General features: G+C 46.1%; 51 protein-coding genes and 1 other annotated feature. Of the genes, 12 read left to right on the forward strand and 39 right to left on the reverse strand.

The window, feature by feature from the left end; genetic code table 11:
- Positions 1-365 precede the first annotated feature (365 nt).
- A complete protein-coding gene (locus A4U59_RS08500) occupies positions 366-1,685 on the reverse strand; it encodes a DRTGG domain-containing protein (protein ID WP_066172990.1) in 1,320 nt (439 codons plus the stop codon).
- A gap of 618 nt (positions 1,686-2,303) precedes the next feature.
- Here A4U59_RS08500 and ric point away from each other — a divergent pair.
- A complete protein-coding gene (ric, locus tag A4U59_RS08505; protein WP_066172888.1) occupies positions 2,304-3,014 on the forward strand; it encodes an iron-sulfur cluster repair di-iron protein in 711 nt (236 codons plus the stop codon).
- Positions 3,015-3,196: 182 nt separating this feature from the next.
- On the opposite strand, the gene A4U59_RS08510 is transcribed toward ric, so the two are convergent.
- The 6 genes from A4U59_RS08510 to A4U59_RS08535 form a co-directional block, all read right to left on the reverse strand.
- Positions 3,197-3,874, reverse strand: coding sequence for a metal-dependent hydrolase (locus A4U59_RS08510; RefSeq protein WP_066172893.1), 678 nt, complete (start codon positions 3,872-3,874; stop codon positions 3,197-3,199).
- Positions 3,875-4,294: 420 nt separating this feature from the next.
- The gene (locus tag A4U59_RS08515) at positions 4,295-5,839 is read right to left on the reverse strand and encodes a polyamine aminopropyltransferase (RefSeq protein WP_066172896.1); all 1,545 of its coding nucleotides are present in this window, start codon (positions 5,837-5,839) and stop codon (positions 4,295-4,297) included.
- Between the two features lie 110 nt (positions 5,840-5,949).
- Positions 5,950-6,345 carry a DUF350 domain-containing protein gene (locus A4U59_RS08520; RefSeq protein ID WP_066172898.1) on the reverse strand — a complete coding sequence of 132 codons (396 nt, stop codon included), beginning with the start codon at positions 6,343-6,345 and terminating at the stop codon, positions 5,950-5,952.
- 19 nt (positions 6,346-6,364) lie between these two features.
- Positions 6,365-6,967 carry a DUF4247 domain-containing protein gene (locus A4U59_RS08525; RefSeq protein WP_066172900.1) on the reverse strand — a complete coding sequence of 201 codons (603 nt, stop codon included), beginning with the start codon at positions 6,965-6,967 and terminating at the stop codon, positions 6,365-6,367.
- Positions 6,968-6,995: 28 nt separating this feature from the next.
- Complete coding sequence (locus tag A4U59_RS08530; protein ID WP_066172901.1) at positions 6,996-7,667, reverse strand: PspA/IM30 family protein; 672 nt, start codon at positions 7,665-7,667, stop codon at positions 6,996-6,998.
- 414 nt (positions 7,668-8,081) lie between these two features.
- A complete protein-coding gene (locus A4U59_RS08535; RefSeq protein WP_066172903.1) occupies positions 8,082-8,588 on the reverse strand; it encodes a DUF4178 domain-containing protein in 507 nt (168 codons plus the stop codon).
- Positions 8,589-8,763: 175 nt separating this feature from the next.
- On the opposite strand from A4U59_RS08535, the gene A4U59_RS08540 reads away from it, so the two are divergent.
- On the forward strand, positions 8,764-9,864 hold the full coding sequence (locus A4U59_RS08540) for a M24 family metallopeptidase (RefSeq protein ID WP_066172905.1): 1,101 nt from the start codon (positions 8,764-8,766) through the stop codon (positions 9,862-9,864).
- A gap of 362 nt (positions 9,865-10,226) precedes the next feature.
- On the opposite strand, the gene ald is transcribed toward A4U59_RS08540, so the two are convergent.
- The 3 genes from ald to A4U59_RS08555 form a co-directional block, all read right to left on the reverse strand.
- The gene (gene ald / locus A4U59_RS08545; protein WP_066172906.1) at positions 10,227-11,342 is read right to left on the reverse strand and encodes an alanine dehydrogenase; all 1,116 of its coding nucleotides are present in this window, start codon (positions 11,340-11,342) and stop codon (positions 10,227-10,229) included.
- Between the two features lie 235 nt (positions 11,343-11,577).
- Positions 11,578-11,907 (reverse strand): hypothetical protein, encoded by a 330-nt coding sequence (locus A4U59_RS08550; protein ID WP_169823939.1) that lies wholly within the window; start codon positions 11,905-11,907, stop codon positions 11,578-11,580.
- Between the two features lie 90 nt (positions 11,908-11,997).
- Positions 11,998-12,759, reverse strand: a complete 762-nt coding sequence (locus A4U59_RS08555; protein WP_066172909.1) for an SDR family oxidoreductase — start codon at positions 12,757-12,759, stop codon at positions 11,998-12,000.
- 234 nt (positions 12,760-12,993) lie between these two features.
- Here A4U59_RS08555 and A4U59_RS08560 point away from each other — a divergent pair, with 234 nt between their 5' ends.
- Positions 12,994-13,437, forward strand: a complete 444-nt coding sequence (locus A4U59_RS08560) for a universal stress protein (protein ID WP_066172912.1) — start codon at positions 12,994-12,996, stop codon at positions 13,435-13,437.
- 197 nt (positions 13,438-13,634) lie between these two features.
- On the opposite strand, the gene argH is transcribed toward A4U59_RS08560, so the two are convergent.
- Together argH and A4U59_RS08570 are read right to left on the reverse strand one after the other, a co-directional pair.
- Positions 13,635-15,026 carry an argininosuccinate lyase gene (gene argH / locus A4U59_RS08565; protein ID WP_066172914.1) on the reverse strand — a complete coding sequence of 464 codons (1,392 nt, stop codon included), beginning with the start codon at positions 15,024-15,026 and terminating at the stop codon, positions 13,635-13,637.
- Positions 15,023-16,225, reverse strand: a complete 1,203-nt coding sequence (locus A4U59_RS08570) for an argininosuccinate synthase (RefSeq protein WP_066172916.1) — start codon at positions 16,223-16,225, stop codon at positions 15,023-15,025. Before A4U59_RS08570 ends, argH begins: the two co-directional genes overlap by 4 nt.
- A 233-nt stretch (positions 16,226-16,458) precedes the next feature.
- On the opposite strand from A4U59_RS08570, the gene A4U59_RS08575 reads away from it, so the two are divergent.
- Complete coding sequence (locus A4U59_RS08575) at positions 16,459-16,773, forward strand: hypothetical protein (RefSeq protein WP_066172918.1); 315 nt, start codon at positions 16,459-16,461, stop codon at positions 16,771-16,773.
- A gap of 221 nt (positions 16,774-16,994) precedes the next feature.
- Here the strand turns inward: A4U59_RS08575 and A4U59_RS08580 are convergent, their stop codons facing one another.
- The 10 genes from A4U59_RS08580 to sppA form a co-directional block, all read right to left on the reverse strand.
- A complete protein-coding gene (locus A4U59_RS08580) occupies positions 16,995-17,510 on the reverse strand; it encodes a MogA/MoaB family molybdenum cofactor biosynthesis protein (protein WP_066172919.1) in 516 nt (171 codons plus the stop codon).
- Between the two features lie 26 nt (positions 17,511-17,536).
- Positions 17,537-18,382: an EcsC family protein gene (locus A4U59_RS08585; protein ID WP_066172921.1), complete on the reverse strand. Its 846-nt coding sequence runs from the start codon at positions 18,380-18,382 to the stop codon at positions 17,537-17,539.
- Positions 18,383-18,531: 149 nt separating this feature from the next.
- Positions 18,532-19,725 carry an acetate kinase gene (locus A4U59_RS08590; protein WP_066172923.1) on the reverse strand — a complete coding sequence of 398 codons (1,194 nt, stop codon included), beginning with the start codon at positions 19,723-19,725 and terminating at the stop codon, positions 18,532-18,534.
- 162 nt (positions 19,726-19,887) lie between these two features.
- Positions 19,888-20,889, reverse strand: coding sequence for a class I SAM-dependent methyltransferase (locus tag A4U59_RS08595; protein WP_245680525.1), 1,002 nt, complete (start codon positions 20,887-20,889; stop codon positions 19,888-19,890).
- A gap of 184 nt (positions 20,890-21,073) precedes the next feature.
- Positions 21,074-21,574 (reverse strand): thiol peroxidase, encoded by a 501-nt coding sequence (tpx, locus tag A4U59_RS08600; protein ID WP_066172925.1) that lies wholly within the window; start codon positions 21,572-21,574, stop codon positions 21,074-21,076.
- Positions 21,575-21,636: 62 nt separating this feature from the next.
- On the reverse strand, positions 21,637-21,795 hold the full coding sequence (locus A4U59_RS21725) for a hypothetical protein (RefSeq protein ID WP_169823940.1): 159 nt from the start codon (positions 21,793-21,795) through the stop codon (positions 21,637-21,639).
- Positions 21,796-22,167: 372 nt separating this feature from the next.
- Entirely contained in the window at positions 22,168-22,626 is a 459-nt protein-coding gene (ytfJ, locus tag A4U59_RS08605; RefSeq protein ID WP_066172927.1) for a GerW family sporulation protein, read from the reverse strand.
- A complete protein-coding gene (locus A4U59_RS08610; protein ID WP_157888156.1) occupies positions 22,599-23,270 on the reverse strand; it encodes a DUF2953 domain-containing protein in 672 nt (223 codons plus the stop codon). The genes ytfJ and A4U59_RS08610 overlap by 28 nt, the downstream gene beginning before the upstream one ends.
- Before the next feature lie 82 nt (positions 23,271-23,352).
- A complete protein-coding gene (locus A4U59_RS08615) occupies positions 23,353-23,811 on the reverse strand; it encodes an RDD family protein (RefSeq protein ID WP_066172993.1) in 459 nt (152 codons plus the stop codon).
- Positions 23,812-23,847: 36 nt separating this feature from the next.
- Entirely contained in the window at positions 23,848-24,858 is a 1,011-nt protein-coding gene (sppA, locus tag A4U59_RS08620) for a signal peptide peptidase SppA (RefSeq protein ID WP_066172932.1), read from the reverse strand.
- Between the two features lie 264 nt (positions 24,859-25,122).
- Here sppA and A4U59_RS08625 point away from each other — a divergent pair, with 264 nt between their 5' ends.
- Entirely contained in the window at positions 25,123-25,929 is an 807-nt protein-coding gene (locus tag A4U59_RS08625) for an NAD kinase (protein WP_066172934.1), read from the forward strand.
- A 56-nt stretch (positions 25,930-25,985) separates the two neighbouring features.
- On the opposite strand, the gene A4U59_RS08630 is transcribed toward A4U59_RS08625, so the two are convergent.
- From A4U59_RS08630 to ezrA, 6 genes are all read right to left on the reverse strand, one after another.
- On the reverse strand, positions 25,986-27,539 hold the full coding sequence (locus A4U59_RS08630) for an amidohydrolase (RefSeq protein WP_342670193.1): 1,554 nt from the start codon (positions 27,537-27,539) through the stop codon (positions 25,986-25,988).
- A gap of 89 nt (positions 27,540-27,628) precedes the next feature.
- Positions 27,629-29,203, reverse strand: coding sequence for an acyl-CoA synthetase MbcS (gene mbcS, locus A4U59_RS08635; RefSeq protein WP_066172938.1), 1,575 nt, complete (start codon positions 29,201-29,203; stop codon positions 27,629-27,631).
- 164 nt (positions 29,204-29,367) lie between these two features.
- Positions 29,368-29,577, reverse strand: coding sequence for an alpha/beta-type small acid-soluble spore protein (locus tag A4U59_RS08640; RefSeq protein ID WP_066172940.1), 210 nt, complete (start codon positions 29,575-29,577; stop codon positions 29,368-29,370).
- A gap of 457 nt (positions 29,578-30,034) precedes the next feature.
- Positions 30,035-31,249 carry a tRNA uracil 4-sulfurtransferase ThiI gene (thiI, locus tag A4U59_RS08645; RefSeq protein ID WP_066172942.1) on the reverse strand — a complete coding sequence of 405 codons (1,215 nt, stop codon included), beginning with the start codon at positions 31,247-31,249 and terminating at the stop codon, positions 30,035-30,037.
- A 4-nt stretch (positions 31,250-31,253) separates the two neighbouring features.
- Complete coding sequence (locus A4U59_RS08650) at positions 31,254-32,399, reverse strand: cysteine desulfurase family protein (protein ID WP_066172944.1); 1,146 nt, start codon at positions 32,397-32,399, stop codon at positions 31,254-31,256.
- Between the two features lie 210 nt (positions 32,400-32,609).
- On the reverse strand, positions 32,610-34,304 hold the full coding sequence (gene ezrA / locus A4U59_RS08655) for a septation ring formation regulator EzrA (protein ID WP_083270760.1): 1,695 nt from the start codon (positions 34,302-34,304) through the stop codon (positions 32,610-32,612).
- A gap of 218 nt (positions 34,305-34,522) precedes the next feature.
- Here ezrA and hisJ point away from each other — a divergent pair, with 218 nt between their 5' ends.
- Positions 34,523-35,362 (forward strand): histidinol-phosphatase HisJ, encoded by an 840-nt coding sequence (gene hisJ / locus A4U59_RS08660; RefSeq protein ID WP_066172995.1) that lies wholly within the window; start codon positions 34,523-34,525, stop codon positions 35,360-35,362.
- On the opposite strand, the gene refZ is transcribed toward hisJ, so the two are convergent.
- Entirely contained in the window at positions 35,297-35,980 is a 684-nt protein-coding gene (gene refZ / locus A4U59_RS08665; protein WP_066172947.1) for a forespore capture DNA-binding protein RefZ, read from the reverse strand. The genes hisJ and refZ overlap by 66 nt on opposite strands.
- Before the next feature lie 136 nt (positions 35,981-36,116).
- On the opposite strand from refZ, the gene A4U59_RS08670 reads away from it, so the two are divergent.
- The gene (locus A4U59_RS08670; RefSeq protein ID WP_066172948.1) at positions 36,117-36,596 is read left to right on the forward strand and encodes a GAF domain-containing protein; all 480 of its coding nucleotides are present in this window, start codon (positions 36,117-36,119) and stop codon (positions 36,594-36,596) included.
- 245 nt (positions 36,597-36,841) lie between these two features.
- Here the strand turns inward: A4U59_RS08670 and megL are convergent, their stop codons facing one another.
- Both megL and A4U59_RS08680 read right to left on the reverse strand, forming a co-directional pair.
- Positions 36,842-38,050 (reverse strand): methionine gamma-lyase, encoded by a 1,209-nt coding sequence (megL, locus tag A4U59_RS08675; protein ID WP_066172950.1) that lies wholly within the window; start codon positions 38,048-38,050, stop codon positions 36,842-36,844.
- Positions 38,051-38,201: 151 nt separating this feature from the next.
- Positions 38,202-40,427 carry a sensor domain-containing diguanylate cyclase gene (locus A4U59_RS08680; protein WP_245680526.1) on the reverse strand — a complete coding sequence of 742 codons (2,226 nt, stop codon included), beginning with the start codon at positions 40,425-40,427 and terminating at the stop codon, positions 38,202-38,204.
- A 429-nt stretch (positions 40,428-40,856) separates the two neighbouring features.
- Between A4U59_RS08680 and rpsD the strand changes: the two genes are divergently transcribed.
- Positions 40,857-41,459, forward strand: a complete 603-nt coding sequence (gene rpsD / locus A4U59_RS08685) for a 30S ribosomal protein S4 (RefSeq protein WP_066172952.1) — start codon at positions 40,857-40,859, stop codon at positions 41,457-41,459.
- Between the two features lie 142 nt (positions 41,460-41,601).
- Here the strand turns inward: rpsD and A4U59_RS08690 are convergent, their stop codons facing one another.
- Complete coding sequence (locus A4U59_RS08690) at positions 41,602-42,012, reverse strand: hypothetical protein (RefSeq protein WP_066172956.1); 411 nt, start codon at positions 42,010-42,012, stop codon at positions 41,602-41,604.
- A 372-nt stretch (positions 42,013-42,384) separates the two neighbouring features.
- Positions 42,385-43,644, reverse strand: coding sequence for a tyrosine--tRNA ligase (tyrS, locus tag A4U59_RS08695; RefSeq protein ID WP_066172959.1), 1,260 nt, complete (start codon positions 43,642-43,644; stop codon positions 42,385-42,387).
- Between the two features lie 74 nt (positions 43,645-43,718).
- Positions 43,719-43,981, reverse strand: a binding site (T-box leader).
- Positions 43,982-44,158: 177 nt separating this feature from the next.
- On the opposite strand from tyrS, the gene A4U59_RS08700 reads away from it, so the two are divergent.
- Entirely contained in the window at positions 44,159-47,101 is a 2,943-nt protein-coding gene (locus A4U59_RS08700) for a transglycosylase domain-containing protein (RefSeq protein WP_066172961.1), read from the forward strand.
- A 143-nt stretch (positions 47,102-47,244) separates the two neighbouring features.
- On the opposite strand, the gene acsA is transcribed toward A4U59_RS08700, so the two are convergent.
- On the reverse strand, positions 47,245-48,966 hold the full coding sequence (gene acsA / locus A4U59_RS08705) for an acetate--CoA ligase (RefSeq protein ID WP_066172963.1): 1,722 nt from the start codon (positions 48,964-48,966) through the stop codon (positions 47,245-47,247).
- A gap of 173 nt (positions 48,967-49,139) precedes the next feature.
- Between acsA and A4U59_RS08710 the strand changes: the two genes are divergently transcribed.
- The 3 genes from A4U59_RS08710 to A4U59_RS08720 are packed head-to-tail and all read left to right on the forward strand — an operon-like array spanning position 49,140 to position 51,657.
- Complete coding sequence (locus A4U59_RS08710; RefSeq protein WP_066172965.1) at positions 49,140-49,772, forward strand: GNAT family N-acetyltransferase; 633 nt, start codon at positions 49,140-49,142, stop codon at positions 49,770-49,772.
- Positions 49,773-49,828: 56 nt separating this feature from the next.
- A complete protein-coding gene (locus A4U59_RS08715; protein ID WP_066172967.1) occupies positions 49,829-50,476 on the forward strand; it encodes an acetoin utilization AcuB family protein in 648 nt (215 codons plus the stop codon).
- Positions 50,473-51,657, forward strand: a complete 1,185-nt coding sequence (locus A4U59_RS08720) for an acetoin utilization protein AcuC (RefSeq protein WP_245680527.1) — start codon at positions 50,473-50,475, stop codon at positions 51,655-51,657. Before A4U59_RS08715 ends, A4U59_RS08720 begins: the two co-directional genes overlap by 4 nt.
- A 535-nt stretch (positions 51,658-52,192) precedes the next feature.
- On the opposite strand, the gene motS is transcribed toward A4U59_RS08720, so the two are convergent.
- From motS to ytxJ, 5 genes are all read right to left on the reverse strand, one after another.
- Positions 52,193-52,888, reverse strand: a complete 696-nt coding sequence (gene motS, locus A4U59_RS08725; protein WP_066172969.1) for a flagellar motor protein MotS — start codon at positions 52,886-52,888, stop codon at positions 52,193-52,195.
- Positions 52,878-53,708: a flagellar motor protein MotP gene (gene motP, locus A4U59_RS08730; protein ID WP_066172972.1), complete on the reverse strand. Its 831-nt coding sequence runs from the start codon at positions 53,706-53,708 to the stop codon at positions 52,878-52,880. Before motP ends, motS begins: the two co-directional genes overlap by 11 nt.
- 53 nt (positions 53,709-53,761) lie before the next feature.
- Entirely contained in the window at positions 53,762-54,763 is a 1,002-nt protein-coding gene (gene ccpA, locus A4U59_RS08735; protein WP_066172974.1) for a catabolite control protein A, read from the reverse strand.
- 989 nt (positions 54,764-55,752) lie between these two features.
- Positions 55,753-56,829, reverse strand: coding sequence for a bifunctional 3-deoxy-7-phosphoheptulonate synthase/chorismate mutase (locus A4U59_RS08740; protein ID WP_066172976.1), 1,077 nt, complete (start codon positions 56,827-56,829; stop codon positions 55,753-55,755).
- Between the two features lie 473 nt (positions 56,830-57,302).
- Entirely contained in the window at positions 57,303-57,632 is a 330-nt protein-coding gene (ytxJ, locus tag A4U59_RS08745; protein WP_066172978.1) for a bacillithiol system redox-active protein YtxJ, read from the reverse strand.
- Positions 57,633-57,671: the final 39 nt, after the last annotated feature.

Genomic DNA, 57,671 nt, shown 5'->3' on the forward strand with positions numbered 1-57,671 from the left:
ATTCCCTCTGGCCGCACTCACAGTGTCTTCTTTGCACCACAGGCACAAGGGCGACATCTGTTCCTGCTTCCCTCCGGTCGCACTCACAGTGTCTTCTTTGCCGCGGGGCGGGCGCTGAGTTACCTCGTCGCTATCGCTCCTGCGGGATCTCACAAAAAGCTCACGTTTATCGGAGAAGTCCCGGGCGGTTATCGTTTATCGTTGCTTTGATAATCCTGCTTAATCTATTATATGGACAGGAGTTGGATGGTCTAACAAACAAGATTAAAACCGCGCATTTCGGCGCGGTTTTTGAAATATCCATACACCCTGAAAAGGTAATACTCACTCAGATTTCACAGCTCTTTCTTATGAAAAGCTGGCGGTCAATATTGCCGGTCAATCAGCTGAGCCATCATGAGTGCCTTGCCGACCATGACCCCGCCGTTGTAAACTTCCACATCCACTTTACCGAATTTGCGCCCGACTTCAAGAACTTTTGGATGAATTTCTATTGTGCTTTCAATCTGGATTGGTTTAATAAAATAAATGGTGATGTTCTCCACGACAAGATCTCCCTTTTTATAGGAACGAAGCACCCTGTTCCCCGCTTCTGTCACAATCGTCGTAAACACACCGTATGAAATGGTTCCAAGCGAATTGGTCATTTGCGGAGCGACCTCAAACCGGTATACAGGGGTTGCTTTGTCTTCGCCCACCTCCGCAAACCGGGATGTTACGAGATCATCAATTGTTTCACCGACCTGCGGCTGATTTTGAATCATTTGCAGGGCTTTCAACACATCCTGGCGGCTGATGATCCCCTGAAGGCGATGATGCTGATCCGTGACCGGCAATACTTCAATTCCCTCCCACACCATCATGTGGGCAGCAGTCGCTACAGAAGTTTTGCCCAGCACGGTCATCGGATTTTTGGTCATCACTTTTTCAATAACCATGTTTTTTTCCTTGCCGATGACATCCTTTGACGTTACCATTCCCTGCACTTTCATATTTTGGTCAACGACCGGATAGCGGCTGTGCGCGGTCTGGTCATTATGACGGTACCACATATCAACCTTATCGTTCGTTTTTAAAAAGAAGGTGTTGTCCAGCCCTGTCAAAATATCTTCGACAAGAATTATTTCTTTTTTGATCAGTTGGTCGTAAATCGCCCTGTTAATCATCGCCGCAACGGTAAACGTATCATATGAACTGGAAATGATCGGCAGTTTATACTCATCTGCAAGCTTGATGACCTCTTCGTCTGTACCGAAGCCACCGGTGACCAGTACAGCCGCTCCTGCTTCCAGTGCAAGCTTATGAGCCTTCGTTCTGTTCCCGACAATCAGGAGATTTCCAGCCCCAGTATATCTCATCATGGCTTCGAGCTTCATGGCGCCGATCACGAACTTATTAAGCGTCTTATGAAGGCCTTCCCTGCCGCCAAGCACCTGGCCATCTACGATGTTAACCACTTCAGCATATGTCAATTTTTCGATGTTCTCTTTTTTCTTTTTTTCAATCCGGATTGTTCCGACACGTTCAATTGTGCTGACAAGCCCCTGATTTTCAGCATCTTTAATTGCCCGATATGCAGTTCCTTCACTGACAGAGAGCTCCTTGGCGATTTGCCTGACCGAAATTTTATTCCCGATCTCCAGTGATTCAATAAATTGAAGAATTTGTTCATGCTTTGTTGCCATCTCATTCACCATACTTTCCTTCGGGCGTAGAAGTTTCTGTACTACTCTGTTTCCATTATATCCACTAATACAGGAATTCACAATATCGATTGCGAATTCATCTGATCAATTACTGTCTACCCATTTTTTTACATGTTTAAAAGACTATCCATAGAGGAATAGTTTTACTAACAAGCTAAATGAAAGGATGGTAGGATAATGCTTCGCACGATTCTAATGGTTATTGGACTAATCGTTGTTATAGGTTGGATTATCAGTCTGTTATAATATTTTTTCAGTAAAACACCCTGTCACGGGGTGTTTTTTCTTATGGCATCACTTTGGTTATCTTCCATCAACGGTGAATTCGAATGAGCCGCAGCTGGTCCACAGTTCTTATGCATCAGGACTGCTCAGCATGTTGATTGTAAGCAGCGGGCACAGACAGTCAAGCGTGTAAATATCCCCTACAAGTAAGAGAATGGACCTTGTGAATCCCTGTTATGCTTCCACCGGTCAATACGCCCTTCACAAGAAAAACAAGTGCATGTTTTCATCTCCAGCAAGTGACAGAGAACACTTCTTTTTATTCCTGCATGCTTTAAGCTTAAGTCAGAACAAAGCAGAGGAGTGGAAAATATGAGTGAACTTAAATTTAATGGAACCGAATCAGTCGGGGCCATCGTTGCAGAATATCCGAATGCCGGAACATTTTTCATGAAATATTCAATTGATTTTTGCTGTGGAGGCGATCGTCCGCTTACAGAGGCGGCGGCAGAAAAGGGGATGGACCCGGAAAAAGTATTTGAGGAACTGGCAGGCTTTTTATCAGGAAGCGGAACAGCAGGTGAAATCTGGAGCAATCGTCCGGCAAACGAATTGATTTCCCATATCATCAGCACACACCATGATTATTTGCGGGAACATTTGCCGCTCATCAGCAAAATGACAAATAAGGTCGCAAGAGTACACGGTCCCGGCCACCCGGAGCTCATTGAAATAGACAAACTCTTTCATCAGTTGAAAGATGAACTGGAGGAACATATCGATAAAGAGGAGAATGAATTGTTTCCACTTATCGTGAAATATGATGAAGAACGTTCAGAGGACACAAAAGCGTTGGCCGAAAAAGGAATCGAGACACTGGAAGCCGAGCATGACGAGGCAGGACGGATACTTGAAAAAATCCGCGAGTTATCATCCGGATTCACCTTGCCGGCAGACGCATGCAACACTTACAGGCTGACCTACCACTCCCTTGAGGAACTTGAAAAAGATATGTTCCAGCATGTCCATCTGGAAAATAATATCTTATTTAAACCCTTCAGCAGTGAAACATTAAGAGCTTAAACAATCCCTTTCACCTGTAAAGAAACACGCCGATTGGCGAGCCTATAGGCGATGACAGAGGCGTAGCTGCCCTTAATCTATATTGTTAAAATTGGCCGCTCGGTCGGAATACACACTTGCTGACAATTTCTGTACGCAAAAAAGGAAGCCGCTGCCGCGGCTTCCTTTTCACTTGAACCCTATTATAATTCGAGAGCGTCTCCGGCATGCATGACTTCTCCATCGCCTTCAAGACTTTTCACAAATCCATCTGCATCCTGCTCGATAAGCGGGAACGTATTATAATGAATCGGCACTGTCTTCTTCGCCTTCACCCACTTTGCAGCTGTAACAGCATCATCCGGCCCCATCGTGAAATTGTCTCCGATCGGCAGGAATGCAAGATCGATGCCGTGTTCTCCGATCAGCTTCATATCAGAGAACAGGCCTGTGTCTCCCGCATGATATACCGTTTTTCCTTCCGCTGTAAACAGGATGCCGGCCGGCATGCCGGTGTACACTAATGTCTGTGTTTCTTCATCCTCGTAAGCCGATCCGTGGAATGCCTGTGTCAATTTCACTTTTCCGAAGTCAAACTGGTGGGAGCCGCCGATGTGCATCGGATGTGTATTAACCCCTTTCCATCCTAGGAATGTTGCCAGTTCAAAAGGGGCGACGACAAGCGCATCATTCCGTTGGGCCAACTCAACCGTATCTCCCACATGGTCACCGTGCCCATGGGTCAGCAGAATCACATCCACTTGCACTTCATCCGCCACCAGATCGCAAACCCCATTTCCGGAAATGAATGGATCAATTAGAATCTTTGTGTCTTTCGTTTCAATCCCGACTACCGAATGTCCATGATATGTAACTTTCACGTCAGGCTCCTCCTTTAAAATAATAGATTCTTTAATAGGACTACGACAAAAAAACGCAAACTCCTGTCCAGATGGGACAATGCCTAAAAGGTGTCCACGAAATAATGCGCTTTGGCCGCTTCCTGCCATCGCTGTCCCCTTTTAAATAACGATATGCGGCTGGTTAAATCCGCCCGGTGCTCTCGCTCTCCGTACGTGTACAGAGTCTGTGTGCATCGGGTTTTCACAGCATGCGGCAGAACATTACCTGTTCTAGCGCTCCCTTACCTTCCCGATCCGCTTCCTTAAGGAGAGGACATTGAATAAGCGATCGGAGTCCTCACCGTACAAAATAAAATGTAAACGCGCCCGCACCTTCCTCTCTAATCAGATTTGTACTGAATCCACAATGAACTCGGATGCAGCATATAATAACAGGTGCTAGTATTGCAGCCAGGCTTTTTCGTACTCTTCTATCAGATAAGGGTTGATTAACGTATTTGGCGGGAGTTCGCCGCCGCTTTTTTCCGCCGCATCCTCATTCTCATCTTTCCCGAATTCAGCAAGGGTTGAAACAAGTTTTGTCGTCAGGAAACGGGTTTGTCTTGTAATCTCAATTTCTTTCAAGTCGACTGGCTCGCGGCCGGCGAGAATAAACCCCCAATTGCCGAAACTCGGAATCTCCACATGCAAATTCTCAGTCTTAAGGCCTGCAGAGGCGATTGTACTATTAATCCCCCAGTAAACCCGGGGTGCAAACACCGGGCTGGTCGCCTGGATGTTGACCATCCCGCCAGGAGACAGGCGATTTCGGACAAGCGAATAAAATTCTCGGGTGTACAACTTGTTCAGTCCTTCGTTGTTAGGATCCGGCAGGTCAATCAGAATGACATCATACAGACTCCGCTCACTTTCCAGGAACCGGAAGGCATCTTTGTGAACGACTTCTACATGGGTGTTATCGAATGCATTGGCATTCAGCTGCCTTAAGTCACGATTCGATTTCGCCAACTCCACAACAGCGGGATCAAGATCAACGAGGGTGATGTCTCTGGCACTTTTGTACTTGAGCACTTCCCTCAATGCCATTCCGTCGCCGCCGCCGAGGATCAAAACGTTTTCATGTCTTTTTGCTCCTTCCATAGCCGGATGGACGAGCGTCTCATGATAACGGTATTCATCAGAGGAGCTGAATTGCAGCGAACCATCGAGGTACATCCGGATATCCCCCTGTTCTTTTGTCAGGATAATCCGCTGGTATTCGGTTTCTTCAGCAAAAATAATCGGGTCGCTGTATAGCTTTTGTTCGAATGAAAAGGCGGTTTCTTCACCAAAAAACAGGCCGGCAGCCAAAACAAGGGAAAACAGGCCGCCAAACATAAATTGTATTTTCGGCATCCTGATTTCTTCCCTGAACAGCCATGCCACCCAGACAGCTACGGCAATATTGACCAGCGCTACCATGAATGCAGTTTTCACAAGACCAAGCTGGGGCCTGAGCAAAAAAACAAACAACAGCCCGCCGACGAGCCCGCCAGCATAGTCTGAAAAAAGAACCCTCGCCGTGCTCTTGTTCAGCGAAACCCCGATTTCGTCAGCTTTTCGAATCAATACAGGCAGTTCCACACCAGTCAATGCACCAATGGTGAATGTGACTCCATATAAAAACAGGGCTTCCGACCCGTCCGGCAAATAAGCGTTTATGCCGAAAAGAAGGAATGCCGACATTCCACCTATCAACCCAATTGTAAATTCTATCCAGATAAACGATATGATAAGCTGTTTTGTCACGTTTTCACTTAATGAAGCACCAATACCCATACCAGTTAAAAACAAAGAAATGGTCAAAGTGTATTGTTTCACTCCATCTCCAAGCATATAGGATCCGAGTGCTCCGAAAAGCACTTCGAAAATAATGCCGCAAATCGACACGATGCCAGACGCCCAGTAAATTGCCCTGCTCTTTTTCATATTTTCTTCAGACATGTGAAAAGCCCCTTTTTCGGTGATGCTGAATTAGTTAATGGAAGCCAAAAGTCCCCCGAAAACGGGGGACCGGCATCATCAATTACGTACAGACATCATTTCATTGCTGTTTATGTAATGGAGGCGCCGATCACAAACCCGAGTCCGATCGACACAGACATCATGACAATTCCGACCGCAATGTTACCGTTTTTCAGCTCCTTTTCCACAGAGAATCGGCGGGTCAGCATTTCAAAAAGGAAATATGCCGCTAGCTGGAGTACGATTCCGAATCCTCCCCAAATAACCGTTCCCATGACTGAAACACTGCTGTATATCGAAAAAGCAAGAATAATACTGATCCCGATTACTTTACCGGCAATCGAGAGGGCTACGGCGCTGTTGCCGTTGCTGATTTCATCCCAATCTTTATACTCCCGTGTGATCAATTCAAAAAATACAAGACCAATTATGATGACGGCGATTGCCGCTAAAAAGTATAGTAATGTTAATAAATATGGTCCCATGATCTCCCTCCTTTATGATTTATTTACCGGTTCCCGGGCCTCCGCCCCTTGTCGTAGATCCGCGAAAATCCGGAGGTGTGCTGCTCGGTCCTTTATATGCTTTTCCGGTAATGGTGTAACCCCGGTAACAATCATAAGGTGTTCCGGCACAGCGGGTCCGCTGCTTTTTCCCCCAGTCGTCCACATCAAACACTTCATCAAGAATCCACAGGGCCAGCATGCCATCAAAAAAACCAGGCTGGAAATTGTCGCGGACAAAACCGTGATCGGCCGCTTCGATCAATATCCCTCCATTATTTTCCTCATCATTGGAGAGGATGACAAAATGCTGATCATATACAAGCACCTGCCGGCCATCCTTTTTCTCACTAATTTCCTCAGGCTGCCATGCGCTGACGATGCTCTCACGGACTTCATCAAGCGTCCTGTTTCCGGCACTGTACACTTTTGAAATGTCACCGGCATCCGTACTGCTTTCAATGACATCAACCAGCTCATAATTTTCCTCTATGTAATCAAGAACCGTCCCCGACCCGAAAAGCCCGGCAGACGGTTCACTGCAACCTGAGAGGAAAAACAGCAGGGCTGCTGCCAGAATAAGTCCTCCCGGCCATGTTTTCATGTTTACACCTCACTGCACGTTATCAAAATCATGCGTCCTTCCCGATTTTCTTTTTCAGTTCGGCAAGCTCCGCATCAACATCGTTTCCTTTATCAAGTTCTTCGAATTCATCGTCAAGGCTGCGGTTGGCGGCCCTTAAATCTTCACTCGTTTCAGCTTCAGCTTCATATTGATGGACTTTCTCCTCCATCCGTTCGAATCCGCGGCGCGATTCATCATTAGAGACATTTGACACCCGATTCATTTTTGTCCGTGTTTTTGCGGATTCAGCCCTGGCCTTCAGGGTGTCTTTCTTAAGCTGCATTTCCTGGTATTCCCGTTTCATTTCATCAAGCCGGCTGCGGAGCTGTGAAGCATCCTCTTTTGCACGTTCGTATGAAGCTTTTAACTGATCACGCTGTGCGGCCTGCTGCTTTTTATCTTCGAGCGCACGGCGCGCAAGATCTTCATTGCCGGCTTCAAGCGCTTTGATCGCCTGTTGTTCACGCTTTGCCATCAGCGTTTCTGAATCATCATATTTCTTTTTCAGCATTTTTTCATTGGCAATCTGTTTTGCGACTGAAGTCTCCGCATCGCGGATATCTCTCTCCATTTCCCTCATGAATTGGTCAAGCATTTTTACAGGATCTTCAGCTTTATCCAGCATCGCATTCAATTCTGAACCAACAATCGTTTTTACGCGTTTGAACATGTTAAACATTGTTATCCTCCTTTATATTTGGCTCTAAACGTTAGTGTTGATTTCCGCTGCAGGTGCTCGCTTTCACCCAAGGGCACAAGTGCGACATCCGTTTCTGCTTCCCTCCGGTCGCACTCACGGTGTCTTCTTTGCCGCGGGGCGGGCGCTGAGCCTCCTCGTCGCTGACGCTCCTGCGGGGTCTCAGCTGTCCCGCTATTCCCGCAGGAGTCTCGCACCTTCCACTCCAATCAACTAGTGAAAAATCAACATTGAGCTTTAACACAGCCTTATATTTTGATAACCTACACTTTATTGTGTTTTTTGAATCCTTTTATTCGGCGAAGTCCTTTATAAGAAAATCTGCTCCCTTTCAGACTGCCTGAAAAGCCTCCTGCTTATGCAAACGGCGCTTACCGGTACTCTCCGCTTTTTCAATCAACTTGCAGCCAGTATTTTGATTTCATACTCTTCGATTTCCCAGCCGATGCTTGCTTCGATTTCACCACCCCAATCTTCAACCGATAGGAATGATTCTTCAGCTTTATCGCTGAAATCGTAATATTTCACGATCAGGCCGTCCACATTTGCGCCTCTGCCTTCACCTTTCACCCTTGCCGAACCGCTTTCTTCAAGATAATATTCCGTTCCGTCATAATAAAGCTTATTCGGGATCTCGCCTGACAGCTTAAGCGGAATCTTTTCATACATGCCAAGTTCAAGCTCATCATCCATTTCGGCACTCAGCCATAGTGTGCGCCCATCGCCTTTAAGCTGATAAGCAGTCCAAGTGAAGTTGCCATCTTTATAGACAAGTTTTCCAACTGCTTGATAATCTTCGAGCTCATAACTGACAATGTCATCGATCTTAATTGAAAATACATCACGCTGCTTGATTTCTTCCCGTTCTTCTTTTTTGCCGAACAAGCGTTGAAAAAACCCCACATCTTCACCTCTTTTCTTTTCAATAAGTATATACGCATCAATTCACATAGGGTTTCAAAATAATCTTATAAATTTTTCGCCTTTTTATATTGAATGGTGCTTACCGCAGGATCAGCGACAAATTCAGTTCATTATGTTTCAATAAGTAATGATACCATACAAAGGAAGTGGACCGATGAATAACAGACTGAAGCGTATGACGGAATGGCTCAAAGAGAAAAACATCAATGCAGCTTTTATAACCTCCACCCCCAATGTTTTTTACTTATCAGGGTTTTATTCCGACCCGCATGAACGGCTGCTTGGCTTGCTCCTCTTTCCTGATGCAGAACCTATTCTTGTCCTGCCGGCTATGGAAAAGCAGCAGGCAAAAAACGCCGGCTGGGATTATCCCATGATCGGCTACAGTGATATTGACGACCCATGGCAGCTTATTAAGGATAGACTGGATCGGCAAAATATCAGGCCGGGTGTGCTTGCAGTTGAGAAAAGCCATATGACTGTGGAACGGTATGAGCATGCAGCCGCAGCATTCGGAAACCCTGATCTTGTTTCGGCAGAAGGGAAACTTCAGCAGCTCCGGCTGATTAAAGATGAACAGGAAACAGCGGTACTCCGAGAAGCTGCAAAACTTGCTGACTACGGGGTTGAAGTCGGCACAGCTGCAATAAAAGAAGGGGTAACCGAAATGGAGATCCTGGCCCGCATCGAATATGAATTGAAGAAGCAGGGAATCCGCGAAATGTCTTTTTCAACCATAGTGCTGACCGGGGAAAATACAGCGGCCCCCCATGGCAATCCGGGAAAGAACCGCGTTAAAAAAGGGGATCTGGTCCTTTTTGATCTCGGTGTTGTCCTTGATGGTTACTGCTCGGATATTACCCGGACAGTTGCCGTCGGTGACGTATCCGCAAAACAGCGGGAAATTTATGAAACGGTATTGCGTGCCCAGGAAGAAGCGGTAAGGATCTGCAGACCGGGTACGACGATAGGCGATCTGGATAAGACAGCCCGCAGCATCATCACGGAAGCAGGTTACGGTGACTATTTCACCCACAGGATCGGACATGGACTCGGCATCGAAGTCCATGAGTTCCCGTCATTGAATGAAAAAAATACCGGCATACTTGAAAACGGGATGGCCCTTACGATTGAACCTGGAATCTACTTGCCTGGAACAGGAGGAGTCCGGATTGAGGACGACATCGTCATAACCGCAAATGGAGCTGACATATTGACGCAATACCCTAAAGAACTGCAAATCGTAAAAGGATAGGCGAAAAACCATAATGCCAATCAGCGGAATGGTCTTATTAAAATAAACGGCATTCCGTTAAAGGGCAGTATTGTGAAAGAGGGAAATCCTCTGGAGCTCACCCGTTTTTCAGCTGCAGGGCATTCGATTTCCGCGGGGCATCCGGGGTGCCTCCCCCCGCAGGCTATTACACCGGATCTTTTCCGCTAAAAGGCGCTTTAATGAACAGTATAAATAAACGCAGGAGGTTCAAAAAACCCCTGCGTTTATTTGTGCAATTTAACCAATGAAACGTGTGCTGATTAGCGGATTAATCATATTGTTCATCAGTTTTACTTTTATCATAAAACCGGACTTCCTAGCCAAACCGGACGCATTTCTCCTTATTCAATCATTGAATGGGCATCATTGTATTCAAGGCCGTGTGCTTCCGCAACAGCTTCATACGTTACATAACCGTTCAATGTATTGATTCCCTTGAGCAATGCCTCATTATCACGACACGCTTTCTGATAGCCTTTGCTGGCAATTTGCAGGGCGTAAGGAACCGTGACATTCGTAAGGGCGATCGTCGATGTCCGCGGCACTGCCCCCGGCATATTGGCAACTGCATAATGGAGGACGCCATGCTTTTCATATGTCGGGTTATCATGTGTGGTGATCCTGTCTGTCGTTTCAAAAATACCGCCCTGGTCGATGGCGACATCGACAATGACCGAACCTTCGTGCATGTTTTCCACCATTTCCTCTGTTACAAGGCGCGGTGCTTTAGCCCCTGGAATAAGGACGGCTCCGATGACAAGATCCGATTCTTTTACCGCTTCAGCGATATTCAGCGGGTTTGACATCAGTGTATTGATTTCCGATCCAAAAATGTCATCAAGCTGGCGCAATCGGTCAGGGTTCAAGTCGATGATGGTTACATCTGCACCTAGTCCCATAGCAATTTTCGCCGCATTTGTTCCGACGATTCCTCCGCCGATGACGGTGACACGGCCCCGTTTCACACCTGGCACACCGCCTAGGAGGATTCCCTTTCCCCCCCTCGACTTTTCGAGGAACTGTGCGCCGATTTGCGCTGCCATCCTGCCGGCAACTTCACTCATAGGGGTCAGGAGCGGGAGCGAACCATTCGGCATCTGGACTGTTTCATACGCAATACCTGTCACTTTGTTGTCAACAAGCGCTTTTGTCAGTTCAGGTTCTGGTGCAAGATGAAGATATGTAAATAAGATCAAGCCTTCACTGAAATATCCGTATTCGTCCGGAAGCGGCTCTTTCACCTTCATGACCATTTCCTGGTCCCAGGCTTCTTTCGCCGTTTCTACAATGTGGGCGCCAGCTTCAATATACTGTTCATCTGTAAATCCCGAACCGAGTCCGGCCCCTTTTTCGATGTAGATATCATGACCTGCCCCTGCGAGTGTCAAAACTCCTGCCGGGGTCATGGCAATACGATTTTCATTATTTTTGATCTCTTTCGGTACTCCAATTCGCATGGGTACACTCCTCCTCACATAGTAGAATTCCCATCCCCATAATTGCCGGCCCAGAAACTCCGCTGGCTGGCGCATAAAGATGAAAGCACTTACATTCTTCATTATAGCGAATATACGGCAAACCAAAAAGCATAGTTTTGAATTTCTTTAAAACACTTGTACGCAACTCCTGTTCATCTGCCTGTTTATTTTCCGCAAAAAGTCTCTCCGCAGCCGGAGAGACTTTTCTTGTCTGTCACTTTTCCCATACCCAAGTAAAAAGTTTTCCGTTTTTATTGATCCACCTTACATCAAGCCGTTCAATCTCTTTGTAGTCCCGTTTTTTCAGAGTGCTGACCATGTCCTCAACTGAAGCTGTTTCAGAAATTCCGAGCAGGCTGAACATTTTCTCTACCGCCTCTTTTGCAGTCTTCCCTTTCATAACCTTATCACCGACTTCCAGCTCGTACTCTTCCGGGTTCCGGAATTCCCATTCCGTCTCTTCCCCATTCATGATGATTGTTGCTGTAAAGGACAGGCTGTCTGTATAATCGGCAGCACTGGCACCCGCCGGAACGGAAAACAAGCAAAAAAATATGACGCATCCGTGTAGCGCTGATTTTAGCATGGTGATCACCTCACGGATAGGATGCGTCTTTATGGGGAATTTATTCAATTAGCGATAGCGATGGACGACATCGAGAGCACCCGTCACTTCAATGATTGATCCTGTTACCATATCTGAATCTTGTTCACATAAGAAGAGGATAGTCCTGGCAATGTCCTCACCTGTTCCAGACCGGCCGATTGGCGTGATGGTACCATCATTCATCTTCCTTGCATCACAAATGGATGCTTCTTTCATTTCACCAAGGATATTCCCCGGGCAAATCATATTTGCGGTGATTCCGTGTTCCGCTTCTTCGATTGCAATAGTCTTTGTAAGCGAGACAAGGCCGACTTTAGCCGCACTGAAAGCCGACCGGTAAATCCAGCCGGGAGCGGTGCCCGCCCCCTGGAAGCCATAAGTGATGATACGGCCGAATTTCTGTTTTCGCATCAATGGAATCGCTTCTTTCACCAGGTGGAAAACGGAACTTAAATTGCCGTTTATCATTTCATCCCATTCATCTGTTGAATAGTCGGCCAATTTTTTCCGTTCAAATATGTATGGGCCTGCATTATTAATCAAAAAGTCGATGCGGCCGAACTTCTCTTTCACTTCATTCATCATGCGCTCGATATCTTCTTTTTTGGTGACATCTCCCTGCACAAAGTGCAGACGTTTTCCAACATCGGAAAATTCACGTTTCAACTTTTCAACCGCCTCTACATCGCTTCGGTAATTGACGGTTACTGAACATCCTTTGCGGAGTAATGCTTCGGTCACTTTTTTCCCGAGCCCTTTTGACCCGGCAGTAATCATAGCATGCTGCATGGTTCCGCCTCCCTTAAGGATTAATGCATAAATATCATTTTAGCATATCCCGCTTTCATTTACTTCATTTCAGGTTTACTTAGAAAAAGAACGTTACCCTTAGCCTATTATAAAAATAATGGGACAGTGTCATTTTTTGTTCAAATTATTCAAAAAGATAAAACTATTTAAGCGGTGCTGAATGATATAATAGAAGAAGGGAATTGATATTCGCACATGAAGGAGGAATAGACGGTGAGTTTAACGTATAACAATATTCTCGTGGCAGTTGACGGTTCCAAAGAGGCTGAATGTGCTTTTAAGAAGGCGGTGCAGGCCGCAAAGCGCAATGATGCGAATCTGATTATCACCCATGTCGTTGATACTAGGACTTTTGCGACAGTTGAAGCGTACGACCGTCAAATTGCCGAACAGGCTGAAGAATATGCCGAAGAACTTTTGAATGAGTATAAAAAAGAAGCAGAAGAAGCCGGTCTTCATCATGTGAAACTTCATATCGAATACGGGTCCCCAAAAGTGAAAATAGCAAAGTATATCGCACCCAAGTTTGATGCAGACTTGATAGTAGCAGGTGCGACCGGGCTGAATGCGGTTGAACGTTTCTTTATTGGAAGTGTATCGGAACATATTACCCGTTATGCACAATGCGATGTACTGATTGTTAGGAATGAAGCATAAAATAACATCATATAAAAAAGTGCAAGCCGCCCGCTTAGCGGCGTACCGCATAAGCAGGGATCACCGCTTATGACGATAGCCGCCAGGGCTCGCAGCCGGACATTGATCTTGCTTAAAAACTTATATTTTCTTACCTATTAAAAAAGAACCGGGATGCCCGGTTCTTTTTTGTGTGCCTTCCCGCAGAAATACAGGACCTATTGTTGATCAGCCTGAAACCCAAGGCTCGCCGCCGCTTGCTGCAGCTGCTTCCGAACCGCTTCAAAGCCGGTCCCCCCTGCACTGTTACGGCGGGCGACTGCTGTCTCCGGCTTCAGCACTTCATAAATGTCCTCATCAAAAAGCCCTGACACCTCCATATATTTTTCCATGCTGACATCAGCCAGATATACCCCTTCTTTTATGCAATAAAGCACTATTTTTCCGACGGTTTCATGCGCCTCGCGGAATGGCATTCCTTTAGCGGCCAGATAATCTGCCAGCTCGGTCGCATTGGAAAAATCCTGGCGTGTGGCGTTTGCCATCTTCCCGGTTTTCACCGTCATCGTCTCAATCATGCCGGCCATGATCTTTAAAGAGCCTTTCAGCGTTTTCACTGTGTCGAACATGCCTTCTTTATCTTCCTGCATATCTTTGTTGTAAGCGAGCGGTGTGCCTTTCAAAACGGTTAACAGCCCCATCAAATGGCCATATACCCTGCCTGTCTTCCCGCGGATCAGTTCTGCCATATCAGGATTCTTCTTTTGCGGCATGATACTGCTTCCTGTTGCAAACGTATCATCGAGCTCAATGAATTGAAATTCCTGGGTCGACCACAAAATCAATTCTTCACAAAATCTGGATAAGTGCGTCATCACAAGCGATGCGTTGCTTAAGAACTCCACTATAAAGTCACGATCACTCACCGCATCAAGACTATTTTCATAAATCCCGGCAAAGCCCAGCTGTTCAGCAGTGTATTCGCGGTCAATCGGGAATGTTGTCCCGGCAAGTGCGCCTGCACCGAGCGGGGAGCGATTAATCCGTTTCTTCGCTTCCCCCATTCGCTCTTTATCCCGCTGAAACATCCAGAAGTAGGCGAGCAGATGGTGGGCGAATGAAATCGGCTGCGCCCGCTGCATATGTGTGTATCCCGGCAAAACCGTTTCAACATGTTTTTCTGCCTGATTGAACAACGCCTGCTGTAAATGGTTGATACCTGCAAGGATCTCCTCGCTTTCTTCCCGAAGGTACAGATGCATATCTGTTGCCACCTGATCATTGCGGCTTCTGCCGGTATGGAGTTTGCCGCCGACAGGCCCGATTTCATCGATCAGCAGTTTCTCGATATTGAGATGGATATCTTCATATTTAACTTCGTATTCCAGTTTCCCGGCCTTCGCTTTTTCAAGCAGGGTATGCAAACCCTGCTTGATCGTTTCAGCTTCTTCATTTCCCAACACACCCGTTTTATGGAGCATGCTGACATGGGCGAGACTGCCCGTGATATCCTGGACGGCAAGTTCCCGGTCAAACGGTATGGAAGCGCCGAATTCGTCGACCCACTCTTCTGCACTTTTTTCAAACCGGCCGCCCCACAATTTTGTCATGCTTTCACCTTCTTCTGGTGAAGGCTGCTGTATACCTTTGTCGGAAGCCCCCACAGCTCTATGAAACCTTTGGCTGCTTCATGGTCAAACGCATCTTCAGCGCTGTATGTCGCAAGCTTTTCATCATAGAGCGAATACGGGGATTTACGGCCTTCCACAATCGCATGCCCTTTGAACAGCTTGATACGGACCGTGCCTGACACTTTTTTCTGGGTTTCTTTGAGGAATGCGGACAGCGCCTCACGCAAAGGTGAATACCATAGCCCATTGTAAACGAGTTCCGAGAGCTTCTGGCCGACAATCGGCTTGAAGTGTGCCGTTTCTTTCGTAAGTGTGATATCTTCGAGTTCTTTGTGCGCCTTCAGAAGCGTCAAAGCACCCGGCGTTTCATAGATTTCACGTGATTTGATGCCGACAAGGCGGTTTTCAACATGGTCAATGCGGCCCACACCATGCTTCCCCGCTGTCTTGTTGAGCTCAAGGATCAGTTCATCTAGAGGCTTTTTGATTCCATCTATTGAAACAGGAACCCCCTGCTCAAATTCAATTTCGATTACATCTGCTTCATCCGGCGTCATTTCCAATGGTGCTGTCAAATCGTAAGCACCTTCCGGCGGAGCCTGCCACGGATCTTCCAGAACGCCGCATTCATTGCTTCTTCCCCACAAGTTCTGATCAATGGAATATGGGTTGTCAAGGTCGATCGGAATCGGAATGCCATTTTCTTTGGCATAATTAATTTCTTCATCTCTGGACCAATGCCAGTCTCTGACAGGCGTCATGATTTCCAGCTCCGGATTCAGAGCCAGGATGGAAACTTCGAAACGGACCTGGTCATTCCCTTTGCCGGTGCATCCGTGGGCGACAGCGTGCGCACCTTCTTGTTCAGCAACCTCTACCAGTTTTTTTGAAATGAGCGGACGGGACAATGCTGACACCAGCGGATATTTTTCTTCGTAAAGGGCATGGGCCTGCAGAGCTGTCAGGGCAAACTCATCGGCGAATTCCTTTTTCGCATCGATGACAATCGACTTTTCCGCGCCGACTTTCAGTGCTTTTTCCTCGATGAAGGCAAGGTCTTTCCCTTCACCTACGTCAAGACAAAGGGCGATGACCCGATATCCTTTATCCTGCAGCCATTTGATCGCCACTGATGTGTCGAGTCCGCCTGAGTAAGCCAATACCACTTTTTTGTTCAATCTCTCCAACTCCTTTAAGAATAAATATACATAAATTATGATTTTTATACAATTTAGTGCAAAAAAATAACGATTAAACTGCCTGTTTAGCCGCTTTTAATTAATATGTTATTCACTTTAACAAGTTTCGTTCCTCTTTTCAAGAACTTTCTATAAAATTTACAAGAAAAATTCACTTACCTGTTCGCCACTGAACAATAATTCTTGTAAAATGGGTATTGGAGGGGAATACAATGAACAATTACTTCGAATATGACGAGAGACTGGGCATCCGCCTTCCTTTAATTTCAGGTCACTGGGAACAGTACGAACCAGAAACCCAGGAATCCATTTTACTGGAATGGGAAAAAATCAGGGGAATCATACCCGATCGGATCAAAGAACTGGAAATTGTTATCAACAAAAAGCAAGCAATGCTGGAAAACGAGGACAATTTCCATGAAAGCTGCTGCCTGAACAAAGAAATTGCCGACCTTGCTTCCACTATTAATGACCTATGGATCTGGTACAGGACAAACGGAGAAGTATCTGTTAAGCATCATCATTAAATTTAGACGTGCAGGAGACGCCCTCTTAGCGGCGTACGCATAAGCGGAGGTACCCGCAGGGAGGCGCTCTTTCCTCCCGGAGGGGATCACCGCTTATGACGATAGCCGCTGGCGCCTGGAGCTGGATGACTCCCTTCTCGCTTTTTTTCCACAACACAAAAAATTTATAATTTCCTTAACAACAAAAAAACCAGGGAGGTGCTATCCCTGGTTTTTTATGCTTACACCCGATCTTTACGAAGCTCCCGTACAACATGGGAAATTTCAGGCAAAATAAGCTTTTCCATTGCCAGCTTCACAGCACCTGATGAGCCTGGTGTTGAGAACACGGCAGTATGCATGGCGACACCCGCAATGGCCCTTGATAAAATGGCCGCCGATCCGATATCTTCTGTGTAACTTAACATGCGGAACAGTTCACCGAATCCGACCATTTCCTTATCAAGCAGCTGGGATACGGTTTCAATTGTCACATCACGGTGGGCGATACCGGTTCCACCATTTGTAAGGATGACATCAATCCGGCTGTCTTCACACCCGTCAAGTATGGCTGAACGAATCGGAATCGGTTCATCTTTAACGATTTCATAAGCCGCTACATCATGGCCGTTTTCTTCAAGGTACTCGATCATCCTTTTCCCGCTCTTATCGGTTTCTTTTGTCCTTGTATCACTTACAGTGATGACTTTGCAGCGGACTCTATCTGGAGCTTCCGCTTTATGTTCATGTACAGACATAATCTTCCTCCTTTCAGATAGTTGGATTACTGCTCGGCTATGTCCCCTTTCGTGTCATGCAAATGCCGCAGCTGATAAAACCGGTGGGCATATTCTGTGACTTGCCTCGAAAGCTGGTAATTCATCGCTGCGCCGGCCGCCATTCCAAGAAGAGGTATACCCTGGATCAGCTTTTTTCTGAACATCGAAAGGAATAATATTTTTGCAATCTGTTTAAGCGGCTCATTCATCCATGTTTCATCAGTGAGATCCTCTTCACCTTCATACCAGAATGTCCCGCCGTCATTTTCAATTTCACCTTTGAGCTGCTGCCACCCTTCATATTGGAGATGCTTCGGCAATGTGGAAGCGTGAAACACTTTAAGGGAAATCATCATCTCGCGCGGGTAATTGACGTCGTACCCGTATGTCATCGCAATCAGCTGGACTGCCCGTAAATTAAGGGCAGTCAAAGCAGGAACATCAAGGCCAAGTGTCAAAATGCCGCCAGTTCCGGATACGCCCCCCTGTGCAAATGAATAAACCCTATGCTTTGCAATTTGCTGTTCTGCTATGTATGAAAGCTGTTCGATTGAGAGCTCCTTCATATCATGGATGTCCTTTATATTTTCATCAAAAATACGCGCACTTGACAGAATCCGGTTTCTGGCATCCATCTGCAGCTGGGAACCCTGGATCATCGCGTGTAAATGAAATAGGATGGCATCCAGGCTATTGAAAAACCGCTGGCGGACGGAAGGGGCAATTCGCCCGAAACCCGTTTCCATCCAGGCATTATACATATTCTCAAAGTCAGTCGGATAATAATCCCGGTTTTTATGCTCCCACTCTTTAATGGACGAAATGATGTTTTGTTCCTGGCTGGATAACATTACAGCAATCCCCCTTTTCCTGTTTGATCGGCATCGCCGTTTACTTTCATTATCGTAGCTATTTGGTAAATATGCAAATAAACCAAAAAAATCGTTTGAATACAATGAAAAAAGAGCACTCCGGACGTTGGAATGCTCTTTTTTCCGTATTATTTATTTAAGCCGTACTTGACCGCATCACGGGCGATTACGACTTCTTCATTTGTCGGGATGACAATTACCTTCACTGGTGAGTGCGGGTAATTGACGAACGCTTCTTCACCGCGTGTCTGATTGAGGGAAGGATCCCAGTACACGCCCATGAACTCAAGGCCGCGCAGGACGCGCTCGCGGACAACGGTGGAGTTCTCGCCGATTCCGGCTGTGAAGATAATGGCATCTACACCATGCATTCTTGCCGCATAGGAACCGATATACTTATGAATGTGCTCAGCAAAAAGGCTCAGCGCCAATTCCGCACGCTCGTTGCCTTCCTGCACGGCTTCCTCGATATCACGAAGGTCGCTTGAGAAGCCTGTCACACCGAGAAGACCGCTTTTCTTGTTTAAGACAGATAGCACTTCTTCAGCACTCTTGCCGGTCTTTTCCATAATAAACGGTATGAGCGCAGGATCGATATCACCTGAACGGGTTCCCATTGTCAGGCCGGAGAGCGGTGTGAATCCCATTGACGTATCAATGGACTTGCCTCCTTCGACTGCTGCAATACTCGCACCGTTTCCAAGATGGCAGGAAATGAGGCGGAGCTGCTCAAGCGGACGTCCGAGAAGTTCAGCCGCACGCTCTGTCACATACTTGTGGGAAGTCCCGTGGAAGCCGTACTTGCGGATTCCGTATTCTTCATAATACTCGTACGGCAGGCTGTACATATAGGCCTGTTCTGGCATTGTTTGATGGAATGCCGTATCAAAGACCGCTACTGCCGGTACTTCTGGTAAAATTTCCTTGAACGCTTTGACTCCAACAATATTTGCCGGATTGTGAAGCGGTGCAAGTTCACTTTTTGCTTCAATCCGTTCAAGGATTTGGTCTGTAATCAGTATAGAATCATTGAATTCCTCACCGCCATGGACAACTCGGTGGCCGATGCCGTCAATTTCGTCATAAGACGCAATAATATGATGACTGATCAGCTTATCAAGCAGCATTTTAACTGCCACTGCATGATCTGGAATATCTGTTGTTTCTTTTATTTTTTCACCTTCGACTGTGATGGTGAAAATACCATTCTCAAGCCCGATCCGTTCCACAAGCCCTTTTGTGATGACTTTTTCTTCAGGCATGACAAACAGTTGGAACTTCAGTGAAGAACTTCCGGCATTGATCGCTAAAACGTTAGACATGTATATGACTCTCCTTTTTCAGTCCTTCTGCTGTATTTTTCCTTTTCAAAGCACCGTTATATAAAACCGACTATATCATTTAAACACTCGGAAACACGTATTGCAAGAAGGAGGAAGCCATGTTACCGTTTTCGTCATAAACTCTTTATTTTCTGAAATGCATTAATTCCCATTTCCGCCAGAATATCCATAAAACCAGCGATTGATCCTGTCAACCATCCCTGCCATTGCTGTTTTGTTGGAAAAAGACGGCATCTCTGCCATAAGCCCCTGTTTCGGCATATTGGTATTTTTACCTTTTTTCTGCAAAATAAAAATACTTTTTGCCATTTGCTCATTTTTAAACATCGATTTCGGCAACTGCAGCAGACCGAGAATATGCGTATTTTCTTTCAGGAACCTGTTTAATTTTTCAGCTTCCCCGCTTTCAAATAAAAAATTCGGAATCAAAAAAATCAAGTATCCGCCCTCTTTCGTATAGCGGAGACTTTGTTCAATAAAAAGATGATGGGCATAAGAATGTCCCTCATCCGCCTGCAATGCGAAAGAGGCGGCTCTTGCATCATCCGGATAGTAGCCGACCGGCAAGTCGCTGACAACAACATCGACCGGGTCGAGCAGCAAAGGCTGCAGACTGTCCTGATTGAACAGTTCAATCGGCATCTCTTGCCAATTAGCGTTCATATAAGCCAATTTGATGAGTGTTTCATCCACCTCGCTGCCAAATGCGGAAACTTGCTTATTCTCAGCACCGGCTTTTACCGCCATTAGCAAGTTTCCGATGCCGAGGGCAGGATCAAAGATTCTCATTTGCTCCCTGTTTTCGGTCAATTTGTTCAAGAGGTATCCGATGAAAACAGCTACAGCATCCGGCGTCACCATATGGTTCTGCTGAGTGGCATCTTTCATTCCTTTCAAAACTGCAAGCCCAAACGCTTTTCGCTTTTCCTCTTTACTAAATTGATCAAGCGTGTTGCGGTCATATAATTTTTGAAGTTTCCGGGCTGCCAGATCATTAACATCCTGCAAAACGGTGCCCTCATATAGATTTTCTGCTGCTTCAGCAAGGGCATCCAGGTAAACGGCATCCAACTCGTCGGCGAGCAGTTCCGCAGACTCGTCCAGCACCTGAAACAGCTTTTCCATCTTCGTCAATTCATTCATTTCCGTACCTCCGTTTTCATCTCTAATAAGTTATTCTATCAGATAAAACGGCACGAATAAAATACACTGGCTCAAGACCAGCACAGTGCCTTTAATCCACATTTCAATCACGCTTACATTTTATATTTTCCTTAACAACAAAAAAAGAGAAGCCGCCATCCGGCAGCTTCTCCCGTCGTTATATTCAGAGGGCTTTTTTGGCAGCTTCAAGAGCAGCTTCATAATCGGGGTGGTCTGTAGCTTCATTTACGTATTCCGCATGGATGACTTTGTCATTTTCATCAATGACAAAAACAGCTCTTGTCAACAGCCTTAGTTCTTCAATCGCAACACCATAAGCTTTGCCGAATGACAGGTCACGGTGGTCGGAGAGCGTAACCACCTGCTCAAGGCCGCTTGAGCCGCACCACCGTTTCTGGGCAAAAGGAAGATCTGCGCTGAACGTATAAACGGTTACACCATCAATGTTTGCTGCCTCTTCATTGAACTTCCGGGTCTGCTGATCGCATACCGGCGTATCAAGCGACGGCACGACACTGAATATCCGGACTTTGCCTTTTGCGTCCTCAAGGGTGAATGATGATAAGTCGTTGGCCAGCACATTAAAATCCGGTGCTTTGTCCCCCTCCTTCACTTCATTCCCGAGCAATGTGACAGGGTTGCCTTTAAACGTTACATTTGCCAATGAAATCCCTCCCGTTTTTAATATATGTACAGTGTTAAATATATCCGTGACGGGCTAGTTTTTCAAATGATATGGTCAACAAGGTTCGGGCTTCCGTCAAAAAGAGCGCAAATGAGCCGAATTTGAAGGTCAAAGATAAAGAAAATCGACTGAATGTATGCATCCCGGACCATCTCACTTTCTATGTCACAAAACAGCTCAAAAGTCAGAGCCCACTTCAATGAATCCTTAGGATATTTTTAAAAACAGCAACTTTTCTTTTGAAAATCCGATTTACCTTCTATAACGGCTGATTTATTTTCAAATTCGGACGTCTTTCTTTTTTTCGTCCCTCTCCACTTTCTGCAGATGCGGGACTAAGTGCAACAGCCAGAACAAATGCGCCAGGCGCCCGCTTAGCGGCGTACGCATAAGCGGGGGTTCCCGCAGGGAGGTGGTTCTTTCCTCCCGGAGGGGATCACCGCTTATGACGATAGCCGCTGGCGCCTGGAGCTGGACGATTCTCTTCTGGCTTTTTAGCCGCAACGCTTACATTTTATAATTTCCTTAACAAAAATAAAGCCGGCTGCTCAAAGCAGCCGGCTGAACCGTCCTTATATCCCGGGATCTTGCATTTTTCCTTCGCGTGGTTCCATGTCTGAATGCCGGCCAGCTGAATTTTTGCTTCCGCCCATCATTTGCTGCAGCTTTTCTGCAGCCTGTGGTGCGAAGTCAAGGATTTTTTCAAACAAGTGGGTGCTTTCATCAAGATGCACCATTTTCACACCGTTTGAGTTAACGATCAAAAAAGCGATCGGTGTAATGGATACACCGGCACCGCTCCCTCCGCCGAATGGATGGCCCTGCTGTTCTCCGCCTGCCGGCCGCGGATTACCATCAACCTGAAATTCACTGCCTCCGGAAGCAAATCCGAAACCGACCTTTGATACTGTCAAAATAACGCTTCCGTCCGGCGTTTCAACAGGATCTCCGATAATGGTATTGACATCAATCATTTCTTTCAAGTTTTCCATTGCCGTTGTCATCAAGCCCTGGATTGGATGTTCTGCCATGGCTGCCGCCTCCCTTTCCAATATTTTAGAACCTTTAATGCCGCGCCAATAGCATTTCCAATCCGAAAAGAAAACATACACTCAAAGCTCGTATCGAGCACGCGTTCATTGAATAGCGGGGTAACTTGCATCTGCGGTTCTGCCTTTAAGTTCATGAAGTTACTGACTAATCCGACCGTGTTGCCTTTCAAAGTCCAGGCCGCTCCGTAAAGAACAGCTGTTTGTGCTGCATCACCTGTTCCGATCCGGCTGTGCCATTCCAACCTGGTGACACTGATTTTGCTGAGAAAATGGCGTGTGATATTTTTGAAGTGTGAAACATGTTGTATGAAGTCCTGGGCTTTATCAATCTGATTTTTAATAGTCTGCCAGGAGAATTTGACTTCCTTCTCTTTTGAGGGTTTCTCGTTTTTTTTTCCGGATTTCTGCTCTTCTTTGACGACAAATGCATCCTCTTCATTATTCCAGCTCATCAGTGGAATATCGAGGGTATAGGAAATAAGCCCTTTCCAGATCAGGAAAGTGGCACTAAGGGCATCATTATTGTTGGCCCGTTTATAGTTAAGTTTGACAGTCAATTTCGTAAAAATAAGTATAAGGATAAAAACAATCAATATGCCAAGGATAATGCCGAACCATTTCATTTTTATTCCTCCCTGTTCCATTATCGGCAAAAACAGGGAATAATAAACCCGCTGCTTAGAGCAGCGGGCCTTTAAACTTTCTTTACCGTTTCGTCAGTACGACAATCGTATCGGCAAAATAATCATGAAATCCTTTTTTCTTTTTTGAAAATGCGACGGCAAGAAAACCGATGAAAAGAAGTGTTTTGGAAATGAATTTGCCGATGACTTCGCGGAACAGGACATCATTCCAGGTCAGGTCTTCATGCCTTTCTGACAACACCTTCAAGCCGAACACCATTTTCCCGAGCGTCTGGCCGAACAGCTTTGTCATGACGGTGAAGTAAGCATACATCACGATTGCTGTTGCGGCTGCAGCAGGGGCAAACATGCTTTCTTGCGTCAACGGCGCCTCAATATATCGAAGCACCGGATAAACGAGTATACGATTCAGGCTTCCGATTACAATCAGGTCGAGCAAGTAGGCCCAAAACCGCATCCAGAAACCTGCGTATTGGATCATACTTGCTGCTTCCAGCCTGCTGTCCTCTGAACCTTCCATATCATTTACCGTTGTATCCATGCCGGCACCCCTCCTCTATCTCGCATACAAATACATCATGCGCGGACTGTTGGATTCTGAAGCGAGCTTCAGCAGCAGCTGTGTTTCAGCATCTTTCGTGAAGAGCTTTCCTGCTGTCATTTCGAACATTGAACCTAAGCCTGAATTGTTTTTGTATTCAAATACAGTGGCGCCGTTCAGTTTGTGTTCTTTTTTCATTGCGGCTATTGTGTCATCAAGGTACCCGAATTCATCAATCAGGTTGATTTCTTTAGCCTGTTTGCCGTCATACACACGGCCGTCGGCAATTTCGTATACCTTTTCCCGGGGAATTTCCCTGCCTTCAGAAATGACGTCCACAAAACTTTCATAGGAATTGTTGACCATCGTTTGCAGTATTTCCCGTTCCTTTTCTGTCATATCGCGGTTTGGTGACATGATGTCCTTATGAGGTCCGCTTTTAATCGTCTCAAACTCGACACCCAGTTTCTCGGCCAGCTCGCCATAATTGACTCCCTGCATGATGACACCCAGTGAACCGGTCAGCGTTTCCGGGCTGGCAAAGATTTTATCGGCCGGCGTGGAAATATAATAACCGCCGGAAGCCGCTATGCTGCCCATCACCACGTAGATCGGTTTATCGTATTTTTCTTTTAACCCGGTGAGCCGGTCATGGATTTCTGCACTCTCGGCAACACCGCCTCCAGGCGAATTAATATGTAAAATGATCCCGCCAACCGCTCTGTCTTCAGCGGCCTGGTCAAGCTTGCGCAGAAACGAGCGATGATGATATCCGACTGATTCAAAAAACGAAGTGGCATCACCTGTATCCTGAATTGTGCCGTTCACATGCAATACGGCAATCTTTTTGTCCTGTGATCCCTGTTCAAGAATCTTTTCTTCGAAGCCTTCTTCGGCTCCGAAAAGGAAATTTTCCTGAAAACCAGATAAATTTGCGCTGGCAAGGGAAGATACAAATTGTACTCCGATGGAAAACATAAACAGTACAACTGCAATCCCAAGCGCAAGCCATCTTTTATTATCCATTTTCACCCTCCTGGCTGTCCTGAAATAGTGGGTATTGCTAAAGAGTTTCCAAAGCCGCACCACTCTACGGGATGTTGGGGAGGGTGCGGGAAAACTGAAACGGACATTTTCCAATATCCTTTTAAAAGTGTATCAGAAAATGAAATGTATTCCTATAAGAGTATTTCTGATTGAAAAAAAACAAGCCGGCAGGACTTTTCCAGAAAAAAGAGAAAGTATAATTTGGGAGGATGGCTGATTCTATACTAAAGGAGGAAACACGGGATGCCAAATCGCAGAAATGTATACTTACATTATCATCCGGATGAAGTAACGCGGGATCAAATAGACGAACTCAGCCGGATTGGGGGAAAATTTGAATTTAAAATAGTAAAAGACCACAAGGATGCCAATATCATTGTAAGCATCGGCGGAGACGGAGCCTTTTTGCAAGCCGTCCGTAAAACTGGGTTTCGTGATGATGTGTTATATGCTGGTATAACCACACCAGGAGAACACCGCCTGTATTCAGATTTCAGTCTTCAGGGAGTGGAACAGTCTCTCGATACGATCCTTGAGTCAGAAATAGAGGTCAGGCGTTATCCTTTGATAGATGTCATGATCGACGGCCATACCTCATTCAAATGCTTGAATGAACTGAGTATCAGATCGAGCAATATCAAGACGTTTGTTATCGATGTTTTTATTGATAACCTCCATTTCGAAACATTCAGGGGAGATGGGATGATTATTGCCACGCCTACAGGAAGCACCGCCTACAATAAATCGATAAACGGCGCGGTAGTCGATCCGCTTCTTCCCTGCATGCAGGTAAGCGAACTCGCTTCCTTGAATAACAACCGATACCGGACACTCGGCTCATCCTTTATTTTAAGCGGCCGGAGAGCTCTTACTTTAAAGCTGACCGACAACAACGGGGGCAATGATTTTCCGATTATCGGGATGGATAATGAAGCACTCGGGATCCAGCATATAGATGAAATCAAAGTGGAATTGAGTGATCGTATCATCAAGACTGTCAAACTGAAAAACAACTCCTTCTGGGAGAAAGTCAAACGCACCTTTCTTTAATCCGTTTCCCGGAATCCAGTCCATCACAAAACCCCCGGCCCGTGCCGGGGGTTTCATTAATTTTCATATTGGACAGTGTCATCGACAATTGTCATTCTCACCTGCGCTTCGAGGATTTCGTCAGCCGGGATTTTAAAAAGATCGCGGTCAAGAACTGTAAAATCCGCACGATAACCGGCTTTGATTAAGCCCCGTTCGTGTTCCTCACACACTGCCTGTGCACTTCCGACAGTATACAGACGGACTGCCTCATAAGGGGATAGCCTTTCATCCGGAAGATACGTTTCGGTTTCTTCCGGCTTGCGGCGGGTAACAGCTGCATAGATTCCTTGCAGCGGATCGGCCTCCTCGATCGGCGCGTCCGATCCTCCAGCACAAAGCACACCATAATCCAGCATCGTCTTCCAGGCATAAGAAAGACGGATACGTTCCTCCCCAAGCCGTTCAATCACCCACGGAAAATCAGAAAGAACAAACTGAGGCTGAATATCGATGATGCAAGGCGTGTTCTTGATTCTTTCAAGCAATTCCCCTGTAAGAATCTGTCCGTGTACAAAACGGTCTCTCTGTCCAGGCGCAGGAGGGTTGGCTTCCACTGCATCGAGCGTCATCCTTAGAGCTTCATCCCCGATTGTATGGACAGCAACCGGCATGTTATAAGACCGGGCTTCCGCCACGATGGATTTGAGTTGTTCCTGCGAATGAACCGGGACACCGGACGTTTCTGGTGCATCTGTATAGGGGCTGCTCAATAAAGCGGTGCGTCCTCCGAGTGCGCCATCGGCGAAAATTTTCACCGATGTAAATCGGACAAATGAAGTTCCCTCCATATAGCCATATCCCTGATGAGCCATGTCACCCGCTACACCGTGGTGCACAAGCAAGTCTGCCCGGAATTTGATTTCTTTTCCGTCTATTATGTTTGTAAAGGCTCTATATGTCCTGTCAAAGCCGCCATAATAGTTCAAATCTTCACTGTGCCCGCCGGTAAGCCCCATTTTGAGAAGGTCGCTGATTGAAACGTGCAGCGCTTTTTGAATATAGGCTTCCGAAACCTGCGGTACAACAGCTTTCACAAGTTCCTGGGCGGTATCAAGCAAAAAGCCGGTAGGTTCGCCCTCATGGTCTTTTACGATGATACCGCCGGGAGGATTAGGTGTTTCGGCTGTAATATTTGCAAGCCGCAGAGCTTCAGAGTTAACAAGGACAGCATGCCGGCAAACCCTGGTCAATAGCATAGGGGCATGGGGAGATATCTCATCAAGTTCTTCCCTGTGAAAAATTTTCCGGTCCACGAACCGGTTTTCATTCCACCCCTCACCGAGAATCCATTCCCCAGGCTCTGTCTCTTTGGCCTTCCGGCGCAGTTCCGAAGCCATTTCTCCTGATGATGTGCACCTCGATAGGTCAAGCCTCAGCAATTTTTCGCCATGTCCGATTATGTGAAGGTGGCTGTCTGTAAAGCCGGGATACATGACACCCCCATCAAGGTTGATTTCATCCTCAATCAGGTCATGATACCGTTCCTTCAAATCGGGGAGCGGCCCGCCTGCCAAAATTTTGCCATTATCCGTTACTAGGGCTTCTACTGTATCCTGATCATTTTCCATTGTATAAATAGTTCCCCCAAAGTATAATGTGCCCATTTCTGACTGATCTCTCCTCATCTCATCTGTAAAGATTTTCTTATCATGATATCTTACTGAGCCTGTTTTTCCAACTCTTTTTGCCTCAATTCCACACGGCGGATTTTTCCTGATGTCGTTTTTGGCAGTTCCTTCAGGAATTCAATTTGCCGCGGATATTTATAAGGCGCTGTTAATTCCTTCACGTGATTCTGCAGGTCTTCTATCAGGCCAGGCTGCTCTGGATCGGCAGTATCTTTCAGCACAATAAATGCTTTGACAACATGGCCTCTGATTTCATCCGGGCTTGCGACTACCGCACACTCACTGACAAGCGGATGCTTCACAAGTGCATCTTCCACTTCAAAAGGCCCGATGGTGTATCCGGAACTGATGATGATATCATCTCCGCGCCCTTCAAACCAGAAATAGCCGTCATCATCCTTTTTCGCTTTGTCGCCTGTCAAATACCAGTCACCCCTGAACTGCATCGCTGTTCTTTCCGGATCTTTATAATACTGTTTGAACAATGCCGGTGTGTCACGGTGGACGGCAATGTCCCCCACTTCACCGGTTTTGGCGGGCTCTCCATATTCATTGATGACTTCGACGGCATTGCCCGGAGTCGGTTTTCCCATTGAACCAGGTTTGATCTCCATTCCATTCATGACTCCGACAAGCAGCGTATTTTCGGTTTGTCCGTATCCATCGCGGACATCTATATTAAAGTGCTTCTTGAATGTGTCGATGACTTCCCTGTTCAGCGGCTCTCCGGCGGAGACTGCACTCTTTAATGCCGGCAGGGAATAGTCGCCGATATTTTCCACTTTTGCCATCAGACGGTATTCAGTCGGTGTGCAGCATAATACATTGATTTCGTGATCTTGAAGAAGCGACAAATATTTTTGCGGTTCAAAGCGCCCATGGTAAACAAATCCGGTGGCACCGCTCCCGAGAACGGATAAAAACGGGCTCCAGATCCACTTTTGCCACCCTGGGCCAGCTGTTGCCCAAACTTTGTCATTTTCGTCAATGTCAAGCCACCCTTTTGCAGCTGTCCGCAGGTGGGCGTATGCCCAACCGTGTGTATGGACGACCCCTTTCGGCTGTCCGGTCGTGCCGGAAGTATAGGATAGAAACGCCATGTCGTCACGTTTGGTATCCGCTTCCCGGAGTTCCGCCGATGAAGATTCAATCCTGTCATCAAGGCTTATCCATCCGTCCTTCGCTTCACCTGCCGCCAGTTTGACGAAATCACCTTCTAGTCCTTCAAGCTGATCGGTGAATTGGTGATAGACGATAACGCCTTTGACTTCACCGTGTGAAATTCGGTATTGCAGGTCCTTCTGCCGCAGCATTTCCGAACTCGGGATGACGACAAGCCCTGCTTTCAAAGCACCCAGATAGACTGCATAAGCGTCAATCAGGCGGGGAATCATGACAAGGACTTTGTCTCCTTTTTGCAGGCCTTCTCCAAGCAGCGCATTTCCCACTTTGTTTACTCGTTCCATCAGGGAGTTATATGTAATATCATGTGACTGTCCCTTTTCATTCTCCCAGATAATGGCCGTTCTTTCTCCACCCGCAAACTTTTCCACTTCACTTGCTAAGTTGTACTCCTCCGGTGCGACCAACTCTTCCCTTTTCATTTTCATCCCTCCATGTAAGCATTTACATAATCTATTGTATCAAATATCTAAAAATTTTAAATATTAAAACATAATGTTATTTTAATATAATTATCAACATTAAAAGAGGAATGAGGTTTCCCTCATTCCTCTGCAGCCATTTTATTTATTTGTGGTGATGCTGATTAAAATTGTTGTCCCTGTCCGTTCATTTGAGATTGTGCCATAGATACGAGGCGCTTAGTGATTTCACCGCCTACAGAACCGTTAGCACGAGAAGTTGTTTCACCGCCAAGGTTTACACCAAACTCGTTAGCGATTTCATACTTCATCTGGTCGATAGCTTGCTGAACGCCAGGTACAAGAAGTTCATTTGAGCTGTTGTTTCTTGCCATGTCTTTCACCTCCTTGTATGCATAGAATGTGCCGGAACAGCAATTATCATTCACCTTTCTAATGGTAATTGTTTCTAACACCAGCATAGTAATAAAACTTTCAGTAAATAAGAAAAAGCTGGTTTGATGCGCATCTTTTCGAATCAATGCTTCTCTTCAGGAATGGTTATTGTGATTGTCAGGAGCATCATCCGTTGACAGTGAATTCAACTCCCTCTCTGCACATATAAAGGACGTGGCAGTTCTAAACAGCACATTTCTTATTCCACCGGCCTTCTCACTCATACTTCGCTGCATGGTTTGTCCCGTGAATCTTCATCTTACAAAATGCCGCACAAAGAAACTGCGATTGTATATTCAAGGAATGGTACTTCCTTTGGCTGCTTTATTACTCAACCAACAATCTGAACGAATGGAACCTTAGAAAAAAATTCCGGGCAATTTCTGCCCGGAATTTTTAAAAGAGGTCTTCTTCGAATTCTGTCGTATTTTCATTATGCGCCTCACTGTACCAGAGCGTCTCAGTACCTTCTACCGCTTCCTTCACAAGCCTGTCGACTTCAAGGTTCCCCTCATATTTCTCAGCAAACTCCTTTTTCGGCCTCGTTGCAGGTGAAGAAGGGAGGAAAACAGTGCAGCAGTCTTCATACGGCCTGATCGAAATGTCATATGTTTCAATGGCCCTGGAAATATCCATGATTTCAACTTTGTCCATTCCGATTAGAGGACGCAGAATCGGGTAGCTGGTTACAGAGTTGATTGTGTTCATACTTTCAAGTGTCTGACTTGCAACCTGCCCGAGGCTTTCACCTGTCGCAAGGGCCAGTGCATTTGTATTTCCGGCAACCCCTTCAGCAATGCGAAGCATCATTCTGCGCATGATGGTCATCGAATAATTTGGCGGAATGTGCTTATTGATTTCCTTCTGCACTTCCGTAAAAGGCACGACATGCAGCTTGATGCTGCCGCCATACGGAGTCAGTGCTTTTGCGAGGTCGATGACTTTCTGTTTTGCACGTTCACTCGTGTAAGGCGGACTTTCAAAATGAATAGCTTCCAGTTTGACGCCGCGTTTCATCGTCAGATATCCGGCAACAGGACTGTCAATACCACCGGAAAGCAGCAAAAGAACTTTGCCGCTCGAACCTACCGGCAGGCCGCCTGGCCCTTTAAAATCAAAACAGGTAATATATGTTTCCTGCTCACGGACTTCCACCCTAACATTGACATCAGGATTGTGGACATCCACTTTTAATGACTCACCGCTGTTTTTCAAAATGTAGCCGCCAATTTCCCTGTTTAATTCCTGGGAATTCACCGGGAATATCTTATGCGCCCGGCGGGAACTCACTTTGAACGTCTTCGCCTCGGGCTTGGCTTCCCTTAATGCGGACAGGGCGCCTTCTTTCATGGAATCGAGGTCATTATTGACCTTTACCGCAAGGCTGAAAGAATGGATTCCGAAAACCTGCTGGAGCCGCGCAGCAACTTCCTCGTGGCTCTCGCCGTGCAGTTCGATGAAAAGCCTGTCCCGTGATTTATTAAATTTAAGGTTTTTAAAAGGCTTTAACTTCCGCTTAATGTTTTGCCTGAGCTGATTGACAAATTGATGGCGGTTCCTTCCTTTTAATGAAAGTTCTCCAAACCTGATTAAAATATGATCATATTGCATAGTATTACCCCATTACTTTTTTTAGTTTCGGTACCACCTGAGAGAGTTCATTCAGGAAAATACGCACTTCTTCCTCTGTATTGCCAAAACCGGTACTCACCCTCACACCGCTTATTGCCCGCTCTTCGCCATAGCCGCAGGCCTCAAGGATGCGGCTTGCACTGGCAAGCTTTGAGGAACAGGCCGATTTTGTGGATACGTATATATCCTTTTCTCCCAGGGAATGAATCAAAACTTCGGGCTTGACGCCGGGAACGGAAAAATTGATAATGTGCGGCGCACTGTCAGCCGCCGGCGTGTTCACTTCTATCCCCTCGATTGCCGCCAATCCGTCCATCATTAACCTCTTTAAGTTCTGAAGATGTTTCAATCCCCCGTTCTCAGCACGTTCCATCGTCATGCGCAAAGCTTTTGCGGCCGCAACAATTCCGGGTACATTTTCAGTGCCAGCCCTGCTCCCGTCTTCCTGTTTCCCGCCGGAGAACATCGGAAAAAGCGAAACACCCTGACGGATATACATAAAGCCTGTGCCTTTCAGCCCGTTGAATTTATGGGAAGAAAAGGTGGCAAGGTCAACCCCGGCCTTTTTCAAAGGAAGCGGAACTTTCCCTGCAGCCTGAATCGCATCGATATGAAAAAGCGCCTTCGGGAAGGATTTTAAAACAGCGCCGATTTCTTCAATTGGCTGTATGCTGCCGATTTCATTATTGACATAAATGATGGAAACAAGAATCGTATCGTCCCGCATCGCTTTTTTTAAAGTACTTGCAGAAACTTTACCGTATTCATCAACAGGCAAATACGTGACTTCAAACCCAAATTCTTCAAGCTGCTTGAAGGCTTCATGGCTTGAGGCATGTTCAACTCCGGTCGTGATGATGTGTTTCCCTCTAGTCCTGTATTGAAGGGCGGCGCCTTTTATTGAGGTATTATTGCCTTCTGTTCCACCCGATGTGAAAACAATCTCTCCAGGCTGCAATCCGAGCAGTTTGGAAATATTCGTGCGGGCTTGTTCGACCAATTTTTCCGCTTGAATTCCCATTTGATGGAGTGAGGATGGATTTCCGAAATACTTCTGAGCCACGGTGGCGAATGCCTCGACAGCTTCTGGATATGGTTTTGTTGTTGCACTGTTGTCCAGGTAAATCATGACTATTTTTCCCTTCTATCCGTTTTAGCATTATTTAATCTTACCATAAAACACGCCCGTAAAAAAATTTTCGGCGAGCTCACTGAGTTAACAACAGGCCAACTTCTTCCTTTATTGTTCAAAACCATATCCACATCATATCAAGGTAAAGCCGCAGACAATTTTCAAGGCGGCCTGCCCAAAAGAAAAATGCAGCATGCAGCTGCATTTTTATACTTCCTGATATTCGCCGATCCACTGCTCCATTCTTTTCAAAGCGCCGGGTTCCACTTCCTCCACGGTTGAAGCGGCTTTCTCCAGAGCCGTTTCATATTCAAAATCCCGAAACGCCCGCTCCGCATAATCGAGCTGCTGGGCAACATGAGGATACCTGCTTCGGTACCGGTTTCCGTATTGAATGACCCTTTCAGCGAGATCAGCCTGTTCAAGCAGGTGCAATGTTTTGTCATGCACCTTTTCGACGTCCTTTTCGGCAATCTCGAGCAGCTGGTTAACGCCCGGCATATTCAGCGGCTTTTCATCCAGCTTTTCGTTTACATCAGCAATGCTGCTGTCTGCAAACTCGACTTCTTTGATGTAATGCTCGGGCATACCCGGAATCGTCGATTTCTGAATAATTCTAGTGGTATCAAACAGCTTTCTTCTAAGGCTTTGGATTGTTTCCTGCGCTCTCCGCTCATCTTTTCTCAGGGCATCGAGCATCTCCTCATATTGAAGATGGGCTGTCTTGATTTCCTCAAGCGCCTTTTCCAGTTCTTTCAGTTCCCTCCGCGCCCGGAAATAGGACACCTTCTTCCCTTTTACCATTTCAACCGCTTTTTCATATGATTTGAGCAATTTCGCAAGTTTGCGCTCAATTTCCTTCTGTGTATCAAGCTCTTCGTAAAGCCTGTAGTTCTGCTGGACGATCACCGTTTCATCCTTCGTATGGCTGATAGCTTGATTCATTTCCTCAAGCTTCGGGCCAATTGCCGGAAGACCGGTTTCCACTTCCTGTTTTGCATTCACTTCAGCTTCCAGCTGATCGTAGATTTCTTCGACTTTTTTCATGATTTCTGCTACGCCCTGTTCCGCCTCAGAAATCTCGCCGTTATCAAGCCGGCTGCGGAATTCGATGACTTGGTTGGCCATTTCATTAATCTGCTTTTCAAAATTGAATTCATCAATCGGGTAGCCTTTTTCTTTCATTTCCATGCAGCCGCTATGCAGCTCTTTTAGTTCGTCTGGCAAAGTGGTAGTGCAAGCCAGGATCAAATCCGGCAATGTATCCATTTTTTCGGTCAGCTCGCCTAACAGGTCTTTTGTTTTTGCGACGATGCTTGCTGCCTCTATATAATTCCCCTGTTCCGTTTTTTTGTCGTACAGGGCAAACTGTTCAGCGGTCTCATCCAGCACTTCCTCAATATGCTTTTCGGCTTTACCATAGGAATGGCGGCGGGCCAGCAGCGTCTGTTTGCAATCCCTGTACGTTGACCGCAGTTCTTCCATATCCGATTCATTTCTTTCTTCACTGCTGATCAGCTCTTCCACTTCAGCTCGTATGATATCAATTTCATTATTCGCTTCTTCCAGCAGCCTGCGCGTTTCCAGGTTTACCTGTTTCGCCCTGCCGAAACGATAGCGGTCCGCAGCCTCCTCTGCTTCATAAAGCATTTCCTCCACATCAGGAAGTTTGCCGGTAATGAGTTCATCCCATTTAGCACGCCAGCGCTCGAACCGTTCTTCTGTTTCACCGGACATGTTCAATTTTTTGACCCTTGCGAGCTCATCATTGATGGGGCGATTCATGATATCAATTTTTTTCGCTTCCAGACGATCGACTTCATCGTATACTTTTTTCCGTGAATAAATTCCGTAGCCGACAAATGCTACGACAACCGTAAAAATAGCAGCAATTATGTACATGATGCACCCCTCCCCTCTTCTCTTTGTATATATCCAAACTCACGCTTGATGCTATTTTCCATATGTATAAAACCACCTTAGAAATTCTTTCTCATTCTGAACGATATAATTGTTTTTATGATACCATGTAATCAACAAATTTTGACCTCATTTTTTAAAAAATGAGCAAAAAAAGGAAAATTGCCATTTTGGCACAAAAGGGAGTGAAACCGGTGAAAATAAAAGCCGATGGCCATATCCATACCCCATTTTGCCCCCATGGGTCATCCGATTCGCTGGAATTATATGTCGAACGTGCGGCAGCGCTCGGATTTCAGGAAATGACATTTACCGAGCATGCACCGCTGCCCGAATCTTTTTTGGATCCTGCCCCAACGCGTGACAGCAGCATGAGCAGGGCTGATCTGGACCGTTATTTCACTGGTATCAGGAAAGTGAAAGATAAATACCGTAAAGATATCCGGGTGAACGCCGGACTAGAAGTGGATTTTATCAGAGGATATGAAAAGGAAACCGCTGATTTCTTGAATGATATCGGCCATGAGCTTGATGACAGCATCCTGTCGGTTCACTTCATATACGCAGGGGGCGAATGGGTGTGCATGGATTACAGTGCGAATGAGTTCAATCGGCTTACGGATAAAGCAGGATCTGTTGAAAATGTGTACCGGCTTTATTATGAAACGGTCCATGCTTCTGTCCTGTCAGATCTCGGTCCATATAAACCCAAGCGGATCGGCCATATGACGCTGGCCCGTAAATTCCAAAAAAAATTTCCGGTTCATCAAGATTTCAAACCGGAAATCCTCTCTATATTAAATGATATAAAGCGCCTTGGGCTTGAATTGGACTATAATGGCGCCGGCACAGTTAAGCCCGGCTGTCTCGAGCCGTATCCACCAGGTTGGGCTGCAGCGGAAGCTGACAGGCTCGGCATCCCCCTAATTTACGGTTCAGATGCCCATGCCGCAGATGGGCTCGGGCAGGGAATATCAGCCCTGGAGCCTGATGTTCGCTTCAGTCTGCCATCCGGGAGCAGGCGCAGGTATCACCTTTAACTGAGACTGGTGATGGCAAAGCGATTGCTCGATCCATCTCCTGATTTCACCGGTATATATTTTATAAAAATATTGTTCATTTGGATAAACATGGAGGACCTCAGCAAGATATTGGGGGTGCAGGTAAGGCATCGCAAACATCCCTTTCAGCTGCATGATCGTATAAGGAACAGGGACTTTGCGGAATTCCTTGCGTGAAATGCCTTCTGTCAGGACTGACTGCAGAAGGTATTTTTCTTTTGAAAGGTACGTTGTCATCAATTCACGGTTGAGCATCGTATCGAGCGTAATTTCCCTCTGTACAAAACGGGCCAGGTTAGCATTTTTCTGCTGAAAAGAGATGACCGCATCAGCCATGTTCAACAGGCATTCGCGGCGGCTTTTGCCCGTATGATCGTCATATATTCCTTCAAGAGCTGATATATATCCTTCCAGGAAACCCGTGAGCAGCTGTTCCATCAACCCTTTCTTTCCGCCGAAGTAATATGAAATCAACGCGACATTCACATTAGCCCTCGCTGCTATTTCCCTGACAGAAGTACCGTCGAACCCTTTTCTATTGAATAACAGGGCTGCAGCTTCCATCACCCTGTCTTTCGTAGCGTGCGTTACCTTCATCTGTTCCCCTCCTCTTTTCCCTAATTTCGGGGCCAGCCTTTTATTGTCCTTTTATTTTCTTTCGTAAAATTCGTGTATATTTCGCTAATTTTTGATATGATTGAGCTAATTTATTTGTTTCCGGGAGGGAAGAAACATGTTTAACGTCGAATCATACGAGGGAACAAAAGCGGAGAAATACGAACTTCTCCTGAAGCAGCTAAGAGCGCTGATTGAAGGTGAATCAAATCAGATTGCGAATCTGGCGAACGCTTCTGCACTTTTAAATCAATTTCTTGATGATATAAATTGGGTCGGTTTTTATTTGAGGGAAGACGGTGAGCTTGTACTGGGGCCTTTTAACGGGCTGCCTGCCTGTGTGCGGATCACTGTCGGCAAAGGAGTTTGCGGCACAGCCGTATCGGAAAGGAAAACGATGCGCATCGCAGATGTCCATGCATTCCCCGGCCATATTGCCTGTGATGCCGCTTCCCGTTCTGAGATCGTGGTGCCTCTTTTTAAAGAGGATGAAGTGATCGGGGTATTGGATATTGACAGTCCGGTTGAAAACCGTTTTGATGAAACGGACCAGCACTGGCTAGAACAATTTGCTGCTGTTTTGCAGGAAACATTTTAAGATCGAGCTGCCTTAAATAAATGTTCCAGCTATAACGTTATTGTTTGAATATCTGTATTCAGTCTCACTTTGGTTACTGCCCGTTTTTTACAATAGTTGATAAGCGAATCATCTCCCTTTCCACAGCTTCCTGATAAGCCTCCTCGCTGGGGGCGTCTCGTCTGTTTTCGCAGAGGGGTAAAAATAAAAAAAGGTTCGGTCCTTAGGATAAGGCCGAACCTTTTGTTATGTGAGCGGCGCCGCTCTTATGGATGCACTTGCTCAGGTGCAAGGACATTCAGGGCTTGATTGAGATCCGACCATATGTCTTCCCAGTGCTCCAGGCCGACAGAAAGTCGGAGCAGGTTATCTTTTATTCCCATATGAAGGCGTGCTTCTTCCGGTATGACAGCATGAGTCATTGTTGCCGGATGCTGGATCAAGGATTCGGCGTCACCGAGACTGACCGCGATCTTGATCATATTGACGCTGTTCATTACTTTCTGGGCCTCGGTCTTCCCGCCTTTGATTTCAAAGGAAATCATACCGCCCCCCAGTTCCATCTGTTTTTTTGCGATCGGATATTGCGGGTTTTCCATATCGAATGGATAAAAAATATTCTCGACTACCGGATGTTTCTTCAGCAGATCAAATATTTTGGCGGCATTTTCGCAATGGCGGTCCATTCTCAGCGGCAGGGTCTTCAAGCCCCTCAGCAAAAGCCATGCATCAAACGGCCCGATTACGCCGCCGATATCTTTGCGGGTCGTCATGCCGATTTCATCCATCAGCTCTTTTTTGCCCGCTACAAGTCCGGCGATCACGTCCCCGTGTCCGCCGATATATTTGGTTGCACTGTGGATGACAACATCGCAGCCCAGGTCCAGCGGACGCTGCAGATACGGTGAGCTGAATGTATTGTCTACCACAACCGGTATTCCATACTCTTTGGCAATACGCGCGACCATTTCCAAATCGATCAATTTCATTGTCGGATTGATCGGGGTTTCCAGATAAATGAGTGAGGTGTTTGTTTTGATTTGCCGCCTTATTTCTTCTTCCGTTTCAAGGTAACTGAAATCATGGGAGATGCCGTGTTTCTCTTCCATCAGTTCGAGGAGGCCGAATGTGCACCCGTATATTCCCCGTGACACAAGGATGTGGTCACCGCTCTTTGTGAGAGCGAACAGTACCGCAGAGACCGCTGCCATCCCTGAAGCGAAAGCAAGACCTGCTTCTCCGCCTTCGAGTGCCGCTATTCTTTCTTCGAGCGCCGTCACGGTCGGATTGCCGAGCCTTGAATAGATATATCCTTCACTCTCACCCGCGAATCGGGCCTCTCCCTGTTCTGCAGTTGAGAACGTGAATGTGGATGTCTGATAAATCGGAGGAGCCAGACTGTCATGATGGTGATTGGAATCGTAACCACCATGAATGGCTTCAGTCGCAAAGTTTTTCCGTTGTTCTTTTTTCATGCTATTCCCCCACTTTCTGCAAATTGTAAGCTGCCGCTTTCTGTGCCGGCATATTCCTCCCTCTTTAAGAATATGACAACAAACTCGTTTTTGAAAGCGTTTTCTTTCAGAAAAATAAAAAGAAGGGACCGGCAAAAGAGATATCCGGCCCCTATTCATTGTACACTACCTGATTCTTTCCCATGGCTTTTGCTTCATACAGCGCTTCGTCCGCACGGTTAAACAGCCGCTTAACCGAATCATCCGTCTCATTTTTCCAAACGGAAGCGCCGCACGATATTGTGACACAAGGGGCTGTTTCCTGTTCCACCTTTTCCGTAAGGCGCTTAGCGATCTTGACACCAGTCTCTGAATCCATGTTCGGCAGGTAAACCGCCAATTCTTCACCGCCCCAGCGTGCTCCTGCATCGCCTTTACGAATGTTCTTTTTGATGATTTCAGCTACCTGGATGATGACATCATCACCTTTTTGGTGTCCATATGTGTCGTTGATGACTTTGAAGTTATCTATATCAATCAACAGGAAAATACCCTTTTGATCCGTATCCATGGACTTCTGGATATATTCGTCGAGATAACTGCGCGAGTAAAGCCCGGTAAGATAGTCGGTGATGACCATATGTTCAAGTTCTTCCCTTAGTATAGCGTTTGAGAAGGCAAGAGTGGAATGATGGACAAGGGACTGAAGCAGCTTGAACTCGTTGAATGAAAACGCGTATGGTTTCCGGTGCATCGCTACGACTGCGCCTTTTAGAGTTTGCTGGTACACCATTGGCACAGCCATCAGTGATCCATACTGTGTCTCAAAAGGCCACTGACCAGAAAGGTTACCGAAGAACAGCGAATCTTTTTCCTTCCTTATTTTGTTTTCGAGATATCCAGCGATGGAACCAGCTTCCTCCGTAGAAAAATAACGGGTGCTTCCGGACAGGAACTTGGTGCTGTGACCCTGATCAAACATCATGAATCCTGCTTCATCGGCCTTGAAAAAGCGGGTGATCTGCTCAGCCATAAAAGAAGTCGTATCGCTTAACCGCGTAAAGGTGTTGAGACGGTGGGACGTTTCATTAATGAGCTTCAAATCCGTGATAAGCTGCCTCGACTGCTGATAAAGCTGGGCATTCTCAAGGGCGCTTCCGGCTGTATTGGCAAGAAGCAAAATGAATTCCACTTCTTCTTTAGGGAATACCATTGAACTCGGGGCGGTTACCTTCAATACGCCATATGTTCCCTGCTTTCCTTTAAGCGGGGCATACAGCATCGAACGCTGATCTTTCAGTGAATCTTCAAACTGGACTTCCCCGGTCAAGTAAGCCTGTGCAGCAGCCTGCTGCCATGGCTCATCTCCGAATTCAAGACCGCTTACATAATCACTTTTGAACGAATTGTTATCATGCGTAAGCAGCAGCCTGTAAGTGAAATCAGGATACATCATTTCAAGGCTGCGGACAATCTGTTCCAAAACTTCATTAAGATCTACTGAACTATGAAACTTGGCTGCCACCCGGGAAAGCTGTTCCGCCCTTTTTTGTTCATTCAGGTTCTTATAGTAGCGGTCTCCTTTTTCGAGTACATCACCGGCCATCTTCCCTGCCTGGTACAGCAGTTCAAGATGCGGCCTGCCCTCAAGCGGGAAATCCAGTTCATACATAAGGATGAACTGATCGTTATTGATTTCCTGTGATGGAACAAGGGGCAGAAACAGCCTGAGGTCTTCCATCTCCAGGAAAAATTCCGGGGAGAGTTCAAACATGTCGAAGAAAACCGGGCTGCCGGTCTGTTTTAATGACTGCCACTTTGCAAGTGAAAAAGAATGAGCGCGCGGTTTTTCCATAATCATGTGATTGGTGGAATTCTCCGGGCAATAATCGCCTGTCCATTTATTAAAGCTGTATAACGTCGTCTCCTTGACTGGGAGCAATTCCTTCATGCTTTTGACCATGGTGTCCACCATAAGGGAAAGGGATTGATTTTCGTCCGCTGTGAGCATCACGTCATAGCAAACAGCCTTCAGCTCCCTTGCCGCTTCATTCGGGGCAAGCTGCTTCTGAACTTCATTCTCGAATTGTCTTCCTATATATTGTTTCATCCTGTCTGTGCCATGCACGTAAGAGGAAACCGAAAGCCGGAACGGAGTTGTTCCGTTTGCCGTCTCGACCGTGAACGGCACCATCCACTTTTCCTTCTCCCGGTTTGGCGCTTCAACGGCGGACGGCATCTCGCCGATTTGTTTCTCAATCAGAACGTTTCCTGCGCCGTCCTCAATTGTTACCACTGCCGGAACCAGCATTCTGAGCACCGACCCGGAGTACCGGACGGCGCTGTCCAGAACCCCTTTCAGGCCAGCTGTATTAAAATCATCTACATATCCCATCATTTATCACCACATTTTCAGGCAGTCAGCGTCAGCATAACACCGGTTTCTATTCAGAAATACAGTATATATCCATTATATCCCCTATAGGACTGTTTTCCTATATATAACCTTCATGTTCATGCAAATTCCCCCCTTCACCTCAGGTGCCTTCTGTTCATAGCAAAGGTTTGATTCAAGATCTGTAATCACAAACTCAAATCTTAAAACATTCTTGACGGCGATTCTTCTAGAGGGTATAATGGCATTTGTGTGAAATAGGGCAGCCTGAATGAATGCTGTTATGGCAGTATTTTGTTCCTCACATGAGGTGTACCGCGTAACTCTTAGCTGCTGGAGCGAAGGTGCATGAAAACAAAATGCGCATAACGAGATTCATATCGGTCGTCTGTTTTTATTTTACAGATAAAAACAACGAAGGAGGAGTCACTTATGGCTCGTTATACAGGACCAACCTGGAAAATTTCCCGTCGTCTCGGAATCTCTCTGAGCGGCACTGGCAAGGAGCTTGAAAAGCGTCCTTATGCACCTGGTCAACATGGACCAAACCAGCGTAAAAAACTTTCCGAATATGGATTGCAGCTTCAAGAAAAACAGAAGCTTCGCCACATGTTCGGTTTGAATGAGCGCCAATTCCGCCGCACATTCGATCAAGCCGGCAAGATGAAGGGTATCCACGGTGAAAACTTCATGATCCTGCTTGAATCCCGTCTGGACAACCTGGTTTACCGTATGGGTCTTGCCCGTACACGCCGCCAGGCACGCCAGCTTGTAAACCACGGCCACATTACAGTGGACGGCGGCCGCGTAGACATTCCGTCTTACCGCGTACAACCTGGACAAACAATCGCTGTTCGCGAGAAGTCCAAAAACTTTGACATCATCAAAGAAGCTATCGAAGTTAACAATTTCATCCCTGAATATGTTTCTTTTGATGCTGAAAAATTGGAAGGTTCATACACTCGCTTCCCTGAGCGTTCTGAGCTTCCAGCCGAAATCAACGAAGCGCTTATCGTCGAATTCTATTCCCGTTAAGCCAAAAAACCGGATGGCCTTTGCCGTCCGGTTTTTTATTTAGTAAGATTATTTTAAGTAATTATCCGGTAATTCACCTGTTCCGCAGACAAACAATACCATAAAATAGCAGCAGGCTGTTCTTAAGCAGTTCGATTTATTATCATTTTTGATAAAGAGGAGTTTTATCAAAAATAACTTCCGTTTGATTATTCATCTTAAAGTAACTTCCATAGATTGATAATTCCCATTCTAAATTCTTATTCCGCCACCGAGACATAAATCCCCTCACATCGCTATTTTCATCAGGAAAACTTTGTTTATGTTCAACTTCCCAGCCATACCTTGGAAGTTCCTTTAAGTAGAAGTCATATATGTCATTCCATTTGTTTCCTTCCATCACATATTCATGCCCGGTTGGTCTTAAGCCCTCAAATAAAGGAATTTCTTTTTGTTGCTCTGGAATTACAGACATCCCCTCGTAAGTATCATCACTTACTCTTTGATATGTAAACCAACCTGCAAAAACTAAAATAGTCATAGTTCCATAAATCAGCAACTTTGTTTTATTCACCAAATCCCCCATTTCTCAACTTCGATTACATGTACAATTCAAACCCTTTGTTCCACTAACCTGCCCGTAAGTTCAAGTACATTCATTCGCAATCTCTAGATTGATTTTAACATATAATTACAAATTTTCTTTCGGTTCACCATGATCAGCCTTGCGAACAGCACCATAACTAACATTTAATTTAGAACGGTGACAACAGTTATTGTGGTGGAATTTCATATGCTCATTATGCTAAAAACCGACAATCGTTGATATAACAAAGAACAAGAACAGACCAAATCATATGCGATTTGGTCTGTTAATTAGTATGTTATTTCATTTTTCGCACTCAAAAAACGAACCCGTTAAGGCGGTTCCCCTGCTGCTTTTCCCTTACTTATAGGTGATTAAAAAGTATTTTTTCTTGCCGCGGCGGATGACGGTAAACTTGTCTTCTATGCGATCCTTTTCCCGGATCGTGTATTCGAGCGACTGCTCCCGCTCGCCATTGATGTATACTGCCCCATTCTTAATGTCTTCACGGGCCTGGCGCTTTGATGGGGATATTTTCGCCTGGACAAGCAGATCGATGAGACCGGCTTCCTTCTCTTCTGTTTCATATGAAGGAACATCCTTAAATCCCTGTTCGATATCCTTTGCACTCAAATCTGAGATATTGCCGCTGAACAGCGCCTCGGAAATGCGGTTTGCCTGCTGGAGTGCTTCTTCTCCATGGACGAGCTTTGTCACTTCCTCTGCAAGACGCCTATGGGCAACCCGTTTTTCCGGTGCTTCCTGCAGCTCTTTCTCAAGCTCCACGATTTCGTCTTTGGATAGGAACGTGAAATATTTCAGAAACTTCACGACATCACGGTCGTCCGTGTTGAGTAAAAACTGATAAAGCTCGTACGGTGTCGTTTTCTCGGCATCCAGCCATACTGCTCCGCCTTCCGTTTTTCCAAACTTGGTGCCATCGGCTTTTGTGACAAGCGGAATGGTGAATCCGTAAGCCTTCGCTTCTTCACCTTCCGACCTCCGGATCAGCTCCAACCCGGCTGTAATGTTGCCCCACTGATCACTGCCTCCGATTTGAAGCCGGCAGTTTTCCTGCTGGTACAGTTTTAAAAAGTCGTATGACTGAAGAATCATGTAACTGAATTCAGTAAAGGAAATGCCCGTTTTAATCCTTGATTCCACCGATTCTTTGGCAAGCATGTAATTGATGCTGAAATTTTTGCCTACATCACGCAGGAAACTGACCACATCCAGCTTGCCGATCCAATCATAGTTATTGGCGACAGCCGCCCTGTTTTTCCCTTCAAAGTCAAGAAATTGTGAAAGCTGCCCTTTGATCCGGTCACTCCACTCTTCAACAATTTCCTGCTGGTTCAGCGTCCTTTCAGCCTTCTTGCCGCTCGGGTCGCCGATTAATCCTGTCGCTCCCCCGACAAGGGCAATCGGATTATGGCCGGCGTTCTGAAATCGTCTTAATGTCAGGACTGTCAGTAAATGGCCGATATGAAGACTGTCTGCCGTCGGGTCGAATCCGCAATACAGGGTGACCGACCCTTTTTCCAGTTCCTTTTCCAGGCCTTCCTGATCAGTCACTTGATTGACCAGTCCGCGGAATTGTAAATCCTCCAATAAATTCATCTGGCAACGCTCCTCTTCCTGTACAAATTTGAGTTGACCCCTGTTTTTTTTGCATATAAAAAAGCCCGCCCCTGAAAAGGGACGAGCTTGCTCGCGGTACCACCCTTGTTGAAGGCATATGTATATGCTGCCTTCCACTCTCCTGGATAACGGACCAGTTCCGTCTCCTGCTACTGGCAATAAAGACCGTTTCCGCAAAGTACGGGCCCGCCTTTATGGGGGTTCACAGAAGATGCTCCGGGAAGTAATTCACGCCTGCCTTTGTACTGGCTCACACCGGCCGCCAGCTCTCTTGGACAGGGAGTCAGCCGCTACTTGTTCCCTTCACAGCATTTTTTTCCAATGTATGCTATACTAGCTTAGTTGTTCGCCGGCACCAGATTTATCTGCCCCGGCAATGGATATATCTTTTTTATCATAACTGTTCACAGAAAGCAAACATAATATTCGTCAAAATATACTCAATTACGGGGGTTTGTGCTATAATAGGGCTGAAATTTTAGGGGGTTGATGTATGGCTTTCGAAAAGTTTGATGATATAAAGAAGCGCTGGTCGTCTTTTAAGGACCACCATGCCAGCAAAAAGGCGGCAAAAGGCGCTCGGATCACATCGAAGGTTTTATGGAATTTATTGATTGTTTTCTTGATTTTCGGCTTAATCGGGACCTTTTTTGCAGGCGGTGTCGGTGCGGGATATTTCGCTTCCCTCGTTAAAGATGAGAAGCCCCGCAGCTTCGCCAGCATGAAAGAAGAGGTCTATAATTACGAAGAAACGTCACAGGTTTATTTTGCCGATAACGTCCTGCTCGGCAATCTCCGTACCGACCTTCAGCGGGACGAAGTACGTTTAAATGAAGTGTCAGACCATGTCATTCAGGCTGTCATTGCAACTGAAGACGAGTATTTTTATGAGCATGAAGGCGTTGTGCCCAAAGCGATAGCCCGGGCTATATTCCAGGAGGTCACAAACTCATCCGTCCAGACGGGGGGAAGCACGTTGACCCAGCAGCTGATCAAAAACCAGCTGCTTACGCGGGAAGTTTCCTTTGAACGGAAAGCCAAGGAAATCCTCCTTGCCCTCCGGCTCGAGCATGCACTTGATAAAGATGAAATCCTGGAAGCTTATTTGAACATTGTCCCATTCGGGCGCAATGCTTCCGGACGCAATATTGCCGGTGTCCAGACAGCCGCCCAGGGAATCTTCGGTGTCGATGCCAAAGACCTTACCCTGCCGCAGGCTGCTTTCATTGCCGGTTTACCCCAAAGTCCGTATGGATACACACCTTTTAACCAATATGGAGAGTTGAAAGAAAACCTGGATCCGGGAATCTCACGGATGAAAACAGTACTGGATCGTATGCGGGGTTCCGGTTTTATTACCGAAAAAGAATTCAAGCAGGCATCTGCTTACGATATTACAAAAGACTTTGCCAAACGCAAGGACAGCCCGCTTCAAAAGTACCCGTATGTCATGCAGGAAGTTGAAAGGCGCGCCGTTGAAATTCTTGCAAAACAAATGGCAAAAGAAGACGGCGTGAAACAAGAAGATCTTTATAAAGATAACAATAAGCTGTTAAAAGAATATGAAGCCAATGCGGATTCACAGCTCAGAAAAAGCGGGTACCGCATTCACACAACAATCAATAAAGAAATCTATGATAAAATGCAGGAAATAAAAAACAACTATACACTGTATGGTTCTGAAAAAGCCGAATGGAAAGTGGACCCTAAGACCGGTGAAAAAGTCAAGGTAATGGAACCTGTCGAGACTGCCGCAATCATGATTGAAAACAAAACCGGCCGGATCATCAGCTTTGTCGGAGGACGTGACTTTGAGAGGCAGCAGCAGAATCATGCCACCCAGGCTCTCAGGCCGAACGGGTCAACGATGAAGCCGCTCCTCGTTTACGCACCGGCAATGGAATTCGGTGCTGTTCAGCCGGGATCCGTCTTGATTGATGCACCTATTACCTTTAAAACACCGACCGGCCCATATAATCCCAAAAACTACGGCGGCGGTTATAAAGGATTGACTTCAGCGAGGAATGCGCTGGCTAAGTCCTACAACGTTCCTGCTGTCGAGACGTTCAGCAAGATTGTTAACCGAGAACCGGTTCAGTTTCTGAAGAAAATGGGCTTTACATCCCTTGAGAAAGGCGATGGACAATACCTTTCCAGTGCTCTGGGGCCAGTCGAAGTAACAATAGAAGAAAATGTGAACGCATATGCGACATTCGGCAACGGCGGGAAATTCGTCGATGCCTATATGATTGAAAAGATTGAATCAAAAGACGGAGATATCATCTATCAGCATAAATCCGAACAAGTGGATGTATTCACTCCGCAGACGAACTATCTAATGCTTGATATGATGCGTGATGTGCTGAAGTCCGGAACAGCGGCGAGCACGCCAAAAAGGCTCAAGTTCTATGCCGACTGGGCCGGCAAAACAGGTACATCCCAGTCCTATAAAGATGCCTGGTTTGTAGCCACAAATCCGAATATTACTTTCGGTACATGGATGGGCTACGACACACCAAAGAGCCTGCAAAAATCTTACAAAGGCTACAGCTATTCCAATAGGAACCAGAAGCTCTGGGCCGAGCTGATGAACGCGGCCTATGATATCAAACCGGAACTTGTGAAACCGCAACAAAGTTTCAAAATGCCGGGCGGCATTGTCCGCAGATCTTACTGTGCGATGGCCGGATTGCTGCCATCCTCTGTCTGCGCAGAAATGGGTCTGATGCAGTCTGACCTGTACAACGTCAAATATCTGCCAAAAGAGAAAGACGGCTCTGCTGATTCAGTAAAGTATATTGTCAGAAACGGTACGAAATTTATCGTGCCTGACAGTGCTCCGGATGAATTTGTGGAAAAAGGCCTCATGCTTGGCGGCGATGCCGCTGAAGAGTTGAGCAAAGTGATTAAGTACCTGCCGGAAACCGGAAAATTCGGCAACTTCCTATCGCCTGACTCGCCTAAAATCAACGATAACGGCAAGGCTCCAAGCCCGATTGGCGGAGTTAAGCTGTCAGGAAAATCCCTCAGCTGGCCGCTGCCTGGCGAGAAGGATATTATCGGTTACAGGATTTATCAGGCATCGAGCAAGAACGGAAGCTTCCGCAGGGTTGCTAATGTTCCGGCAAATGTCCTTTCCTATACAGTACCGGGAACAACATCCGCTTATTATGTAACTGCTGTTGATGTCGCGGGTAAAGAGTCTGCTCCGTCAGCGATTGTAGGCGGGCCGCCGGAACCTGAGCCAGAACCGAAACCTAAGGAAGAAAAACCATCTAAGCCTAAAGAGGATGACAACACCAATGAGCCGCCGGCTGATGACGATCAGCCGGGGGAGACAGACTCAGGCACCACAAACGGCGGAACTGGTGACGGAGAAAATCCGCCGCCAGAAGACGATTCCGGCGGAAGTGGAGACACAGCCGCAAACCAATAATCATCAAGTACAGTAAAGCCCTGGAGTAATGACTCCGGGGCTTTTTTATGGGAGAATGATAATGATAAATGAACAGGTTCCTACCCATTCAGGCGCTTAAAGCAGAAAAAAGGCTCAGCACGGGGTGCTGAGCCTTATACGTATCAGTCTTCCATTGTTGACAAATCTCCTGTCGGAAGGTCAAGTTCCCATGCTTTCAGGACACGCCTCATGATCTTACCGCTTCGAGTCTTCGGAAGTTTGTCCCGGAATTCGATTTCACGCGGTGCTGCATGGGCGGCAAGCCCCTTTTTCACAAACATGCGGATTTCCTCAATCAGTTCATCGTTTGCTTCATAACCGTCCCTAAGCGCAACAAACGCTTTGATGATCTCGCCGCGGACAGGGTCTGGTTTGCCGATGACACCGGCTTCGGCAACTGCAGGGTGTTCAACAAGCTTGCTCTCGACTTCAAACGGGCCGACGCGTTCACCGGAAGTCATGATGACATCATCAATCCTGCCCTGGAACCAGAAATATCCGTCTTCATCCATATATGCCGAGTCACCGGACACATACCATCCGCCGTTCGGCATAAAGTAGGATTCATATTTTTCCTGGCGGTTCCAGATTGCCCTCATCATGGACGGCCAGCCTTTCCTGATCGCGAGGTTGCCCATCCGGTATGGCGGAACTTCATTGCCCTGGTCATCCACGATTGCTGCTTCCACGCCAGGAATCGGCTTGCCCATTGATCCAGGCTTGATTTCCATAGATGGATAGTTGCAAATAACCTGGGCGCCGGTTTCTGTCATCCACCAGGTGTCATGGATCCGTAAGTTGAATACTTTCATGCCCCAGCGGATCACCTCTGGGTTAAGCGGCTCACCTACCGACAAAATATGGCGGAGCGAAGAAAGGTCAAACTGTTTCACCACTTCATCCCCGGCTCCCATGAGCATCCTGAATGCTGTCGGGGCGCTGTACCAGACCGTGACACCGAAATCCTCGATTGCCTGATACCAATTTTCCGGCTTGAACCGGCCGCCGAGAATCAGGTTGGACGTTCCGGCCAGCCATGGGCCAAAAACACCATAGGATGTACCTGTAACCCACCCTGGATCGGCAGTACACCAGTACGTATCGCTTTCTTTGAGGTCAAGGACCCATTTAGCCGTCTGATAATGCTGAATCATGGCATTATGGACGTGGAGAACGCCTTTCGGCTTTCCTGTTGAACCTGATGTATAATGAAGAATGAGCCCATCTTCCCGGTCGACCCACTCGATATCAAGATCCTTGCTTGCTTTTTCCACACGGCTGTAATAGTCGATGTAGGCACCTTCTTCTTTTACATCTTCACCGACAAGAATGACATGCTTCAGGTTCGGAAGCTCATCAACAGGTACCCGTTCGAGCAATTCAGGCGTGGTGACAATCACCTTCGCTTCACTATCCTCCAGCCTGTCCCGCACCGCTCCTTCCATGAACGCTTCAAACAGCGGACCGACAATCGCCCCGAGTTTTACGGCGCCAAGCAAGACGAAATACAATTCAGGGGAACGAGGCATAAAAATGAAGACACGGTCCCCTTTTTCGACATCGGCAGCTGATTTGAGCACATTGGCGGCCTTGTTTGTCCAATCTTTCATTTCTTTGAATGTATATTTCTCATTCCTGCCTGCATCCTTGTAATAAAGGGCAACTTTATTTTTCCGGTCAGACTCCGCATGCCTGTCGATTGCTTCATACGCAAGATTCACCCTGCCCGTTTCATACCAGGAAAAATTCTTTTCCACCTCCGACCAATCGAAACTCTTTTTCATTTCTTCGTAATTTTCCAGGTTGTGTTCTCCATTTAGTACCGGAAGCGCTTCCACTTTCATTCCCATTCCCCCTAATTTTAGTTTCGTAATGTCATTATAGTATAAAATAAATTTATTCTCAATTTTTAAAAAATATAGACAAAAAATATTTTTTCTATTGAAAACGCTTTACCTGGTTCGTTATCCTTTATAATAGAGGTAGTTTAAGCAGACTAAAAGATGGTGGTGACCGGATGGAACACAAAAAAACATACAACGCAGCAAGGCATAAAACAGCGCATGGCAACCTTCTGATTGAGGGGCCCGTAACGGCCGATACACTTGCCGAGCTTGACTTTCATGAAGACTTGACGGCATTCCGGCCGCATAAGCAGCAGCATGAAGCCTTAGTTGGCATTGCAGATCTTGAAGAGGGCCGGATCATTATTGCCAGAGACAATAATATTGTCGTCGGATATGTCACTTTCCTGTATCCCGACCCGCTTGAACGGTGGTCTGAAGGCAAAATGGAAAACCTAATCGAATTGGGTGCAATCGAAGTCATTCCGAAGTACCGCGGCGCAGGTGTCGGCAAGCAGCTTCTCAACGTTTCGATGATGGACGACTACATGGAAAACTATATTATTATTACAACAGAATATTATTGGCATTGGGATCTTAAAGGGACAGGCCTTAATGTGTGGGAATACAGAAAAGTGATGGAAAAGATGATGAGTGCCGGCGGGCTGGAATGGTATGCTACGGATGATCCGGAAATCAGCTCACATCCCGCTAACTGCCTAATGGCCAGAATCGGAAAAAATATAGACAGGGATTCCATCGAAAAGTTTGACCGGCTGCGGTTTATGAACCGGTTTATGTATTAAGAGGCATAGGGATTTTCCATAATTCTCTTTTTGTCTCAATGACGGGGGGAACAATCATGATTGTTGAAGAAATTATGCAAAAGCAAGTATATACATTGAAAGCCGATGATCCAATTGCAAAAGGCTGGGAACTTTGCAACCTTCACCACATCAGGCATTTTCCGGTAGTTGATGAGGACATGAAAGTAATCGGCATCGTATCGGACAGGGATCTCCGCGATGCAAGCCCGTCCATTCTCCACGACTGCGGCCGCCAGCAAGAAGAACTTGAAAAGCCGGTCTCTACCGTTATGACACGCGATGTCATTACCGGACACCCTCTCGACTTTGTAGAGGAAATTTCCGCTACTTTTTTTGAAGAAGACATCGGCTGCATGCCAATTACCCGCGATCAAAAACTGGTCGGGATTGTAACTGAAACTGATTTGTTAAATACCTTTGTTATGCTCACAGGTGCTAACCAGCCAGGCTCGCAGCTGGAAGTGAAAGTCCCCAATCAAGCAGGCATCCTTGCTGAGGTGACCTCTGTTATCGGCCGTCACAAAGTGAACGTTTCCAGTGTCCTCGTCTATCCCGGCAAAACGGACGACTACAAAATTCTCGTTTTCCGGGTGCAGACCATCAACCCGATGAATATCATCCGTGATTTGAAAGGGGAAGGATATGAAGTGCTATGGCCCAACCTTCCGGGAGTCTCATCATGAGGGAAGCAGCTTTCATATATTCAGATGAATTTGCACGATATAAGTTCCATGATCAGCATCCATTCAATCAGCTCCGCGTGCAGCTGACGTTTGAACTGCTGAATACAATGGGGGCTCTTCAAGATAAAGATATCGTCCCGCCGCGCCCGGCGACGGACGATGAGATCGCACTCATCCATGATGTCAATTTCATCGAAGCCGTCAAAAAAGCGGGGAAAGGCGAGCTTCCTGAAGAACAGGCAGGAAATTTCGGGCTTGGCACTGAGGATACGCCCATTTTTGAAAACATGCATGAAGCGAGCTCCCTTATAGTCGGCGGAACACTGAAGGCTGTTGAGCTTGTAATGGAAGGGAAAGCCCGGCATGCCCTTAATCTCGGCGGCGGGCTGCATCATGGATTCAGAGGGAAAGCCTCTGGATTTTGTATCTATAACGACAGTTCTATCGCGATCGAATATATGCGGAAAAAATATGATGCAAGAGTGTTATACGTGGATACTGATGCACACCATGGCGATGGTGTACAATGGTCGTTTTATGATGATCCGAATGTGTGCACATTTTCAATCCATGAAACCGGCCGTTATCTCTTTCCGGGTACAGGTGCGGTAAACGAACGTGGAGCAGGGGCCGGTTATGGTTGTTCTTACAATATCCCGCTTGATGCGTTTACCGAAGATGAATCGTTTCTAGAGTCTTATGAAACCGCTCTCAGGGAAATAGCCGAACATTTCCAACCTGATGTGATCATTACTCAGAATGGCGCAGATGCCCACTACTATGACCCGCTCACCCATCTGTCGGCCACCATGAACGTATATAAGTCGATTCCGAAGCTCGCACATGAAATCGCCCATGACTACTGTGGAGGACGCTGGATTGCAGTGGGCGGCGGCGGTTATGATATCTGGCGGGTTGTTCCAAGAGCCTGGTCCCTGATCTGGCTTGAAATGACGAACAACCGAATAGGTGAAGGTAAACTGCCGCAGGAATGGATTGAAAAATGGCAGCCGAAGGCACCGGTGCAGCTCCCTGACAATTGGGAAGATCCCGATGGGTTATACCCGCCGATCCCGCGCAAACCGGAAATAACCGAGAAAAATGCCCAGACACTGACCAAAGCACTTCAAATCATACGGCAGAACAAAAAATCCCAAAAACGAAAATATCCATCGTGTTAGGACTTTGGCAAAGAACACCGGAACTTAGCGGTTCATACATGTAAACAGTCTCTTTTGATGATCATTCTTAAATTTTATTAGCATTAAGAAACATCCCGAGTAATTCCGATAATGTGTACATCTCTTATAACAAGGTTATTTACTATTGAATTCACATGGAAAATCCCATCATAAATAGCACAAAAAAGCTCAGAGCCCTGAGCTTTTTATTTGTTATGAAGGTTATTCCCCCTTTAATGGAATGAATATTCCATGGAAACGATCGGAGACTGTTCTGGACTATACTCGTTCCTTTCCGCTGCAGGCATTCTCTTTCACCTATGGGCACAAGTGAGACTGCCTTTAAATTGAAAAAAGAGAACTATTAACTTTGTCAATTGGCATGCTATTTCAATTATCAATTCACCAATGAAACTAATTAATCTTATATAAAAATGAAAATCGAGTATAAAACCTTTACGATTTCATACTCGATTTGGTGGCTAATTCTTTTGTCTCACCACGTTATCGGAGCTGGTTAAAACGAAAACCGCGGTCAGCTTTCTTTATTTTTCGAGTCTGAAATGACAATCTCCACCCTGCGGTTCTTTTGCCAATTGACCGAATTGTCGTTGGCAGCAAGCGGCCTTGTATCACCGTATCCGATCGCGGTAAATCGGCCGGCGTCAATACCATGGTAATCCGTGAAATACCTGATGACACTGCTTGCCCGCGCCCCGGACAGCTCCCAGTTGGAAGGATAGCGATAAGTATGTATTGGCCGCCCGTCTGTATGGCCCTCCACTTTAACCGGATTGGCAAGCGTCGTGAGCAAATGACCGATTTCATTTAAAAACGGCTGTGCTGCCTCTATGATTTCCGCTTCCCCAGTTTCAAAAAGCACCCTTTCCTGAAGGACAAGAACAACTCCGCGCTCATTCCGCTGAGCTGTAACGGTATTCTCCAGCCCGTTTTCCTCCAGGTATGCACGGATTTCAGCGAGAATTTCATCGAGCTGAGCATCATCTGCTTTTTCTGCGGGGGACTGCTCAGGCACTGCGGAAGAGTTAGCGTCAAGAATTGAGTCGCTGTTGAACGATTTCGCTACTGCCTGGAATTTGATCAAATCGATCTGGGACATGGAAAACAGCAAAATAAAGAATACCAGGATGAGCGTCATCAAATCCGCATATGTCACCATCCAGGCGGGGGAGCCTTTTTTCTTTTGCTCTTTCTTTTTTCTAAGAGTCATGGGCAGGTTCCCCTATCAGGAAATCGTTTTCCGTTCCTTCCATCAACGCTTTCTCCTTTTCTTCCTCTGATAGAAAAGCACTTAGCTTTTCTTCAAGGAAGGTGGGATTCTGGCCGGACTGGATGCCGATAATTCCTTCAATGACGATTTCTTTAAGAAAAACTTCCTCACCCGTCTTATTTTCAAGCTTGGAAGCCATCGGATTGAAAACGAGATTTGCCAGCAATGACCCATAGAAAGTTGTCAACAGGGCAATCGCCATGTTCGGTCCGAGTGCTGTCGGGTCGTTCAGATTCTTAAGCATCAGGATAAGCCCGACAATTGTTCCGAGCATCCCCCAGGCTGGTGCATACTCCCCTGCCTTTTCAATGATACTTCGGCCCTTGCGGTGGCGCTCTTCCAGGGCTGCGATTTCCGCATTCATGATATCTCTGATCATTTCCGGATCTGCACCGTCAACAGCAAGGAGGATTCCTTTTTTCAAAAAAGGGTCCCTGATTTGGTCAAGTTCAGATTCGAGGGATAATAGCCCCGCTTTCCGTGCCTTATCAGCCAGTTTAATGAATGTTTTGATCAAGCCGCCCAGGTCGCTTTCATTTGTCCGGAAAGCTTCTTTCATAATCCTGAATGTCAGCTTGATTTCTTTTACATTGAAATTAATTAGTAGTCCGCCGGCTATCCCACCCAATACGATGACCATTGACGATGCCTGCATGAATGATGGCAGCTGTGACAGTCCCGAGTGGGTATATATGCCGAGCAGAAGCATCGATAAGCCTATAAAGATGCCAACCGGTGTGAGAACATCTAACTTTTTCATGTCTCTCTCCCCTGCTTACAAAAAGTGGTTTATCACACTTTATATCGGCAAGGTTAGTTCTTTGTTGAGCTTCTTTCCTCAATCCGGTGCGGAAGTACTATTGTCTGGTCTTCCGTTGCTTCTTTATTCATCAATTTCGTCAACAGACGCATGGCGACTGCACCGATATCATACATCGGCTGCACAATCGTCGTAAGCTGCGGGCGGATCATCTTCGCCAGTCTTGTGTTGTCGAAACCGATGACTTCAACGTCTTCAGGGACGCGTAGTCCGCTATCCTGGAATCCATGAATGACACCGAGCGCCATTTCATCTGTCCCCGAGAAAACAGCTGTAGGCGGCTGATCAAGGTTCATAAATGTTTCAGCAGCTTCAAGTCCAGAATCATACGTATAATCACCGATCACAATGAGGTTTTCATCATAAGAAAGCCCCGCTTCTTCAAGTGCCTCTTTATAACCTGTAATCTTATATTCGCCATTGATCGGATCCTCAAGAGGCCCTGAGACATAGCCGATCCGATTATGGCCGTGATCGGTCATATGCTTCACCGCATCGAATGCAGCCTGTTTGTAATCAATATTGACACTCGGCACGGAATGGGACTGTTCGGTCGTTGCCGCAAGAACGATCGGTACCGGCGATTTCTTAAATTCTTCAACATGCTCTTCAGTTATTTTCCCGCCCATAAAGACGATTCCATCCACCTGCTTCCCAAGCATCGTATTAATGAGGTGGAGTTCTTTATCAGTATTTTGGTCAGAATTGCTTAAAATGATATTGTAATTGTACATTGTTGCAATATCTTCAATCCCACGTGCAAGTTCTCCAAAGAAAATGCTGGATACATCCGGGATGATGACGCCGACTGTTGTCGTCTTCTTGCTGGCCAGTCCGCGCGCAACCGCATTTGGACGATAGCCGAGCCTTTCAATAGCTTCATTCACTTTTTTTCTCGTTGTCGGTTTGACATTCGGATTTCCATTAACCACCCTGGAGACCGTTGCCATTGAAACGCCCGCCTCCCGGGCTACATCATAAATGGTTATGTTCATTCTTTTTCCTCCTCTTACATAATAAAAAATATGTCGAATTTTCATGTCTGCATCTAATCCTATTATACAGAAAAAGCCCTTACAACTTTAAAGCATTTTATCGCAGCATCCGATTTTTATCCTTTGTTAAATGTTTAACAAGTAAAAATAATACCATACTTTTTTCATGATTTTCATGCCATTAGTTTAAAATTTTTCATAAATTTATATTCACCTGCATTTCAAAACGCCTCAACTATTTTTCACTTGGAGGGTGGCTCTGAAAAGAAATATATCTGATTTCATAAACAACCTTATACTATGCTTGTCTATGTTAAATATTATTGTTGATTTTGGCCATATGATTCACTACCATTTTTCAGGTGCATTGCCCTGGGTGTGATCACACATATATGCTAATGGTCGAATCACTGGTGGGAAGGAAACAAAGTCCCTTTGCCCGCTAAGTGACAGCCTCTTTAATTGGTTGGCTGCGTTAAAGCTAAATGTTGTTTTTTCCACTAGTTGATTGGAGTGGAAGGTGCGAGATCCCTCGAAAATAAAAACCAATTTTCTTCGTGCGGCGTCTTTTCAAAGAAGCTTATTCAACGTCCTGCGGGATTCTAGCGGGACAAGTGAGACCCACAGAAGCTGAGCGACGAGGAGGCTCACCGCCCGCGGAAAGCGAGTACCTGCAACGGAAATCAACACTAGCATTTAACAGGCATCCATGCAAAATTTTTGGCACATTAATGAATGAAATATTTACAAAGGCCCTCCACATCTAAAAGTTATCCACAGATATTTCAGGGTAGAGCCAATTGGTTATTAAATGAGACGACTCTACACTCCTTTAGCCTTCCAAACCATCTTTTTTCGCAGTAATCCTTCATACACTCTTCCCTACCCTTTGTTCCTTTATGTAAAGCGATTTAAACAGAAGAATAGGCTCTTCATTCCATTAATATAGAAAAACCTCCGCATGAGAAAAAAATGCGGAGGTTTTTGAATCAGACGTTGATTGTATTTTGCTGTTTAAGGCTATTCATATATTCATTAAACTGATCAATGTTCATTTGCTGGGCGGAGTCAGACAGCGCGACGGCCGGGTCCGGGTGCACTTCTGCCATGACTCCGTCCGCACCAATAGCAAGTGCCGCTTTTGATGCTGGCAGGAGCAGATCCCTTCTGCCTGTTGAATGGGTGACATCGACAAATACCGGAAGATGGGTTTCCTGCTTTAAGATTGGTACCGCAGAAATATCAAGGGTATTCCGTGTCGCCCTTTCGTATGTCCTGATGCCTCTTTCACATAGGATGATGTTTTCATTCCCCCGTGAAATGATATACTCGGCAGCATTGATGAATTCTTCAATAGTGGCAGCGAGGCCGCGTTTTAACAGGACAGGCTTATCAACCGACCCAGCGGCTTTAAGCAATTCAAAGTTTTGCATGTTGCGGGCGCCGATTTGGATTACATCAATGTAGTCGACAGCCGTTTCAATATCCGCCGGGTTGACGATTTCGCTCACTACCGCCAGGCCGTATTCTTCACCTACGCGCTTAAGAATTTTCAATCCTTCCAGTCCAAGCCCCTGGAAATCATATGGGGATGTTCGCGGTTTGAAGGCGCCGCCGCGGAGGATTTTCAACCCCTGGGCCTTCACCGCTTTTGCAACTTCTGCGACCTGTTCATAGCTTTCTACTGCACAGGGGCCCATAATGAAGCGCTGCTTGCCGTCCCCAATTGTTTCGCCATTGATATTTACAATTGTATTTTCCGGTTTGCGTTTTCTTGAGACAAGCAATGCTTTGCGATGGTCGTCTTCCTGCAACTCCAAAGCCGCCTTGAAAATTTCTTTGAAAAGGGCCTGGATCGTCGATGTTTCAAACGGTCCTTCATTATTAGCGGCAATCTTGTCAAGCATCTTCCGCTCTCGGACCGGGTCAAATCTTTCAGTACCCTGTGCTTCTTTTATTTCACCTATTTGCTGGACAATTTTTCCCCGTTCATTAATTAATTCGAGTAATTTCAAATTCACATCATCAAGCTGGGTTCTTAACTCTTCAAGTTCAAGATTGCTCACGTTTTTTCCCACCCTTTCTTTTTAAGCTCACCAATTGTACAAGTGTCAAATGTAAATGATTAGGGCTTATTATAAACGAAACCTCTTCAGTTGTCACGGAAAAATTCTTTAATTATTAAACGCTTTTAAGTAATAAAGCATAGTATGATAACAACATCATAATCGTGCAGCAGCTTGCCTGCTTAAAATACATATTAATGCAAACGTTTAGAATTTATAAAGACCTTTTTCTAAATAATCGGTGGTTTTCATCATAGTACTGGACAAGATCTCTGCTTCACAAACGGCTGATTGGTGTGTACGTGCGAAACTTCTGGAAAATGCTCCGCATTTACTTTGGGCTGTGCGGATTCGAGAAAGCTTATTCAACGTTTTGGGGGCAGCGGAAACCACCCCCTCTTTGTAAAATAGCAACTTAATTATGGTTGCAATTTTTTTAAGACTGCCGGTGGGCGTTGTGCCATTTACTCTGACTATTTAAGCATCTTATTTTGCAGGGTGTCATATGTGATGTTCCAATGAGATTCATTCCAGGATACCCGGCCTGCCTCGAAAAGCAATGCTTGCGGAGATTCATGCTTCACTCCGGTTACTTCAGCAATATAGTTAGAAAGTTCACGCGCTTCCTGTACATGTAAATAAAATGTTTCCACCTCTGGATAATCTTCTGTAAAATGTCCATATGCCTCAAAAGCCTGGGCGCTTATCGGGCATGTCAGGCTGTGTTTAACGAAAAGGAAATTCTTTTTTCCTTCAAGAAGTTTCTTAAATTCTGCCACTGTTTCAACTTTTACTTTCCCCAATTGATGTTCCCCCTTATGTAATCTGTTTCCTTATTGTAC

This window comes from Bacillus marinisedimentorum, assembly GCF_001644195.2.
Taxonomy (GTDB): Bacteria; Bacillota; Bacilli; order Bacillales; family Bacillaceae_O; genus Bacillus_BL; species Bacillus_BL marinisedimentorum.

Bases quoted from the DNA above. Each gene is read 5' to 3' on its own strand.
- A4U59_RS08680 (WP_245680526.1), bottom strand. From the start codon at position 40,427: ATGATGGGATATGTAGATGATTTTAATACAGCTGGCCTGAAAGGGGTT.
- A4U59_RS08580 (WP_066172919.1), bottom strand. From the start codon at position 17,510: ATGTCTGTACATGAACATAAAGCGGAAGCTCCAGATAGAGTCCGCTGC.
- A4U59_RS08670 (WP_066172948.1), top strand. From the start codon at position 36,117: ATGTTTAACGTCGAATCATACGAGGGAACAAAAGCGGAGAAATACGAA.
- sppA (WP_066172932.1), bottom strand. From the start codon at position 24,858: ATGGATAATAAAAGATGGCTTGCGCTTGGGATTGCAGTTGTACTGTTT.
- argH (WP_066172914.1), bottom strand. From the start codon at position 15,026: ATGACAAAATTGTGGGGCGGCCGGTTTGAAAAAAGTGCAGAAGAGTGG.
- A4U59_RS08575 (WP_066172918.1), top strand. From the start codon at position 16,459: ATGAACAATTACTTCGAATATGACGAGAGACTGGGCATCCGCCTTCCT.
- A4U59_RS08515 (WP_066172896.1), bottom strand. From the start codon at position 5,839: ATGTCTGAAGAAAATATGAAAAAGAGCAGGGCAATTTACTGGGCGTCT.
- motP (WP_066172972.1), bottom strand. From the start codon at position 53,708: ATGAAAAAGTTAGATGTTCTCACACCGGTTGGCATCTTTATAGGCTTA.
- acsA (WP_066172963.1), bottom strand. From the start codon at position 48,966: ATGAAAGTGGAAGCGCTTCCGGTACTAAATGGAGAACACAACCTGGAA.
- thiI (WP_066172942.1), bottom strand. From the start codon at position 31,249: ATGCAATATGATCATATTTTAATCAGGTTTGGAGAACTTTCATTAAAA.
- A4U59_RS08520 (WP_066172898.1), bottom strand. From the start codon at position 6,345: ATGGGACCATATTTATTAACATTACTATACTTTTTAGCGGCAATCGCC.
- ccpA (WP_066172974.1), bottom strand. From the start codon at position 54,763: ATGAACATAACCATTTATGATGTAGCCCGGGAGGCGGGCGTTTCAATG.
- megL (WP_066172950.1), bottom strand. From the start codon at position 38,050: ATGAAAAAAGAACAACGGAAAAACTTTGCGACTGAAGCCATTCATGGT.
- ezrA (WP_083270760.1), bottom strand. From the start codon at position 34,304: ATGTACATAATTGCTGCTATTTTTACGGTTGTCGTAGCATTTGTCGGC.
- A4U59_RS08630 (WP_342670193.1), bottom strand. From the start codon at position 27,539: ATGGAAAATGATCAGGATACAGTAGAAGCCCTAGTAACGGATAATGGC.
- A4U59_RS08590 (WP_066172923.1), bottom strand. From the start codon at position 19,725: ATGTCTAACGTTTTAGCGATCAATGCCGGAAGTTCTTCACTGAAGTTC.
- A4U59_RS08640 (WP_066172940.1), bottom strand. From the start codon at position 29,577: ATGGCAAGAAACAACAGCTCAAATGAACTTCTTGTACCTGGCGTTCAG.
- mbcS (WP_066172938.1), bottom strand. From the start codon at position 29,203: ATGAAAAGGGAAGAGTTGGTCGCACCGGAGGAGTACAACTTAGCAAGT.
- A4U59_RS08700 (WP_066172961.1), top strand. From the start codon at position 44,159: ATGGCTTTCGAAAAGTTTGATGATATAAAGAAGCGCTGGTCGTCTTTT.
- rpsD (WP_066172952.1), top strand. From the start codon at position 40,857: ATGGCTCGTTATACAGGACCAACCTGGAAAATTTCCCGTCGTCTCGGA.
- A4U59_RS08555 (WP_066172909.1), bottom strand. From the start codon at position 12,759: ATGCAGCATGCTATGATTACTGCCGGGTCAAAAGGGCTCGGGAAAAAA.
- motS (WP_066172969.1), bottom strand. From the start codon at position 52,888: ATGACTCTTAGAAAAAAGAAAGAGCAAAAGAAAAAAGGCTCCCCCGCC.
- A4U59_RS08720 (WP_245680527.1), top strand. From the start codon at position 50,473: ATGAGGGAAGCAGCTTTCATATATTCAGATGAATTTGCACGATATAAG.
- A4U59_RS08530 (WP_066172901.1), bottom strand. From the start codon at position 7,667: ATGTTTAACATGTTCAAACGCGTAAAAACGATTGTTGGTTCAGAATTG.
- ald (WP_066172906.1), bottom strand. From the start codon at position 11,342: ATGCGAATTGGAGTACCGAAAGAGATCAAAAATAATGAAAATCGTATT.
- ytfJ (WP_066172927.1), bottom strand. From the start codon at position 22,626: ATGGCAGAACATCCAATCCAGGGCTTGATGACAACGGCAATGGAAAAC.
- A4U59_RS08540 (WP_066172905.1), top strand. From the start codon at position 8,764: ATGAATAACAGACTGAAGCGTATGACGGAATGGCTCAAAGAGAAAAAC.
- A4U59_RS08710 (WP_066172965.1), top strand. From the start codon at position 49,140: ATGGAACACAAAAAAACATACAACGCAGCAAGGCATAAAACAGCGCAT.
- tyrS (WP_066172959.1), bottom strand. From the start codon at position 43,644: ATGAATTTATTGGAGGATTTACAATTCCGCGGACTGGTCAATCAAGTG.
- A4U59_RS08500 (WP_066172990.1), bottom strand. From the start codon at position 1,685: ATGGCAACAAAGCATGAACAAATTCTTCAATTTATTGAATCACTGGAG.
- A4U59_RS08715 (WP_066172967.1), top strand. From the start codon at position 49,829: ATGATTGTTGAAGAAATTATGCAAAAGCAAGTATATACATTGAAAGCC.
- A4U59_RS08615 (WP_066172993.1), bottom strand. From the start codon at position 23,811: ATGGAAGGTTCAGAGGACAGCAGGCTGGAAGCAGCAAGTATGATCCAA.
- A4U59_RS08595 (WP_245680525.1), bottom strand. From the start codon at position 20,889: ATGAATGAATTGACGAAGATGGAAAAGCTGTTTCAGGTGCTGGACGAG.
- A4U59_RS08585 (WP_066172921.1), bottom strand. From the start codon at position 18,382: ATGTTATCCAGCCAGGAACAAAACATCATTTCGTCCATTAAAGAGTGG.
- A4U59_RS08610 (WP_157888156.1), bottom strand. From the start codon at position 23,270: ATGAAATGGTTCGGCATTATCCTTGGCATATTGATTGTTTTTATCCTT.
- refZ (WP_066172947.1), bottom strand. From the start codon at position 35,980: ATGAAGGTAACGCACGCTACGAAAGACAGGGTGATGGAAGCTGCAGCC.
- A4U59_RS08650 (WP_066172944.1), bottom strand. From the start codon at position 32,399: ATGATTTACCTGGACAACAGTGCAACAACAAAACCATATCCAGAAGCT.
- ric (WP_066172888.1), top strand. From the start codon at position 2,304: ATGAGTGAACTTAAATTTAATGGAACCGAATCAGTCGGGGCCATCGTT.
- A4U59_RS08525 (WP_066172900.1), bottom strand. From the start codon at position 6,967: ATGAAAACATGGCCGGGAGGACTTATTCTGGCAGCAGCCCTGCTGTTT.
- A4U59_RS08625 (WP_066172934.1), top strand. From the start codon at position 25,123: ATGCCAAATCGCAGAAATGTATACTTACATTATCATCCGGATGAAGTA.